48 protein-coding genes (2 of these 48 only partly in view) are annotated in these 57,671 nt (G+C 68.5%); 22 read left to right on the top strand and 26 right to left on the bottom strand.

Translation table 11 applies throughout. The annotated features are described in order from the left end of the window. The 6 genes from mgtA to KK131_RS10055 all read right to left on the bottom strand — a co-directional run. A protein-coding gene (gene mgtA / locus KK131_RS10080) for a magnesium-translocating P-type ATPase (protein WP_214556505.1) crosses the window boundary here: on the bottom strand, positions 1-2,178 show its 5' portion. It extends 468 nt beyond the left edge of the window; 2,178 of the gene's 2,646 nt are visible here — the first part of the coding sequence; it begins with the start codon at positions 2,176-2,178; its stop codon lies off the left edge, out of view. Between the two features lie 145 nt (positions 2,179-2,323). Then, a complete protein-coding gene (locus tag KK131_RS10075; RefSeq protein WP_214556504.1) occupies positions 2,324-2,545 on the bottom strand; it encodes a hypothetical protein in 222 nt (73 codons plus the stop codon). A gap of 306 nt (positions 2,546-2,851) precedes the next feature. Next, positions 2,852-3,754, bottom strand: coding sequence for a heme o synthase (gene cyoE / locus KK131_RS10070; RefSeq protein WP_214556503.1), 903 nt, complete (start codon positions 3,752-3,754; stop codon positions 2,852-2,854). 2 nt (positions 3,755-3,756) lie between these two features. Further along, positions 3,757-4,932 (bottom strand): COX15/CtaA family protein, encoded by a 1,176-nt coding sequence (locus KK131_RS10065; RefSeq protein ID WP_214556502.1) that lies wholly within the window; start codon positions 4,930-4,932, stop codon positions 3,757-3,759. Beyond that, positions 4,932-5,501, bottom strand: a complete 570-nt coding sequence (locus KK131_RS10060) for a hypothetical protein (RefSeq protein WP_214556501.1) — start codon at positions 5,499-5,501, stop codon at positions 4,932-4,934. Before KK131_RS10060 ends, KK131_RS10065 begins: the two co-directional genes overlap by 1 nt. A gap of 24 nt (positions 5,502-5,525) precedes the next feature. Continuing rightward, positions 5,526-6,257: an SURF1 family protein gene (locus KK131_RS10055; protein ID WP_214556500.1), complete on the bottom strand. Its 732-nt coding sequence runs from the start codon at positions 6,255-6,257 to the stop codon at positions 5,526-5,528. A gap of 59 nt (positions 6,258-6,316) precedes the next feature. Here KK131_RS10055 and KK131_RS10050 point away from each other — a divergent pair, with 59 nt between their 5' ends. After that, a complete protein-coding gene (locus KK131_RS10050) occupies positions 6,317-6,532 on the top strand; it encodes a twin transmembrane helix small protein (RefSeq protein WP_007514059.1) in 216 nt (71 codons plus the stop codon). Between the two features lie 167 nt (positions 6,533-6,699). Here the strand turns inward: KK131_RS10050 and KK131_RS10045 are convergent, their stop codons facing one another. The 5 genes from KK131_RS10045 to KK131_RS10025 all read right to left on the bottom strand — a co-directional run bounded on the left by KK131_RS10045 (position 6,700) and on the right by KK131_RS10025 (position 10,960). Continuing rightward, the gene (locus KK131_RS10045) at positions 6,700-7,587 is read right to left on the bottom strand and encodes a cytochrome c oxidase subunit 3 (protein WP_214556499.1); all 888 of its coding nucleotides are present in this window, start codon (positions 7,585-7,587) and stop codon (positions 6,700-6,702) included. A 113-nt stretch (positions 7,588-7,700) separates the two neighbouring features. After that, the gene (locus KK131_RS10040) at positions 7,701-7,844 is read right to left on the bottom strand and encodes a hypothetical protein (protein ID WP_200935715.1); all 144 of its coding nucleotides are present in this window, start codon (positions 7,842-7,844) and stop codon (positions 7,701-7,703) included. A 55-nt stretch (positions 7,845-7,899) separates the two neighbouring features. Then, complete coding sequence (ctaD, locus tag KK131_RS10035) at positions 7,900-9,516, bottom strand: cytochrome c oxidase subunit I (protein ID WP_214556498.1); 1,617 nt, start codon at positions 9,514-9,516, stop codon at positions 7,900-7,902. A 74-nt stretch (positions 9,517-9,590) separates the two neighbouring features. Further along, positions 9,591-10,502: a cytochrome c oxidase subunit II gene (coxB, locus tag KK131_RS10030; RefSeq protein ID WP_214556497.1), complete on the bottom strand. Its 912-nt coding sequence runs from the start codon at positions 10,500-10,502 to the stop codon at positions 9,591-9,593. A gap of 20 nt (positions 10,503-10,522) precedes the next feature. After that, positions 10,523-10,960 (bottom strand): DUF2244 domain-containing protein, encoded by a 438-nt coding sequence (locus tag KK131_RS10025; RefSeq protein WP_214556710.1) that lies wholly within the window; start codon positions 10,958-10,960, stop codon positions 10,523-10,525. Between the two features lie 246 nt (positions 10,961-11,206). Between KK131_RS10025 and putA the strand changes: the two genes are divergently transcribed. Further along, on the top strand, positions 11,207-14,362 hold the full coding sequence (putA, locus tag KK131_RS10020; RefSeq protein ID WP_214556496.1) for a bifunctional proline dehydrogenase/L-glutamate gamma-semialdehyde dehydrogenase PutA: 3,156 nt from the start codon (positions 11,207-11,209) through the stop codon (positions 14,360-14,362). A gap of 81 nt (positions 14,363-14,443) precedes the next feature. Then, positions 14,444-15,322: a restriction endonuclease gene (locus KK131_RS10015; protein WP_250887390.1), complete on the top strand. Its 879-nt coding sequence runs from the start codon at positions 14,444-14,446 to the stop codon at positions 15,320-15,322. 33 nt (positions 15,323-15,355) lie between these two features. Here the strand turns inward: KK131_RS10015 and KK131_RS10010 are convergent, their stop codons facing one another. Next, complete coding sequence (locus KK131_RS10010; protein WP_214556495.1) at positions 15,356-16,186, bottom strand: phosphatase PAP2 family protein; 831 nt, start codon at positions 16,184-16,186, stop codon at positions 15,356-15,358. 129 nt (positions 16,187-16,315) lie between these two features. Between KK131_RS10010 and KK131_RS10005 the strand changes: the two genes are divergently transcribed. The 5 genes from KK131_RS10005 (at position 16,316) to KK131_RS09985 (ending at position 23,863) form a co-directional block, all read left to right on the top strand. Beyond that, positions 16,316-17,401 carry an AraC family transcriptional regulator gene (locus KK131_RS10005; RefSeq protein WP_214556494.1) on the top strand — a complete coding sequence of 362 codons (1,086 nt, stop codon included), beginning with the start codon at positions 16,316-16,318 and terminating at the stop codon, positions 17,399-17,401. 128 nt (positions 17,402-17,529) lie between these two features. After that, a complete protein-coding gene (locus KK131_RS10000) occupies positions 17,530-18,765 on the top strand; it encodes a parallel beta-helix domain-containing protein (RefSeq protein ID WP_214556493.1) in 1,236 nt (411 codons plus the stop codon). 32 nt (positions 18,766-18,797) lie between these two features. Then, positions 18,798-19,913, top strand: a complete 1,116-nt coding sequence (locus KK131_RS09995; RefSeq protein WP_250887391.1) for an SO2930 family diheme c-type cytochrome — start codon at positions 18,798-18,800, stop codon at positions 19,911-19,913. Positions 19,914-19,986: 73 nt separating this feature from the next. Continuing rightward, positions 19,987-22,446 (top strand): TonB-dependent receptor, encoded by a 2,460-nt coding sequence (locus KK131_RS09990; protein ID WP_250887392.1) that lies wholly within the window; start codon positions 19,987-19,989, stop codon positions 22,444-22,446. A gap of 7 nt (positions 22,447-22,453) precedes the next feature. Then, the gene (locus KK131_RS09985; RefSeq protein ID WP_214556491.1) at positions 22,454-23,863 is read left to right on the top strand and encodes a coniferyl aldehyde dehydrogenase; all 1,410 of its coding nucleotides are present in this window, start codon (positions 22,454-22,456) and stop codon (positions 23,861-23,863) included. A gap of 73 nt (positions 23,864-23,936) precedes the next feature. Here KK131_RS09985 and KK131_RS09980 read toward each other — a convergent pair whose 3' ends face one another. Further along, complete coding sequence (locus KK131_RS09980) at positions 23,937-25,433, bottom strand: outer membrane protein transport protein (RefSeq protein WP_214556490.1); 1,497 nt, start codon at positions 25,431-25,433, stop codon at positions 23,937-23,939. A 263-nt stretch (positions 25,434-25,696) separates the two neighbouring features. Here KK131_RS09980 and KK131_RS09975 point away from each other — a divergent pair, with 263 nt between their 5' ends. Both KK131_RS09975 and KK131_RS09970 read left to right on the top strand, forming a co-directional pair. After that, a complete protein-coding gene (locus KK131_RS09975) occupies positions 25,697-25,990 on the top strand; it encodes a YcgL domain-containing protein (protein WP_214556489.1) in 294 nt (97 codons plus the stop codon). A gap of 71 nt (positions 25,991-26,061) precedes the next feature. Beyond that, entirely contained in the window at positions 26,062-29,496 is a 3,435-nt protein-coding gene (locus KK131_RS09970; protein WP_214556488.1) for an ankyrin repeat domain-containing protein, read from the top strand. Positions 29,497-29,516: 20 nt separating this feature from the next. Here the strand turns inward: KK131_RS09970 and KK131_RS09965 are convergent, their stop codons facing one another. The 4 genes from KK131_RS09965 to bioD form a co-directional block, all read right to left on the bottom strand. Beyond that, on the bottom strand, positions 29,517-31,352 hold the full coding sequence (locus KK131_RS09965; protein WP_214556487.1) for a monovalent cation:proton antiporter-2 (CPA2) family protein: 1,836 nt from the start codon (positions 31,350-31,352) through the stop codon (positions 29,517-29,519). A gap of 148 nt (positions 31,353-31,500) precedes the next feature. Continuing rightward, positions 31,501-33,696 carry a peptidyl-dipeptidase Dcp gene (gene dcp / locus KK131_RS09960; protein WP_214556486.1) on the bottom strand — a complete coding sequence of 732 codons (2,196 nt, stop codon included), beginning with the start codon at positions 33,694-33,696 and terminating at the stop codon, positions 31,501-31,503. 100 nt (positions 33,697-33,796) lie between these two features. Continuing rightward, positions 33,797-34,144, bottom strand: coding sequence for a hypothetical protein (locus KK131_RS09955; RefSeq protein WP_214556485.1), 348 nt, complete (start codon positions 34,142-34,144; stop codon positions 33,797-33,799). A 27-nt stretch (positions 34,145-34,171) separates the two neighbouring features. Further along, a complete protein-coding gene (bioD, locus tag KK131_RS09950; RefSeq protein WP_214556484.1) occupies positions 34,172-34,867 on the bottom strand; it encodes a dethiobiotin synthase in 696 nt (231 codons plus the stop codon). A 138-nt stretch (positions 34,868-35,005) separates the two neighbouring features. Between bioD and KK131_RS09945 the strand changes: the two genes are divergently transcribed. Continuing rightward, positions 35,006-35,497 carry a GAF domain-containing protein gene (locus KK131_RS09945; protein ID WP_214556483.1) on the top strand — a complete coding sequence of 164 codons (492 nt, stop codon included), beginning with the start codon at positions 35,006-35,008 and terminating at the stop codon, positions 35,495-35,497. Between the two features lie 46 nt (positions 35,498-35,543). Here KK131_RS09945 and KK131_RS09940 read toward each other — a convergent pair whose 3' ends face one another. Beyond that, positions 35,544-36,251, bottom strand: a complete 708-nt coding sequence (locus tag KK131_RS09940; protein ID WP_214556482.1) for a GTP-binding protein — start codon at positions 36,249-36,251, stop codon at positions 35,544-35,546. A 115-nt stretch (positions 36,252-36,366) separates the two neighbouring features. On the opposite strand from KK131_RS09940, the gene KK131_RS09935 reads away from it, so the two are divergent. From KK131_RS09935 to KK131_RS09915, 5 genes are all read left to right on the top strand, one after another. Further along, entirely contained in the window at positions 36,367-37,137 is a 771-nt protein-coding gene (locus tag KK131_RS09935) for a c-type cytochrome (RefSeq protein ID WP_214556481.1), read from the top strand. A 63-nt stretch (positions 37,138-37,200) separates the two neighbouring features. Continuing rightward, positions 37,201-38,088: a thiol:disulfide interchange protein DsbA/DsbL gene (locus KK131_RS09930; RefSeq protein WP_214556480.1), complete on the top strand. Its 888-nt coding sequence runs from the start codon at positions 37,201-37,203 to the stop codon at positions 38,086-38,088. A gap of 61 nt (positions 38,089-38,149) precedes the next feature. Then, positions 38,150-38,797 carry a thiol:disulfide interchange protein DsbA/DsbL gene (locus KK131_RS09925; RefSeq protein WP_214556479.1) on the top strand — a complete coding sequence of 216 codons (648 nt, stop codon included), beginning with the start codon at positions 38,150-38,152 and terminating at the stop codon, positions 38,795-38,797. Between the two features lie 136 nt (positions 38,798-38,933). Further along, positions 38,934-39,746 carry an endonuclease/exonuclease/phosphatase family protein gene (locus tag KK131_RS09920; protein WP_214556478.1) on the top strand — a complete coding sequence of 271 codons (813 nt, stop codon included), beginning with the start codon at positions 38,934-38,936 and terminating at the stop codon, positions 39,744-39,746. Beyond that, entirely contained in the window at positions 39,743-40,159 is a 417-nt protein-coding gene (locus KK131_RS09915) for a hypothetical protein (RefSeq protein WP_214556477.1), read from the top strand. The genes KK131_RS09920 and KK131_RS09915 overlap by 4 nt, the downstream gene beginning before the upstream one ends. On the opposite strand, the gene KK131_RS09910 is transcribed toward KK131_RS09915, so the two are convergent. Beyond that, on the bottom strand, positions 40,073-41,671 hold the full coding sequence (locus KK131_RS09910; RefSeq protein WP_214556476.1) for a glycoside hydrolase family 17: 1,599 nt from the start codon (positions 41,669-41,671) through the stop codon (positions 40,073-40,075). The genes KK131_RS09915 and KK131_RS09910 overlap by 87 nt on opposite strands. 124 nt (positions 41,672-41,795) lie before the next feature. On the opposite strand from KK131_RS09910, the gene KK131_RS09905 reads away from it, so the two are divergent. Both KK131_RS09905 and KK131_RS09900 read left to right on the top strand, forming a co-directional pair. Continuing rightward, positions 41,796-43,835, top strand: coding sequence for a transglycosylase SLT domain-containing protein (locus KK131_RS09905; RefSeq protein WP_214556475.1), 2,040 nt, complete (start codon positions 41,796-41,798; stop codon positions 43,833-43,835). 18 nt (positions 43,836-43,853) lie between these two features. Then, positions 43,854-44,792 carry a complex I NDUFA9 subunit family protein gene (locus KK131_RS09900; RefSeq protein ID WP_214556474.1) on the top strand — a complete coding sequence of 313 codons (939 nt, stop codon included), beginning with the start codon at positions 43,854-43,856 and terminating at the stop codon, positions 44,790-44,792. A gap of 12 nt (positions 44,793-44,804) precedes the next feature. Here KK131_RS09900 and KK131_RS09895 read toward each other — a convergent pair whose 3' ends face one another. Continuing rightward, positions 44,805-46,394: a sulfotransferase gene (locus KK131_RS09895; protein ID WP_214556473.1), complete on the bottom strand. Its 1,590-nt coding sequence runs from the start codon at positions 46,392-46,394 to the stop codon at positions 44,805-44,807. 114 nt (positions 46,395-46,508) lie between these two features. Here KK131_RS09895 and KK131_RS09890 point away from each other — a divergent pair, with 114 nt between their 5' ends. Both KK131_RS09890 and KK131_RS09885 read left to right on the top strand, forming a co-directional pair. Next, positions 46,509-47,735, top strand: a complete 1,227-nt coding sequence (locus tag KK131_RS09890) for a multifunctional CCA addition/repair protein (RefSeq protein WP_214556472.1) — start codon at positions 46,509-46,511, stop codon at positions 47,733-47,735. Between the two features lie 415 nt (positions 47,736-48,150). Beyond that, positions 48,151-50,361 carry an LTA synthase family protein gene (locus KK131_RS09885; RefSeq protein WP_214556471.1) on the top strand — a complete coding sequence of 737 codons (2,211 nt, stop codon included), beginning with the start codon at positions 48,151-48,153 and terminating at the stop codon, positions 50,359-50,361. On the opposite strand, the gene KK131_RS09880 is transcribed toward KK131_RS09885, so the two are convergent. The 4 genes from KK131_RS09880 to KK131_RS09865 form a co-directional block, all read right to left on the bottom strand. Further along, positions 50,338-50,760, bottom strand: coding sequence for a VanZ family protein (locus KK131_RS09880; RefSeq protein WP_250887394.1), 423 nt, complete (start codon positions 50,758-50,760; stop codon positions 50,338-50,340). The two genes, KK131_RS09885 and KK131_RS09880, sit on opposite strands and share 24 nt — an antisense overlap. Beyond that, a complete protein-coding gene (locus KK131_RS09875; RefSeq protein WP_214556470.1) occupies positions 50,757-51,950 on the bottom strand; it encodes an SAM-dependent methyltransferase in 1,194 nt (397 codons plus the stop codon). The genes KK131_RS09880 and KK131_RS09875 overlap by 4 nt, the downstream gene beginning before the upstream one ends. Before the next feature lie 106 nt (positions 51,951-52,056). Beyond that, positions 52,057-52,560, bottom strand: a complete 504-nt coding sequence (locus tag KK131_RS09870) for a DUF2938 domain-containing protein (protein ID WP_214556469.1) — start codon at positions 52,558-52,560, stop codon at positions 52,057-52,059. Positions 52,561-52,612: 52 nt separating this feature from the next. Next, positions 52,613-54,787 (bottom strand): TonB-dependent receptor, encoded by a 2,175-nt coding sequence (locus KK131_RS09865; protein WP_214556468.1) that lies wholly within the window; start codon positions 54,785-54,787, stop codon positions 52,613-52,615. Positions 54,788-54,978: 191 nt separating this feature from the next. On the opposite strand from KK131_RS09865, the gene KK131_RS09860 reads away from it, so the two are divergent. Further along, positions 54,979-55,731, top strand: coding sequence for a hypothetical protein (locus KK131_RS09860; RefSeq protein WP_214556467.1), 753 nt, complete (start codon positions 54,979-54,981; stop codon positions 55,729-55,731). A 70-nt stretch (positions 55,732-55,801) separates the two neighbouring features. Beyond that, a complete protein-coding gene (locus KK131_RS09855; protein ID WP_214556466.1) occupies positions 55,802-56,548 on the top strand; it encodes a pteridine reductase in 747 nt (248 codons plus the stop codon). Positions 56,549-56,564: 16 nt separating this feature from the next. Here the strand turns inward: KK131_RS09855 and KK131_RS09850 are convergent, their stop codons facing one another. Next, entirely contained in the window at positions 56,565-57,425 is an 861-nt protein-coding gene (locus KK131_RS09850) for a DUF6159 family protein (RefSeq protein ID WP_214556465.1), read from the bottom strand. A 70-nt stretch (positions 57,426-57,495) separates the two neighbouring features. Further along, positions 57,496-57,671, bottom strand: the 3' portion of a protein-coding gene (gene folK / locus KK131_RS09845; RefSeq protein ID WP_214556464.1) for a 2-amino-4-hydroxy-6-hydroxymethyldihydropteridine diphosphokinase. The gene runs 313 nt beyond the window's last position; the window shows 176 of its 489 coding nt (coding positions 314-489); its start codon lies beyond the right edge, outside the window; it ends in the stop codon at positions 57,496-57,498.

Genomic DNA, 57,671 nt, shown 5'->3' with positions numbered 1-57,671 from the left:
GATCGACAGCTGCGAGATGTCGTACAGCAGGTTCTGCACCAGGATCTGCAGCGGCAGCATCGGCAGGAACGGCAGGAACGCGCTGGCCACCAGCACGCTGAACACGTTGCCGAAGTTCGAGCTGGCGGTCATCTTGATGTACTTCATGATGTTGCCGAAGGTGACGCGGCCTTCCAGCACACCCTCCTCCAGCACCATCAGGTTCTTCTCCAACAGGATGATGTCGGCCGACTCCTTGGCGATGTCGGTGGCGGTGTCCACCGAGATGCCGACGTCGGCGTCGTGCAGCGCCGGCGCGTCGTTGATGCCGTCGCCGAGGAAGCCCACCGTGTGGCCCAGCCGCTGCAGCGAGCGCACCACGCGCGCCTTCTGCAGCGGCGACATCTTGGCGAACACGGTGACCCGCGCCACCAGCGCATCCAGCGCCGGGTCATCCAGTTCCTCGATCTCGCGGCCCTGCACCGAATGGCCGACGTCCAGCCCGACCTCGCGGCAGATCTTGCGGGTCACCGCTTCGTTGTCGCCGGTGATCACCTTCACTGCCACGCCGTGCTGGTGCAGCGCGCGGATCGCGGTGGCGGCCGAATCCTTCGGCGGGTCGAGGAAGGCCAGGCAGCCGACCGCGACCAGTTCGCCCTCGTCGGCCACGCCGTAGGCATGCTCGCGCGCGGCCTCGCGCCGCACCGCCACCACCAGCACGCGCAGGCCGTCCTCGTTGAGCCGGCGCGTCATCGCCTTGATCTCGCGGCGACGCGCCTCGGTCATCGGTTCGATCGCATCGCCGGTCTTCGCGTACGCGCAGATCGAGAGCATCTCCTCGACCGCGCCCTTGCAGACCAGTAGATGCTCACCGCCGCCGTCGGCGACCACCACCGACATGCGCCGGCGCTGGAAGTCGAACGGGATCTCGTCGACCACCCGGTAGCGCAGCGCCGCCGCCTCCAGGTCGCGGTGCTCGAGCACCGCCTTGTCCATCAGGTTCTTCAGGCCGGTCTGGAAGCGGCTGTTGAGGTAGCCGTATTCCAGCGCCTCGTCCGATTCCTCGCCGTCGAGGTCGAGGTGGCGTTCCAGCACGATCCTGTCCAGCGTCAGCGTGCCGGTCTTGTCGGTGCACAGCACGTCCATCGCGCCGAAGTTCTGGATCGCGTTGAGCCGCTTCACCACCACCTTGCGCCGCGACATCGCCAGCGCGCCCTTGGCCAGGTTCGCGGTGACGATCAGCGGCAGCATCTCCGGGGTCAGCCCCACCGCGATGGTCAGCGCGAACAGGAACGCCCCGGTCCAGTCGTGCTTGTCCAGCCCGTTGATCAGGAACACCACCGGCACCATCACCGCCATGAAGCGCAACAGCAGCCAGCTGACGCTGCTCACGCCGCGGTCGAAGCTGGTCTGCACGCGCTGGCCGCTCATGCTGTGCGCCAGCGAGCCGAGATAGCTGCGCGCACCGGTCGCCACCACCACCGCGGTGGCACTGCCGCTGACCACGTTGGTGCCCATGTAGCAAATGGTGACCAGGTCCAGCGGGTTGGCGTGGCTGTCGCCGGCAACGCTCGGGCGGGCGGGCGCGAACTTCTCCACCGGCAGCGATTCGCCGGTGAGGATCGCCTGGCTGACGAACAGGTCCTTCGCGCCGAGCAGGCGCAGGTCCGCGGGCACCATGTCGCCCGCCCCCAGGTGCACGATGTCGCCGGCGACCAATTCGGCCACCGGCACCTCGATCCGCTCGCTGTGGCCGTCGGAGGCGCGCCGCGTCACCGTGGCGGTGTTGCGCACCATCGCCTTCAATTTCTCGGCGGCGCGGGTGGAGCGGTATTCCTGGGTGAAGCTCAGCACCACGCTGATCGCCACCATCACCGCGATGATCACCGGCCCGGTCAAGTCACCGCGATCGGTGAACAGCTGCACGCCGGCCAGCACCAGCAGCACCACGATGAACGGGTTCCTGAACGCGCGCAGCAGCTGCAGCGACCAGTGCGGCGGCTTCTCGTGCGACACCTCGTTGGCGCCGTCGCGATGCAGCCGCGCACCGATCTGCGCCGCGTCGAGACCGCGCATCGACGTATCCAGCCCGGCCAGCAGCGCCTCGATGGCGCAAAACGCCTGCCCGGCCACGACCACCGGCCGCGGTGCAGCCTTGCCCACCAGCCTGGCGGCGGGCGCTTGAAGAATCTTGCTCATGCTTCGCTTCCGTGAGGCGGAATGCCGATGCGGCGAAGCGCTGGCGGCGTCAGGTCGCCATCACGCTAGCTCATGCGGCCGCAGGCGCGGCCCGTGCCGGAGGGCGCTGGCGGAGGCCAGCCCTTGCGCGGAATCAGGGCGGCCATCAGCGGCCGGAACCCAGCCGCCGATGGCGCGGCGCCTTCAGGAACGACGCCGGTTCGCGCCGCACGGGAGCGGTAGCGACGCGCTCGACGCCGCCACCGGCCGGCTTGGCCAGCGGCGCGGGTACGGTCACGCTGAATTCGGGCGACACGGCGGCACCGCGAACGGAGGCGGTGCGCAGGCCTGCAAGGCGCAGGCGGAAAAAATCGTGAAGGAGCTTCATCAGCCCATCTCCTCATGACGACGCCGCCGGCGTCCTCAGGAGTGGGCCGGACTTTCCCTAGCGGAAAGCACCAGCCGACCGCAGGCGGTCGCCGCAGGCGTTCAACTTGTTGTGCGGCGCCGGCACCCGATGCAAGCGGGTGTCGACGTTGCGACTAGGGTAAACGTCCATATGCCTTGGTTAGTCAGGACAGGAAGCCGGCCGGCGCAGCGCGCCGGAGGGCGCGCGCATTGTCGTGCTGCGTTGCGCAAGTGTCAACGTTCAAGTTGAATTTTTCCGCACCAACGCGACGTCGGCGCGGGCCGGTCAGACGACCGGCTGCAGCGCCAGCCCCTGCTGCACGACCGGATCGACCAGCCAGTGGTCGACGAGCAGGAACGCGAACAGCGCCATCAGGTAGACGATGGAGTAATTGAACACCTTCATCGCGTACAGCTCGTCCGGCGGATTCAGCAGACGCACGGCGTAGTACAGGAACGCCCCGCCCAGCACCGCGGCGCCGCCCAGGTAGACCAGGCCGCTCATCCCGGTCAGCGCCGGCAGCAGGGTCACCAGCACCAGCAGCACGGTGTAGAACAGGATGTGCCAGCGGGTGAACACCACGCCGTGGGTCACCGGCAGCATCGGCACCTGGGCGCGCGAGTAGTCGTCGCGGCGGAAGATCGCCAGTGCCCAGAAATGCGGCGGCGTCCACACGAAGATGATCAGGCACAGCTGCAGCGCGTACGGGTGCAGCGCGCCGGTGACCGCGGTCCAGCCCAGCACTGGCGGAATCGCCCCGGCGAGGCCGCCGATCACGATGTTCTGCGGCGAGGCGCGCTTGAGGAACGCGGTGTAGATCACCGCATAGCCGATCAGCCCGGCAAACGTCAGCACCGCGGTCAGCGTGTTGACCAGCAGCACCAGCACTGCCATCGAGGCGATGCCCAGCAGCAGCGCGAACACGAAGACCTGGCGCGCATTCAGATGCCCGGTGGCCAGCGGCCGGTGCGCCGTGCGCACCATCACCTTGTCGATGCGCTGGTCGATCAGCTGGTTGAACGCGGCGGCCGACGACGACGCCAGCCAGATGCCCAGCGTGCCGAACACCAGCGCGCGCCACGGCGGTATCCCGGGCACGGCGAGGAACATGCCGATCACCGCGCAGAACACCAGCAGCGCGACGATACGCGGCTTGGTCAGTTGCAGGTATTCGCGAAAAACGCTCATCTTCAGTGTCGCCCCAACGACAGGAACATCGATTCGTCATGCCGCCGCTGCGTGCGTGCCAGCGTGGCCAGCAGGGTGAACAGCAGCAGGGCCGCCACGCCATTGTGCGCGGTCGCCACGGCCAGCGGCAGGCCGAAGTACACGTTGCTGATGCCCAGCAGCACCTGGCCCGCCAGCGCCAGCGCGATCGCCAGGCCGCACACGCGCAGGCCGCGCCGCGCCGTCCTGACCGACAGCCAGCCGAGGTAGCAGAACACCACCAGCGCGCCGAGCCGGTGCGCGATCTGGATCGCGCTGCGCGCGGCCATGTCGAGCACGCCGCCTTCGTAGTTGACGCCAATGCCGCGCCACAGCACGAAGCCTTCGCGGAAGTCCGTCGGCGGCGCCCACTGGCCTAGGCACTGCGGGAACGAGCCGGGGCCGTAGCCGCAGGCCAGCGCCGCATAATTCGCCGAGGTCCAGCCGCCCAGCGCGATCTGGCACAGCAGCAGCACGATGCCGATCGCCACCAGCCGGCGCAGGTCGGCGTGGCGTTCGTCCGCCGCCGCCACGCCGGCAAAACGCAGCGCGGCGTACGCCAGCAGCGCGAACGTGGCCATGCCGCCGAGCAGGTGGCCCATCACCACCACCGGCTTGAGCAGGAGCGTCACCGTCCACATGCCGAGCATCGCCTGGAAGATGATCACCGCCAGCGCCAGCACGCAGATCTTCCACGCGCCGGGACGCTGCAGCCGGGTCGCGGCGAGCAGCGGCAACGCGATCGCGCAGGCCGCCAGCACGGACGACCACATATGCTCGCCGCGCATGTACAAGCCCACCCCGAGCGCCGCGAACACCGCGCCGGCGACCACCGCCAGCAACGTGCCGCGCCGGCGCCAACTGGCGATAAGCGCCAGCAGCAGCACCAGCACGCCGAGCGTGCCGGCGAGGAAGCGGTGCACCTGCTCGCGCCAGGCCTTGTGCGCCTCGTACGGGCGATCCGGGAAGGCCGCGTCGGCGTGCGCCACCGCCTGCGCGTGCTGCGGCCAGGTGACCTGGCCATAGCAGGTCGGCCAGTCCGGGCAGGACAGGCCCGCATTGGACAGCCGCACGAACGCGCCGAACATCACCAGGCCGAACGCGAACACCGCCGCGAACAGCGCCAGCCAGCGCAATGCCCGCAACGAACGCGGCGACATCACTTGATCACCTTCTGCAGGTCCTTGCGCAGCCCGGACGGATCGAACCCGGCCCGGTACAGCGACAGCGCGGTGCCGTTGGATTCCACCAGCAGCGCACTCACGCTGTCCGGCGCGCTCGGGCGGAAGCTGGCCAGCTTGCCGTCGACGTCCTTGCCGAGCTGCCAGTAGTTGCGCATGCCGTCGCGCGCGTCGTCCGCGGGCGGCGTGCCCAGGTAGAGCAGGCGCAGACGCGACTGGTTGCGGTTCAGCGTGACCCGCGCGGCGGCCATGCTGGTCAGCGTGGCCAGGCATTGCGTGGCGCAGCCGGGGCCGGCCAGCGCCACCAGGGTCAGCCGCGGCTCGCTGTCGCGCCAGGCGTAGGGCTGGCCATTCACCAGCTGCACGCGCAACTGTTCGTCCACGAAATTGCGCTGCGGCAGGATCGGCTCGCCGTTGCCCTTGGTGCCGGGCTGCCAGCCGCTCCAGCTGAGCAGGCCGGCGACGATCATCGGCGCGACAAACGCCAGCACGATCAGCAGCAGGAACATTCGGCTCTTGCGCACGGCGGCGGGATCAGCAGCTTTCATCGGACTTCATCAACCTTCGTGGAATCAGGATTTGCGCGGCTTGCGCTTGCGATGCACGACCAGCAGGATCACCACCGCGGCAAGCGCGAACGTGAACCACTGGAACGCATAGGCGCGATGCCGCGCCGGCGGCATCGAGGAAAAATCGAGGTTGCGCTCGCGCTCGTAGACCGCCGCCGGATCAGGATCCAGCGCAAGCACTCGCGGATACAGCGGGCGCCCGAGATCAGCGGCGACCTGCGCCGGGTCCAGGAAGATCGCACTCTTCGGCCACTGGACCTGTCGCGCCAGCGCATTGCCACCCATCTCGAACCCGACCGGCGGCGGCGGCACATACAGTCCCTGCAAGCTCACCTTGCCGGTCGGCAACGGCGGCACCTGGGGCGCCTTGTCGCTGCCGTTGCCGGGCAGAAAGCCGAGGTCGACCAGCAACAACGACGAGCGACCATCCAGCGCCAATGGCGCGAACACCTGGACGCCGCCACGCCGGTCATGCTTCGGGTTGTCCAGCAGGTACAGGCGGTCGGCCAGGTAATGGCCGCCGACTTTTACCCGCGGGAAGCCGTCGGCCGGCGGTGAGTCGGCCACCCTGGCAAAGTCCTGCAGCGGCGCTGCGGCGGCCGCGGCATACCGTCGCAGAAGCGCTTCCTTGAAGTCGGCGCGATGCAGCTGCCAGACGCCCAGACGTATGAACAGCAGCGCTCCGGCCACGGTCAGCAGCAGCGCCCACCACGAAGGACGGCGGAATCCGGTCACGCCGGGCGCCTGTCAGCGGCCGTTATACTGGCCATGTCGAACTGGATCGGATCAATCACGTGGAAACCATCTATAAAATTGCGCTGGTCGTGGTGCTGCTGGTGGTGATCTTCAGCCTCGGCCAGGCGCTGTACTTCATGATGACCGACAAGGACGACGACAAGCGCACGGTGTGGGCGCTGACCCGTCGCATCGGCCTGTCGCTGCTGTTCATTGCCATGGTCGCGTTCGGCATCTGGATGGGTTGGCTGCACCCGCACGACGTCGGCCAGTAATTGTAACCGCCACGAGGCACCGACTGTTCGCCGCTAAACGAAGAAGCCCGCCATCCGGCGGGCTTCTTCGCATTTGAACTTGACCGGAGCGACGCTTTTTTTGAAGAGTCCGGCCACGGATGGCCGGTTCTTGACCTTCGCCTTCCGCGACAGGACGTCGCGTGAAATCAAAGAATGTAGACGAACATAAACAGGCCGAGCCAGACCACGTCGACGAAGTGCCAGTACCACGCCACCGCCTCGAAGCCGAAGTGGTGATCCTTGTTGAAATGCCCCTTCAGTACGCGCAGCCAGATCACCGCCAGCATGATCGTGCCCAGGGTCACGTGCATGCCGTGGAAGCCGGTGAGCATGAAGAAGGTCGAGCCGTAGACGCCGCTGTGCAGGGTCAGGTTCAGTTCCTTGTAGGCCTCGATGTACTCGTGCGCCTGGAAATACAGGAAGGTCGCGCCCAGCAGCACGGTCAGCCCCAGGAACAGCAGGATCTTGCCGCGGTGGCCCGCACGCAGCGCGTGGTGGGCGATCGTCACGGTGACGCTGGAGGTGAGCAGGATCACCGTGTTGAGCAGCGGCAGGCCCCACGCCGGCACGGTGCGGAACGCGCCGCCGGCCTGTTCCGGGCCGTTGCCCCCGTTGGCGCCCCAGGCGGCGGTGTAGTCGCTCCACAGGAATTCGTGGGTCAGCACGCCGTGGCCGTGGCCACCGAGCCATGGCACCGAGAACATGCGGATGTAGAACAGCGCGCCGAAGAATGCGCCGAAGAACATCACCTCGGAAAAGATGAACCACATCATGCCCATGCGGAACGAGGTATCCACCTGGCTGTTGTAGCTGCCGGCAAGCGACTCGTTGATCACCGAGCGGAACCAGCCGAAGAACATGCCCAGCACGCCGATCACGCCGATGATCAGCACGGACTTGCCGAAGCCGGTCTCGCCGGGCTCCGCGTTCAACCAGTGCGCGGCACCGAATACGGTGGTGAACATGACCACTGCGGCCACAAACGGCCAGTAGCTCTTGGTCGGAACGAAGTAAGCGTCGTGTTGCTGACCCATGGTGTAACCCCGTGGATTTCTCTTGATGACTTTTGCCCCGTCACACCGACCGGGGAACTGCACGCCGGTCGTCGAACCCGGCCGGTTGAAGAAAACATGTGACGCTTGGAACGCTATTTCATCAGCAGGATTTGCAGGAACGTCGACAGGTAGACCGCCAGCGCGACCACGGCAAGTATCGTGACCGTGCGCCGCACGCCGCGACGGGACTTCCCGTCTGGCTGGACCGTTGCCGCATGAATCGTCTGCTGCGCCATGTCACTCTGCTCCCGAGGTCATGCCGGCCGCGCGACCGGCATGACGGATGGACGATCAATCGTTCACGTGGCCGTGAGCCAGTTCATCGTCGTTGATCACCGGCGGCACCTCGAAGGTGTGGTGCGGCGCCGGCGACGGAATGGTCCACTCCAGGCCCTTGGCCCCTTCCCACACGCGATCGGTGGCCTTCTTCTTCGAGAAGAACGCGCAATGGATCAGCACGCCCACGAAGATCAGCTGGGTGGCGCCGAACAGGAAGCCGCCGATCGAGCTGATCATGTTGAAGTTGGCGAACGCCACGTTGTAGTCGGGGATGCGGCGCGGCATGCCGGCCAGGCCCAGGAAGTGCTGCGGGAAGAACAGCACGTTGACCCAGATCACGCTGTTCCAGAAATGCACCTTGCCCCAGAACTCGCTGTACATGTTGCCGGTCCACTTCGGCATCCAGTAATACGAGGCGCCGATGATCGCGAACAGCGCGCCGGTGACCAGCACGTAGTGGAAATGCGCCACGATGAAGTAGGTATCGTGATACTGGAAGTCGGCCGGCACCAGCGCCATCATCAGGCCGGAGAAGCCGCCGATGGTGAACAGGATGATGAACGCGATGGCGAACAGCATCGGCGTCTCGAACGTCATCGAGCCGCCCCACATGGTGGCGACCCAGTTGAACACCTTCACGCCGGTCGGCACCGAGATCAGCATGGTGGCGTACATGAAGAAGACTTCGGCGCCCAGCGGCAGGCCCACCGCGAACATGTGGTGCGCCCACACGATGAACGACAGGAACGCGATGCAGGCGATCGCGAACACCATCGCCTTGTAGCCGAAGATCGGCTTGCGCGCGAAGGTCGGCACGATTTCCGAGATGATCCCGAACGCGGGCAGGATCATGATGTAGACCTCGGGGTGGCCGAAGAACCAGAAGATGTGCTGGTACAGCACCGGATCGCCGCCGCCGCCCGGGTTGAAGAAGTTGGTGCCGAAGTACTTGTCGGTGAGCAGCATGGTCACCGCGCCGGCCAGCGCCGGCATCACCGCGATCAGCAGGAACGCGGTGATCAGCCAGCTCCACACGAACACCGGCATCTTCATCAGGTCCATGCCGGGCGCGCGCATGTTGAGAATGGTGGCGATGATGTTGATCGCGCCCATGATCGAGCTGATGCCCATCAGGTGGATCGCGAACACCGCGTAGGCCAGCGAACTGCTCTGCAGCGACAGCGGCGGGTACATCGTCCAGCCGCCGGCCGGAGCGCCGCCGGGCAGGAACAGCGTGGACAGCAGCAGCAGGAACGCGAACGGCAGGATCCAGAACGACAGGTTGTTCATGCGCGGCAACGCCATGTCCGGCGCGCCGACCATCAACGGGATCATCCAGTTGCCGAGGCCCACGAAGGCCGGCATGATCGCGCCGAAAATCATCACCAGCGCGTGCATGGCCGTCATTTCGTTGAAGAAATACGGCTGCATCAGCTGCATGCCCGGCTTGAACAGTTCGGCACGGATCAGCATGGCGAAGCTGCCGCCGATGAACAGCATCGTCAGCGAGAAAATCAGATACAGCGTGCCGATGTCCTTGTGGTTGGTGGACATGCACCAGCGCTGGAAGAAACCTTTCGGCGCGCCGTGGTGATCGTCGTGCTGATCATGGGTGGCTGCGTAGGACATGGCCTTGCACCTCTAACCTGAAATATGGAATGCGACTGCAAAAAAAACATGCACCGGAAAGGCGGCAAGCGGCCTCAGCCCTGCTTGCCGGCGACCGGAGCGGCGACCTGTGCGGTTTGCGGCGCCGGAGCAGGTGCCGCGGCTGGCGCCTCCTGCTCGGCCAGCCACTTGGCGAAATCCGCCTTGGACTTCACCACCACCACGATCGGCATGAAGGCGTGGTCCTGGCCACACAATTCGGCGCACTGGCCGCGATAAGTGCCCGGCGTGGTGAAGTTGGCCCACGCCGCGTTGATGATCCCGGGGATCGCATCGATCTTCCAGCCGGTCGCCGGCACCCACCAGGAGTGGATCACGTCGCCGCTGGTGATCACGAAGCGGATCTTGGTGTCGACCGGCACCACCAGCGGCTTGTCGACGTCAAGCAGGTAGGTGTTTTCGTCGCCGACCTTGACCGCGAACGGATCCATGCCCGAACCAAGCTGGCGGGTCTGGTCGCTGCGCGTATCGAGCTTGGACATGAAGCCGACCTTGTCGATCGACTTGCCCATGTAGTCGACATAGTCGTAGCGCCACTTCCACTGGTAGCCGGTGACCTTGACGGTCATCTGCGAACCGGTGGTGTCGGCCCAGGTGGTGAGGCCACCGGTGGCCAGATAGGCCAGGGTGATCAGGATCAGCACCGGGATGGTGGTCCAGACCACTTCCACCATGGTGTTGTGCGACCACTTCTCGGCCACTGCGCCGCGCGATTTGCGGAAGCGGAACATGGCGATGAACATCGCGCCGAACACCAGCACGCCGATCACCGTGCACACGGCGAGCGAAACGTTGTTCAGGTGGTACGGCACCGGCGACCAGGTGCTCGCGCCGCGCTCCATGTTCAGCTGCCACGGGCCGGGAGCGGCCAGGGCCACGCTGCCGAACGATGCAAGGGCGAGAGCCGCCGCTGCCGTGAATGATCGCCTGATGCCGCCAGATGTCATGTCTTGCACCTTTGTTGAACCTACTTGCGTGGCTGGTTGAAGTCGGCCAGCAACACCATGAGTTTCTTCGACAGCTCGACGCGTTCCTGATCCGCCAGGAAAACGCCGATCTCCAGTTCGCGCCCGTGCGACGACAACAGCAGGCGCTGGCGCCCGTTGCCCGGCTCCAGCAGCACGCGCACCCAGTACGACTGGAAACGCATGCGGCGCCGGCCCGGCAGGGACTGCACCTCCAGCGACGACGCGTCGAGGGTGATGCGCTCACTACGGTCGCCGGCCCGCCAGGCCGCGCTCAAGGCGACGGCCACGGCGGCGGATTCCACCAGGGCGAACAGCGGAGCGAACACATTCCCCTGCCACGCACCCAGTCCAGCCGTCATCAGCACCAGCGCCACCAGAACCACGATCAGTCGACGCAGACCGCGCCGGCTGAGCGCGCGATTGGGCTTGAGCCACATCGTCACGCGGGGCAAGCCGGCGGTAGCTGGTCGAAGCACGATCATGGGGATCCGGCGTGCCTGGAACGCCGGAATGATAGGCCGCGGCGGCGCAGCGGGCAAGAATGTCGCACCGGCTTGACCTGGATCAGGCCATCAGGCTACGCCGCCGAACCGCCTTTCGACGGCGCACGGCTCCCGCGAATCGCACGGCACGCGTACAATTCCGCGTTTACCTCCGCATCCGCGGATCTTTGCGATTGACCCGTGACCCAAGCCATTCTCAGCCCCGAACTCCCCGTCGACAGCACGCCTGCGCGCGCGCGCATCACCGCCGCCTGGCTGCGCGACGAGACCGAAGCGGTCAACGATCTGCTCGCCCAGGCCACCCTGCCGCCGGTCGAACGCGAGCAGGTGATCGACCTCGCCGCCGGCCTGGTTTCGCGCGTGCGTGCACGCGCCAAGGACCAGAGCGCGGTCGAATCCTTCATGCGCCAGTACGACCTGTCTTCCGAGGAAGGCGTGCTGCTGATGTGCGTGGCCGAGGCGCTGTTGCGCATCCCGGACAAGGCCACCGCCGACAAGCTGATCCGCGACAAGCTCGGCGATGCGGACTGGAAGAAGCACCTGGGCCAGAGCGAATCGCTGTTCGTCAACGCCTCGACCTGGGGCCTGATGCTCACCGGCCACCTGGTGAACCTCGCCGAGGACACCCGCCACGACGTCACCGGCGCGCTGAAACGGCTGATCGGCCGCGCCGGCGAGCCGGCGATCCGCCTGGCGGTGCGCCAGGCGATGCGCATCATGGGCCACCAGTTCGTGATGGGCCGCAGCATCGACGAAGCGCTGGACCGCTGCGCGAAGAAGGAATACGCGGTGTACCGCTACTCCTACGACATGCTCGGCGAGTCGGCGCTGACCGGCGAAACCGCCGAGCGTTACCAGGAAGATTACCGCCGTGCGATCGCCGCGATCGGCGCACGCGGCCCGTTCGCGAACCACACCGACGCGCCGTCGATCTCGGTGAAGCTGTCCGCGCTGCACCCGCGCTACGAGGTGGCCAAGCGCGAACTGGCGCGGCGCCAGCTCACCGGGAAGCTGCTGGAACTGTCGCAGCTCGCCATGAAGAACGGCATCGCGCTGTCGGTCGACGCCGAGGAAGCCGATCGCCTGGAGCTGTCGCTGGACATCCTCGGCGACGTCTTCGCGCACCCCTCGCTCGCAGGCTGGAACGGCCTGGGCATCGTGGTGCAGGCGTACGCCAAGCGCACCCCGTTCGTGATCGACTGGCTGATCGAGACCGCACGTGCGGCAAATCGTCGCTGGTACGTGCGCCTGGTGAAGGGCGCCTACTGGGACGCCGAAATCAAGCGCGCGCAGGAAAACGGCCTGGCCGGCTACCCCGTGTACACGCGCAAGCCGAACACCGACGTGTCCTACCTGGCCTGCGCGCGCAAGCTGTTCGATGCCGGCAACGAACTGATCTACCCGCAGTTCGCCACGCACAACGCGCACACCATCGCCGCCGTGCATCACATCGCGCGCGGCCGGCCGTTCGAGTACCAGCGCCTGCACGGCATGGGCACCGACCTGTACAGCGAAGTGATCGGCCCGCAGAACTTGAACGTGCCCTGCCGCGTCTACGCGCCGGTCGGCACCCACGAGGACCTGCTGCCGTACCTGGTGCGCCGCCTGCTCGAGAACGGCGCCAACACCAGCTTCGTCAACCGCGTAGTGGACGAAACGCTGCCGGTGCGCGAACTGGTCGCCGACCCGTGCGAGACGGTGCGTGCTTTCGCCTCGATCCCTCACCCGCGCATCCCGCTGCCGGTCAATCTGTACGGTGAACTCCGGAAGAACTCCATGGGCATTAATTTCTCCAACGACAACGAACTGAAGGCGATGGCCGACGCGGTCAACGCCAACGCCGGCCCGTGGACTGCTGCTCCGCTGGTGCCGGGCGCAACCGCCAGCGGCCCGACCGTGCAGGTGACCAACCCGGCCGATCGCCGCCAGACCGTCGGCAGCTACGTCAGCGCCGACAGCGCCACCGTCGACAAGGCGCTGGCCAACGCGGTCGCCGCCCAGCCCGGCTGGGATCGCCTGCCCGCGGCCAGCCGCGCCGCGATCCTCGAACATGCCGCCGAACAGCTCGAGGCGCGCCGCGGCGAGTTCATCGCGCTGTGCGTGCGCGAGGCCGGCAAGAGCCTGCCCGACGCGATCGCCGAGATCCGCGAGGCCGCCGACTTCCTGCGCTACTACGCCACCATGTCGCGCCGCCTGTTCGGCCAGCCGGAACAGTTGCCCGGTCCCACCGGCGAGAGCAACCAGCTGTTCCTCAACGGCCGCGGCGTGTTCGTCTGCATCAGCCCGTGGAACTTCCCGCTGGCGATCTTCCTGGGCCAGGTCAGTGCCGCGCTCGCCGCCGGCAACAGCGTGATCGCCAAGCCGGCCGAGCAGACCTCGCTGATCGGCCACGCCGCGGTGAAGCTGCTGCACGACGCCGGCATCCCGCTCGACGTACTGCAGTATCTGCCCGGCGACGGCGCCACGGTCGGCGCCGCGCTGACGCGGGACCCGCGCGTGGCCGGCGTCGCCTTCACCGGCTCCACCGACACCGCGTGGGCGATCAACCGCGCGCTGGCCGCACGCAACGCGCCGATCGCCGCGCTGATCGCCGAGACCGGCGGCCAGAACGCGATGATCGCCGACTCCTCCGCCCTGCCCGAGCAGATCGTCAAGGACGTGATCGCCTCCGCGTTCCAGTCCGCCGGCCAGCGCTGCTCGGCCGCGCGCGTGCTGTTCGTGCAGGAAGACATCGCCGACAAGGTCTGCGCCATGCTCACCGGCGCGATGGCCGAGCTGAAGGTCGGCGATCCGGGCCAGCTGTCCACCGACGTCGGTCCGGTGATCGACGCGGACGCGCTGAAGATCCTCACCGAGCACGCCGCGCGAATGGACACCGAAGCGAAGAAGATCGGCGAAGTCGCGCTCGACCCGGCGACCACCGCGCACGGCACCTTCTTCGCCCCGCGCGCCTACGAAATCCCCTCGCTGGCCACGCTGACCCGCGAAGTGTTCGGCCCGGTGCTGCACATCGTCCGCTGGAAAGGCAGCGAGCTGGCCCGCGTGGTCGAGCAGATCAACGCCACCGGCTACGGCCTCACCCTGGGCGTGCACAGCCGCATCGACGACACCGTCGAGTACATCGCCGGCCACGCGCGCGTCGGCAACTGCTACGTCAACCGCAACCAGATCGGCGCGGTGGTCGGCGTGCAGCCGTTCGGCGGCGAGAACCTGTCCGGCACCGGCCCCAAGGCCGGCGGCCCGCACTACCTGCTGCGCTTCGCCGGCGAACGCACGCTCACCATCAACACCACCGCCGCCGGCGGCAACGCCTCGCTGCTGACGATCGGCGAATAAGTTCGCCAAAGAGCGGCCTCGCATCGTTGCTACGACGCGGGGCTGCGAGTACGGTTCATGCGGCCACAGGGGGCCTCCAGCATGTCGAAAGCCAAGAAGGGCCAGACCGAATTCGTCCAGTGGATGGGACCACTGCTTGACTGTCTGCGCGCACTTGGCGGCTCGGCCAGGCCAAAGGAAGTTTCCAACTGGATCGCGCGTGAGCTACACCTGCCGCCAGAGATCACCGAGGTCACGATCAAATCCGGTGCCAACCGCTTCCACAATCAGGTTCAATGGGCACGCCAGTATTTGGTCTGGGAAGGCTTACTGGACGACAGCAAGCGCGGCATCTGGGCACTGAGCCCACTAGGCTGGAAAACCAGGATTGATGACGACGCGGCGCGAAGCATATTCCTGAATCGGGTGAGGACGAGCCAATCTCTGCGCAAGCAGCACACTTCAAGTGATGCTTTGCCAATACCTGAAACCACAGATACCGTTCCACCCGAAGAGTCGCAAGAGCTGGATCTTCTGGATGTCCTCAAAGGCTTACCACCTTATGGCTTTGAGCTGATCTGTGGTCGATTGCTTCGCGAGCACGGGTTTGAGGATGTTGAGGTTACTCAACGCTCGCGCGATGGCGGCATTGATGGTTACGGACTACTCCGATTAAGCCCGTTCGTAAGTTTGCGTGTGGCATTCCAAGCCAAGCGATTCAAGGATGTGGTTTCGCGCAGCTCCGTAGGTGAATTTCGCAACGCTCTGCTTGGCCGTGCCGAGAAAGGCGTATTTATCACCACAGGTCGCTTCACCACAGATGCAGAGAGCGAAGCATCTCGCGATGGCGTGGTTCCCATCGAGCTGATCGACGGCGAACAATTGGTACAACTCTTTCAAGATGCAGGTATCGGTGTGAAGCCGAAGACCATCTACGAAATCGATCACGCGTTTTTCGACCAGTTCCGGCACGAACCATAACCCGTTGTAATTCAGTCCACACGCGGCTGGCGATCAATACGGCGAAGCGCTGATCAGTGTCCGCTCCGCCGCGCATTGCTGTCCGTCGATCGGCGCCGTCGATTGGCGATAGCTGGCCAGCTCGCGCCGCGCCGACTCGACGTCCTGCCGGAACGCCGGCGACGCGTGCAGCGCCGCCACCACGATCGCGGCATTCATCGCGCCGGCCTCGATCGCGCTGTAGTTGTGCGCGCCGCAGATCATCCGGCTGTCGGCGTAGGCGCGGGCGCGCAGGTCGATGTCGGTGGCGCGGTCCGGTGCCAGCTCGGCCAGGATCAGGCCGATCGTCCAGCCCAGCGTGGCCTGGCCGGACGGATAGTCGAAGCTTTTCGCCAGCTGCGGCTTCGGCTGGCAGACCGCGCCGTCGTCGATCTGGAACGGACGCTGGCGCCGGTTCGCCTGCTTCACTGGCGTGTTGACGTGGTCCGCGTCCGCGCCGGCGCGGTCGAGCAGGTTCACCAGTCGCGGCAGTTGCACCGCATCCAGCGGCACGCCGACGGCACAACTGAAACCGCGCAGCATCGCCGGCGTGGCGCCGTCCGCATCGCCGGTCGCCAGCGTCCAGCGCGGTGTGCCTTGCAGTTGGCGGGTGGCCTTGAAGATCTGCCGGTCCGCCTCGTAGCGGGCGGAGCCGGCTTGCGGTGCGGGCGGCAGCACGCCGGTGGCCCGCGGCCGCTGCGCCGGCGCCAGATAGCCGACCGCTTCCTTCGCGCTGCCGGCAGCCGATGCCGACCGATCATCGTTCGCGCAACCACCGAGAACCGTGGCGGCGGCCAGGATCAGGCCGAAGCGGCACGGCCACCGGCGTCGAATGTGCTGCTGCATGCGTGTGTCCTCCGGTGCGCGGGCGACGCGGATGTTGTGCGGCGCGCAAACGGCACGCCGTGCCCGCATGCTATAGAAACCCCTTGCCGCTGGCCCGTGCCAGCAGGGCTACGTCGGAGCATCCGCAACATGGCACGTCCCGCCGGCATGATCGGCCCATCACCTGCCGCCGGCGCGTCGCTGGCGAGCGACGACCCGCGCTACACCGCGGCGGAGTTCCCGCCGAACAAGCTGCTGTACCTGGTGCAGTTGGCGGATGCGCGCGGCATCGACAGCCGTCCCTGGTTCGCCGGACTGGCGCTGAACCGCGCGCAGATCGCCGACCCCGCGCTGCGCGTGTCGTATCGCCAGGCCGCCAGCTTCGTACGCCGTGCGCTGCAGGCGCTGGACGTGCCCGACGCGGGCCTGCGCATCGGCCGCGAGGGCACCATCGGCGGCTTCGGCCTGCTCGGCCTGGCGATGATGACCTCGCGCACGCTGGGCGACGCGATGTTCGCCGGCATCGCCCATCACAAGATCTGCGGCTGCCTGCTCGACGTGGGCGTCGAGCCGGTCAGCGAGCGCGAAGTGGCGCTGGTGGCGTGGCCGCGCTTCGGCGACACCGAACTGATGCCGTTCTTCTGCGAGGAACTGTTCGCCAGCTGCCTGATGATCGCGCGCGAACTGGTGGGGCCGGAACTGCGTCCGCTGCGCGTCGAACTCGCCTACCCGCAACCCGCCTACGCCGCCGAGTACGCCGCGCTGTTCGAATGCGCGGTGCGCTTCGGCGCAACGCGCAACCGGCTGATCCTCGACGTGCAGTGGCTGGCCCGTCCGCTGCCCGGCTACAACCCGCTCACCGCGAAGCAGGCGCTGGCGCTGTGCGCGCAGCAACGCACCCCGGACGGCGGCGAGCCGCACCAGGAAATCGTCGCCGCCGTGGAACGGCTGCTGCGCAGCCAGCTGCCGCAGCAGCCGAAGCTCAACGACGTGGCGCGCACGCTCAACCTCAGCGAGCGGTCGTTGCGGCGCAAGCTGGCCGAGAGCGGGCGCATCTTCCGCGAGATCCACGACCGCGTGCGCGCCGAACGCGCGCTGCAACTGCTGCAGGCCGGCACGCTCAGCGTGGCCCAGGTCGGCAACGAGGTCGGCTTCAGCGACCCGCGCGAGTTCCGCCGCGCGTTCAAGCGCTGGACCGGCATGCCGCCGCAGGACGCCCGCCGCGCCACCGCCTGACCGGCCGATTCCGCCCTTCTGGCCGTTCTGCCCCCCACTCCCTGGCCGTTTTGCCCTCCCCCTTGGCGGCGGATTGAGGGACAGTGGAGCCATTCGCGGCATCCGATCCGAATGGGGAGTTCAAGATCATGCGCAAGCTGTTCATCAGCGTGGCCGTCGCCGCCGCGCTCGCCGGTTGCGGCAAATCCGAACCGGCACCGCAGAACACGACCGACGCCAGTTTCGAGGCGAAGCTGCAGGAGCAGCTGCTGGACGCCAAGCCCGGCAGCGTGATCGACATTCCGGCCGGGCACTACGCGCTCAAGCGCGGCCTCAGCCTGCGCACCGACGGCGTCACCATCCGCGGCGCCGGCATGGACAAGACCGTGCTGTCGTTCAAGGGCCAGGTGGTGGGGCCGGAAGGCCTGCTGGTGAACGCCAGCGACTTCACCATCGAGAACCTGGCGCTGGAAGACACCAAGGGCGACGCGCTGAAGATCAACCAGGGCAGGAACATCACCATCCGCGGCGTGCGCATCGAATGGACCGGCGGCCCGAAGACCACCAACGGCGCCTACGGCCTGTACCCGGTGAAGACGCACAACGTGCTGATCGAGAATTCGGTGGTGATCGGCGCCTCCGACGCCGGCATCTACGTGGGCCAGTCGGACAACATCATCGTGCGCAACAACCGCGCCGAGTACAACGTGGCCGGGGTGGAGATCGAGAACTCGGTGCATGCCGACGTCTACGGCAACACCGCCACCAACAACACCGGCGGCATCCTGGTGTTCAACATGCCGAACCTGTCGCAGGAAGGCCACAGCACCCGCGTGTTCAAGAACAAGGTGTATGCGAACAACACCGGCAACTTCGCCGCCAAGGGCGCCGCGGTGGCCAGCGTGCCGGCGGGCTCCGGCGTGGTGGTGAACTCGAACGACAAGGTGGAGATCTTCGACAACGACATCGCCGACCACAAGACGGCGAACGTGATCATCTCCAGCTACTTCTCCACCAACTACTACAACACCCGCGGCGTCGCCGCCGACTACAACCCGTACCCGAAGGGCATCTACGTCTACGGCAACCGCCTCAAGGGCGGCGGGGATTCGCCCGACGGCGTCGATTTCAAGATGCTGAAGACCGCCGTCTACGGTCTCACCGGCCACTTTCCCGACGTGCTGTGGGACGGCTACTTCGACAAGAAGGATCTGGTCGACGGGCTGCCGCCGCCGGCCGATCGCATCTGCATCCAGGACGTCAGCGGCGTGCTCAATGCCGACGGCCCGAACGGCTACAAGAACCCCGGCACCGACATGAAACCGTACCAGTGCACGCTGCCGAAACTGCCGTCGGTGGTGCTGGACCCGGAACCGAAGGCATGAGGGCAATGCCGTTCGCAAGACCCGCATGGCCCTTGCTCGCCCTGTTGCTGCTGACCGGCTGCCAGCGCGGCATGCCGCCGGTGGCGTTCCATGCCGACGGCCGCCCGCCGAAACTCGGCGACTGGCACGTGGTCGAGGTGCGCGACGGCAAGCTGCAACTCAACGACGGCGTGGTGCCGTACGACCTCAACACGCCGCTGTTCACCGACTACGCGCACAAGCTGCGCACGGTGTGGATGCCGAAGGGCACGACGGCGCAGTACCACCCCACCGACACGCTGGACTTCCCGGTCGGCACGGTGATCAGCAAGACGTTCTATTACCCGCGCGCGGCCGACGGCAAGCCCGGCGACGTGGCGCGCAACGACGACTATTCCCGCGACTTCGCCGGCCAGGGACTCGACATGGCGAACGTGCGCCTGATCGAGACGCGCATCCTGGTGCATCGCAAGGACGGCTGGGCGGCGATCCCGTACGTGTGGAACGACGCGCAGACCGAAGCCACCCTGGCGCGCACCGGCGCGGTGCTGCCGCTGACCCTGGTCGGCGCGGACAACGCGCGCGAGGACTTCAACTACGTGGTACCCGACGAGAGCCAGTGCCAGAGCTGCCACGCACAGGACTGGATCGACCGCAAGGTGCACCCGATCGGCCCGAAGGCGCGCCACATCAACAAGGACTACCACTACGCCGACGGCCCTGCGAACCAGCTCGAACACCTGGCCAAGCTCGGCTACCTCAGCGGCCTGCCGGCCCTGGCCGAGGTGCCGCGCGATGCGAACTGGGAAGACACCCACGCCACGCTGGACGCACGCGCACGCGCCTACCTCGACATCAACTGCGGCCATTGCCACAACGCGAACGGCGCGGCGAACACCACCGGCCTCACGCTCGACGCCGGCACGCCGGAAGACCGCCATCTCGGCATCTGCAAGCCGCCGACCGCGGCCGGCCAGGGCACCGGCGACCACTTCTTCGACATCGTGCCGGGCCAGCCGGACGAGTCGATCCTGCCGTACCGGCTGGCGTCGAAGGAGCCGGGCGTGATGATGCCGGAGCTCGGCCGCAGCACCGTGCACCGCGAAGGCGTGGCATTGATCAAGGCGTGGATCGCGGCGCAGCCGGGGAGCTGCGTGGCGATCCGCTGATTCCGCACGCGACACCTGTACGCGGCTGCCCGCAGCCGCGCGATCCGATGCAAGGGGAGAGCACCGAATGAGCATGCGTCAACGTCCACTTTCGATCAGCCTGCGCCGGCTGTTGTTCGGCGGCACCGCCCTGCTGTTGCTGGGCAGCCCGCTGCTCGCGTTCGGCGCCGACGCACCGCCGCAGGATGCCGGCGAACAACAGCCGGCGAGCGACCCGGCCAAGGGCGTCACCCAGCTCGGCAAGATCACGGTGACCGCACAGAGCCGCTCGCAGGAGATGCAGGAGGTGCCGATCCCGCTGCAGATCGTCACCGCCAAGCAGGTCGACATGCTGGCCGCCACCGACCTGAGCAAGATGAGCCTGTTCGTGCCCGGCCTGGTCGTCGGCGGCGATCAGCCGACCCAGCCCAGTTATCAATTGCGCGGCATCAGCACCGACGACTTCGGCATCGGCACCGAGTCGGCCGTGGGCGTGTACATCGACGGCGTCTATTCGGCGCGCTCCGGCGCCGCCCTGCTCGCGTTCAACGACATCCAGCGGATCGAGGTGCTGAAGGGCCCGCAAGGCACCCTGTTCGGCCGCAACGCGGCGGCCGGCGCGATCTCGATCGTCACCAACGAGCCGGGCGACCATTTCGAGGGCCGCGTGCGCGCCCGCGTGGGCAACTATGGCCGGCAGTACCTGGACGGCCTGGTCAACGTGCCGCTCAACGACGACATGGCGCTGCGCTTCAGCAGCTACAGCAACCGCAGCGACGGCTGGATCACCGACGCCGCCAGCGGCAAGACCTACGGCGGCGACCACGATTTCGGCACCCGCACGGTGTGGCGCTGGAATCTCTCCGACAACACCCGCGTGCTGCTGTCGTGGGATCACGAGAACCTCAAGCAGCTGCCGAAGCCGGCCATCGGCCTGATCCCGTTGTCGAACGATCCGCAGCAGCACCCGCCGTACCCGCCCGATCCGGCGAACTACCTGAACCCGCTGCACGCGCCGCTCTACAACGACGCGGTCGGCGCGGTGGAGAAGCGCAAGTTCGACGGCGCCACGCTGAGCGTGGACCACTCGTTCGCCTGGGGCAGCCTGGTCTCGACCACCGCCTGGCGCCGCTTCGACACCGAGAACCGCGGCGACTACGACGGCACCAACCACATCGTCAGCTACCTCGACACCGCCAACCTCGAGCACAACGCGAGCTGGTACCAGGAATTCAAGTTCAGCGGCAGCAACGACCTGACCGACTGGGTGGGCGGAGCCAGCTATTACGACGAGCGGGCGCGCCAGACCAGCCAGACCAACGTGTTCACCGACAGCATCGACACCCTCGCCGGCAACGTGATGGGCGTGGGCCATCCGCTGACCGACATCAGCAACGGCCTGGCCGCGATGGGCCTGCCGTACACCCTGCTCGGCGATCCGTGGCACGAGGCGATCAGCAACACCGGCCGCTTCAAGGCCTACGCCGCGTTCGGCGACGTGATCTGGCACCTCAACGACCGGCTCAACCTCACCACCGGCATCCGCTACACGCGCGACCAGAAGACCTTCTCCTGGTACAACATGCCGCGCCGCGCCGACGAGTTCGACGCCACCATCGCGGGGCTGGCGCAGGCCGGCGTCATCGACATGCTGCCGCCCGAGGCGCAGTACGCGCTGGCCGCGTTCGGCAGCAACATCATCTTCACCGACGCGGTCGGCATCCCGGTGCAATTCGACGACAGCTGGAGCGACTTCAGCCCGCGCGCCGTGCTCGACTACAAGTTCACCCCGGACGTGATGGGCTACGTCTCGGTCACCAAGGGCTACAAGGCCGGCGGCTACAACAGCGTGCAGGTGGGCTCGCGCTTCGAGCCGGAGAAGGTGTGGAACTACGAGGCCGGCCTGAAGACGGTGTTCCCCGAACATCACCTGCTGCTCAACGGTTCGGTCTACCACTACAAGTACAGCAACCGCCAGGCGCTGACCCTGGATCCGAACACCGCCGGCTCCGGCGTGCCGCGCTACCTGGTCAGCAGCACCGACCAGGAAGCGCGCGGGGCGGAACTGGAACTGCAGTGGCAGCCGCTGACCGACCTGCAGCTGGGCCTTACCGGCGCCTACATCGACGCCACCTACAGCAAGGCCGTGGCGGCCTCCGGCGTCGACCTGTCGGGCCAGCCCACCGGCGAGCCGAAGTTTTCCTTCGCCGCCAGCCTCGGCTACACCTGGCACGCGGTGGCCGGCGGCAACCTCGCGTTCAACCTCAACCATGCGTTCCGCGGCGAATCGCGCTGCAACCGCGACTCGCAGCTGCAGGGCACCTGCCAGATCAGCCCGAACTTCAGCACCGGCAGCAGCCAGCAACGCACCGATGCGCGGCTGGACTGGAGTTCGGCGAACGATCATTGGGGCGTCGCGGTCTATGCCAACAACGTGTTCGACAAGCGCTACGTCACGGGTGTAAGCAACATCTCCGCCAGCGTGTTTGGCACCCCGTACGCCAGCATCACGCCGCCGCGCATGGTGGGCGTGGAGTTGCGTGCGAAATTCTGAGAGCCCCATGACCGACAACAATCCGCTGACCGCCGACCTGCAACGCCTGCGCGACGCGCAGGCGCGCGACCCGATGCCGGCCTGGGCGCAGCGCGCGAAGCGCCTGCGCGCGCTGGAAACGATGCTGCGCGAGCAGCGCGAAGCCTTCGCCGCGGCGATCCACGCCGACTTCGGCCAGCGCCCGGCCGAGGAGACCGACCTGCTGGAGATTTTCCCCAGCCTGTCGGCGATCCGTCACGCGCTCGGCCACGGCCGGCGCTGGATGAAGCCGCGGCGGCGCCTCGCCGACCTGCTGTTCCTGCCCGCGCGCACCGAACTGCGGCCGCAGCCGCGCGGCGTGGTCGGCATCATCGTGCCGTGGAACTACCCGCTGTACCTGGCCGTCGGTCCGCTGGTCGACGCGCTGGCCGCCGGCAATCGCGTGATGCTGAAGATGAGCGAGTTCACGCCGCGCTTCTCGGCGCTGTTCGCCGAACGGGTGGCGCGCTACTTCCAGCCCGACGAAGTGCTGGTGGTGACCGGCGATGCCGTGGTGGCGCAGGCGTTCGCCGCGCTGCCGTTCGACCATCTGCTGTTCACCGGCTCCACCGCGGTCGGCCACCACGTGATGCGCGCGGCCGCGGCCAACCTCACCCCGGTGACGCTGGAGCTGGGCGGCAAGTCGCCGGCGATCATCGGCCCCGGCGCGCGCTTCGAACACGCGGTGGAGCGCATCGTGTTCGGCAAGCTGGTCAACGCCGGGCAGACCTGCATCGCGCCGGACTACGTGCTGCTGCCGCGCGCGCGGGTGGCGGAATTCATCGAGCTCGCCGGCAAGGCGATGGCGCGGATGTATCCGCGGCTGGGCCAGAACACGCAGTACGCCAGCATCGTCTCCGACCGCCAGTACCAGCGCCTGGCCGCCTTGCGCGACGGCGCGCTGGCCGACGGCGCGCGCGCGCATCCGCTCGGCGAGGCGACGGAAGATCCGGCGCGCCGGCTGCTGCCGCCGCAGTTGCTGACCGACGTCGACGACAACATGGCGGTGATGCGCGAGGAGATCTTCGGCCCGCTGCTGCCGCTGCTGCCGTACGACTCGCTGGACGACGCCATCGCCTATGTCGCCGCCCGCCCGCACCCGCTGGCGCTGTACCTGTTCGAACACGATCAGGCCCGCATCGATCGGGTGCTGGCGCGCACCCACGCCGGCGGCGTCAGCGTCAACGACACGCTCTACCACATCGCCCAGCACGACCTGCCGTTCGGCGGCGTCGGCGCGTCCGGTATGGGCGGCTATCACGGCGAGGCCGGCTTCCGCACGTTCTCGCACCTGAAGCCGGTGTTCCGCCAGGCCCGCTTCAACGGCGCCGGCCTGCTCAATCCGCCTTACGGCGCACGCTTCCGGCGCATGCTCGCCCTGCTGCTGCGCCGCGGTTGAGGTTCCACGCGCACAAAAAAAACTCCCCGCCGAAGCGGGGAGTTTTCATGGCGCGGTTACCGCAGGTCGGACGTCAGAACTTGTACTGCGCCGACAGGCTCAGCAGGTTGCCGTAGTCGTCGAAGTTGCCCGTCAGCGTGTCGCCCGTGCTGTTGGTGTTCTGGACATGCGCGTTGTTGACGAAGATGTGCGCATACGAGGCATTGATCTCGAAGTGCTCGCTGGCCTTGTAGCCGATGCCTACGCTGGCCATCTTGCGGGTCGAATCGGGCACGCGCGGGCTGCGGGTGGCCAGATAGGTCGGGCTGCTGTCGACCGCGATGCCGCCGCGCAGGGTCAGCTTGTCGTTGAGGTAGTAGTCGCCGCCGATCGAGGCGTAGACGGTGTTGCGCCAGTTGTACGGTTCCGAGGTCTGCGGCTGCGAGTTGCCGTAGTTCACCGTCAGGTTCTTGAACACGTCCCACTTGGTGTACGCGACATCGACGCCGAGGCCGAACTTCTCCGCCTGGTGCCAGTAGCTCACGCTGGCCACGGCGGGCGTGGTGAAGTCCGCGGTGCCCGTGGTGTGGGAGAACGGCGGAATCGAGCTGGCCAGCGCAGGGTTGGCGAGCAGCAGGTCGTAGCCCGGCGTGGTGGTGAAGTTGCCGGTGCCCTGCAGGCGATGGCTGATCTTGGAACGGTAGTTCAGCGCCAGCTTGTCGTTCGGCGTCAGCTTCCAGTAACCGCCCAGCTGCCAGCCGTAGCCCCAGTCGTCGCCCTTGATCCGGGCATAGCCGTCCACGCCCGGAGGGGTCACCGCCGCCACGCCGGCCGCGGCGGCCTGGCCCTGCTGCACGGCCGCCTGGATCATCGCGGCGCCCTGCGCCGGCGGGATCTGGCCGGCCGCGATGGCTGCCTGGATCTGCGCGACTCCGGCGGCGGTCTGCGCCCCGATGCCCTGCTGGATGCCCAGGCCCACGGCATTGAAGTTGACCGCGCTGGTCAGCTCGGCGCTGGTCTTCTGTGCGATGAAGCTGGCGCCGAGGCTGAAGGTGTCAGTGACGTCGAACGACGCCGACAGCGTGGCGTCCAGCGACTGGAACTTGGACTTGATGCCGTGATAGCGGCCGACCCAGTCCTTGTCGTATTCGGTCTGGAAGCCGAACGGCACCGAGAAGCCGGCGCCCACATGCACCCGGTCGCTGACCTGGGTGGCGAAGAACAACGCCGGCACCGGCAGCGTGGTGCCTGCGTCGCCGCCGTTGCCGCCGCTGATCGGGCGACCCAGCACGTCCGTGGCGCTGCCATCGAACTTGGCGCTGAAATTGATGGCGGTGACGTCAGCCTGCAGGTAGGTGCCCTTCAACTCGGACATCGCGGCCGGATTGTTGACCACCACCGAAGCGTCGCCGCCGGCGGTGGCGGAGCCCGCAAAGGCGCGACCCAGCCCCTTGGCGCTGTTCTCCTTGAGCTGGAACGCACTGGCGTCGGCGCTCGCGGGTGCGACCAGGGCGCCCACGACCGCAATGCTCAGCGCGGCGAGCGCCAGTGGACGGGCGGCGCCCGTGAGGGAACGGAAAGACGTGTGCATCGCTAGCTCCTGCATATTGTTGGTGCAGCTCGGGGTAGTCATCGGGATACCGGCGGAAGGACAAATTCATACGCGCGTTTGAACTTCCTGCGCTGAACTTTGCCCTCTTGTACAAGGTGTTGCAAGTGCGGTCGCAACAAATAACTAACGCCAGCATTTCAATCGGATAGGCAAACTCGGAGGGCCGATCCATCGGCAGGCGCTGTTACTCTCGCCTTCCCAGCGTCCACCTTGCTGCCTCACCCCTCCAACACGGTGCCGCCATGCAATGTTTTGTCTATGCCAGCCTGCGCAAGGCCGACAGCTACCTGTGGATGGCGCAGCGCGATGCGTTCGACACGCTGCCCGAGCCGCTGGTGCTGTTGCTCGGTGAACTGCGTTTCGTGATGGAAGTGCAGCTGGACGAGCAGCGCAAGCTGCCGCTGGAGGACACCGAACAGGTGCTCGAGCATCTGCGCCTCCAGGGCTGGCACCTGCAGCTGCCGCCGCAGGAAACCCTGGCCACCGCCAACCACCCCGCTTATACGCATTCGCCAAGGGATGATCGGGACGAGTGAATCGCGCATCATGTCGCCGGCGTTAACACTTGGTTACCGCCTGCACATCCAACGATTTCTATACTGTCCCCATGACCCAGCCCAAATCGCGACGCCGCCCTCCTTTCCTGCACGCCCTGGCCTGGTTCATTCCGGGACTGCTCGCGGTCGCCGTCGCCGGCCTGGTTACCCACCCGCTGACCCTGGTTCCGCTGCTGCTGGCGAATGCGTTGACCATGGCCGCGATCTGCCATGCGATCGGCTTCGATCCGGAACCGCGCTTCGGCCGCACCGTACTGCGCCGGGGCGCCGCGCACCTGGTGATGTTCACCGGTTACACCGCGCTGGTGTTCGTACTGGTCGCCTGGCCGATGCTGCAGTTGACCCAGGCGCCCAGCCTCAGCGCGGCGCTGATCCTGGCCGCGGCGATGGTGCTGGCGCTGGTGGCGCTGTGGCGGCTGTGGCCGGCGTTCGGCCTGGTATTCGTGTGGGACGACGCCTACCCGAGCCAGCGCGACGGCTCGTGGATCTTCACCGCTACCTTGCGCAGCATGGCGTTCGGCCGCCACCTGTCGCGCGAGGAACGCTTCTTCAGCCACTTCCTGCCAGCCGCGTTCTCGCTGCTGGTGCTGGCGTTCGGCGCGATCGCGCTGACCGGCCTGTACGGCGTGCTGCCGCCGGAGCCGCGCATCGCCGCGCTGGCGATCTATGGCGTGCTGCTGCTGCCGCTGGGCTGCCTGGTGATCGCCAACCGCACGCTGCGCGCGCTGCTGTGCGAACGCCACCAGCCGCGCCGACGTGCCGATCGCGCGACGGCCGCCGCGCCGCGCCCGGTACTGAGCGAGCAGGAACGCACCGCCGGCACGCCGGAACAGGCCGCCGCCCTGCTGGCCGCCACCCGCGACGGCGACATCGAGCGCGCGCTGGCCCTGGTCGAGGCCGGTGCCGACCCCGATACCGCGCCGGGCACCGACGACCGCGACCAGCGCCCGGTGTTGATGCTGGCCGCGCTGCTGCCGGACACCCGCCTGCTGCGCGCGCTGATCGCCAAGGGCGCCGACGTCAACCGCGCCAGCGGCGGCATCACCCCGCTGCTGGCCGCCACCCGCGACAGCTGGCACGGCCGCGCCGAGGCGGTGCTGACCCTGCTCGCCAACGGTGCCAGCCCACTGGTCACCGATGCCGAAGGCAACACGCCGCTGCACGGCGCCGTGCTCAGTGCCGACGCCGGCGTGGCGGCGATGCTGCTGGACGCGGCCGCGCCGATCAATGCGTTGAACAAGGCCGGCATCAGCCCGCTCGCCACCGCCTGCCGCGCCGCCAACTGGCCGCTGGTGAAATTCCTGCTGGAGCACGGCGCCAAGCCGGCTCCCGCCGATGGCGAGCCGGCGCTGGTCGCCGCCGCCGGCATCACCGACGACGATGTCGAAGGGGTGAAGCTGCTGCTCAAGCATCGCGCCGCGGTCAACGCGGTCGATGCGCGGCAACGGCATGCGCTGCTCAGCGCCGCCGCCGAAGGCCACGAGCAGATCGCCCGCGCTTTGTGCGCCGCCGGCGCCGACGTCAACCTGGTCGACCGCCACGGCAGCAGCGCGCTGATGGAAGCGGCGCGCGCCGGTGCCGGCGGCATCGTGCAGCTGCTGGCCGAAGCGCAAGCCGACGCCGGCCTGCGCGACAGCCACGGCCGCGACGCGCTGACCCTGGCCTGCCAGTCGCCGCGTGCGCACGGCGAAACCGTGCGCGCGCTGCTGGCGCTGGGCGCCGAGCCGAAGACCGCCGGCAGCGACGGCCGCAGCGCGCTCGACCACGCCGCCGCCGCCGGGCGCTGGGACCTGGTCGCCCTGCTCGATCCGGACACGCCGCTGCCGGCCAGCCTCAGCCAGGACGTGCTGGGCGAAGGCAGCGACACCCCGGCGCATTTGCTCGATGCGTTGCGCTTCGGCCACTGGGCCATCGTCTCCGGCTTCACCGAGCGCGTGCGCGAATGGCCGCAGCCGGAGTTGGCCCGGTTGTACCTGGACCTGGCCACGCCAGGCCTCGCCGCGGCCCGCCGCTGGCTGCTCGATCACGGCCTGGACGCCGAAGCCCGACTGGAAGCACCGCGCATCGACGACGCCGACACCGCCGACGCACCGCACCTGCCGCCACTGGGCCAGCGCCTGTTCGACGCCTTACTGCAGCAACTGCCGGACGCCACCGAAGCACTGGACGACCTGCTGCAGGCCGGTGCCAGCCCGGCCGGCACCGGCCTGCTGGCGCAGGCGCTGGTGCGCTTGAACGGGGCCGCCCAGGGCGCCGCGCTGCCGCTGAACCTGCTCGAACGCGGCGCCGATCCGTTCGGCGCGGACGCCCGCGAACGCACCCCGCTGCAGCTGGCCGTGGTCAACGCGCAACTGCCGCTGTTGCAGGCCCTGCTGGCCCGCGGCTGCGATCCGAACACGCGCGACCGCGACGGCCGCACGCCGCTGTTCGCCGCGCTGGAACATGGCGCGCAGGCGCTGCCGCTGGTGCGCGCGCTGATCGCCCACGGCGCGAATCCCGAAGCGGCCGACGCGAACGGCGAAACCCCGCTGGGCCTGGCACTGGAGCATCCGGCGGTGGAGCGCTGGCTGGACTGGCGCGACTGGCCGCGGCCGAATCGTGCGCTGCGCGCCGAAGACCTGCCTGCCGCCGCCAAGGCCGGCGCGCTGGCCAGCGTGCAACGCCTGCTGGAACTGGGCTTCGCCGTGGACACCCGCGACAGCCAAGATGCCACCGCGTTGCTGCATGCGTGCGGCGCCGGCCATCGCGACATCGCCGCCTGCCTGCTCGACGCCGGCGCCGATCCTTCGCTGGCCGCGCGCAGCGGCGTGACCCCGCTGGCCGCCGCCGTGGCCGCGCGCCGCGAGGCCCTGGTCGCGCTGCTGCTGCAACATGAAGTCGCGGTCGACCAGCGCCTGCCGAACGAGGCCACCGCCCTGATGGTGGCCGCGGCCATGGGTTATCCGGACATCGCCGAACAACTGCTGGACGCCGGCGCCGAGGTCAACGCGGTCGACGACGCCGGCCGCAGCGCGCTGCACGCGGCCGCCCAGTTCGGCTTCGAACACAACGACAGCCTGCGCGCGCGGCGCCTGTTCGACGGCCTGCTCAAGCGCGGCGCCGACATCAACCATGCGGACAGCGAAGGCAAGACGCCGCTGCTGCTGTTGCTCGGCGCACAGCTGCGCCCGGGCAGCGAATGCGACGCCACCCACATCGGTGCGCTGGTGCCGCTGCTGCTGGATGCCGGCGCCAGGGCGGAACACGCCGACCAGCGCGGCGTCACCGCGCTGCACGCCTGCGCCATGCACGCGCTGCTGCCGCCGGCGCGCGTGCTGCTGTCGCGCGGCGCCGACCGCAACGCGGCCGACGCGTTCGGACGCACCGCGGCCGACGTGGCGCGGCAGCTGGGCTACGTCGACATCGCCCATGAGCTGGCCGCACGCAGCAGCGCGATCCCCAGCGTGCGGCAGACCCTGCGCCAGCCGGCACAGCCGTCGGATTAGAGACGCCCGGAAGCGCCGGTCTATTCCTCTTCTTCGCTCGTCAGCGGCGTGGCCGCATCGCGTTGGCGTTCGCGTTCCGCGCTGCGCTCCGCATCCGCCTCGAACAGCCGCTGCAGATCGACCAGCGCGTCGCGCGTGCTCTGGATCAGCTTGGTCTCGTCGTCGTACACCAGCGCCTGCTTCTTCAGCAATTCCTCGTCGTAGCGGCGGAAGCGCTCGACCCGGTCGGCCGCCAGTTCGTGCGGCAGGCCCAGCGCTTCCAGCGTCTTGCGGGTCATCTTGAGGCTGGAGTGGAACGTCTCGCGGATCGGCTCCTCGACGCCCATGTCCATCAGCCGGAACACGTGCTGGCGGTTGCGCGCGCGGGCGATGATCTTCAGGTGCGGATACTGCCGCCGCACCAGGCGCGCGGTGCGCAGGTTCGCCTCCGGGTCGTCCGTGGCCAGCACGAACACCTCGGCCTTGTCGGCCCGCGCCGCGCGCAGCAGTTCCGGTCGCGCCGGGTCGCCGAAGAACAGGTTGACGCTGCCGAAGCGGCGCGACTGATCCACCTGGTCGGCCGAATGCTCCAGCGCCACGAACGGGATGTTCTGCGCGCGCAGCACGCGGGCGATGATCTGGCCGACCCGGCCGAAGCCGGCAATGATCACCCGCGGCGTGTCGGCCTCGATCGTGTCGAACTCGCGCGTCGGCTTGTTCGGCCTCACGTTCAGCGCCTTCGCCGCCAGCACCACCAGCAGCGGGGTCAGCGCCATCGACAAGGTGATCGCCAGCACCAACGCGTCGCGCTGGGCCACGCCGATCAGACGCTGCTCGGCCGCCTGGCGCAGCACCACGAACGCAAACTCGCCGCCGCAGGCCAGCAGCACCACCAGGCGCAGCGTATCGGAGCGGTTGAGCCCGCCCAGCAGCCGCCCCAGCGGCCACAGCAGCACGCTTTTCAGCAGCAGCAACGCGCCGACCAGGCCGAACATCAACCCAGGCCGGTGCAACAGCAGCGACAAGTCCATCGACATGCCGACGCTGATGAAGAACAGCCCCAGCAGCAAGCCCTTGAACGGCTCGATGTTCGATTCCAGCTCGTGCCGGTACTCCGAATCGGCCAGCAGCATGCCGGCCAGGAACGCGCCCAGGGTGGCCGAGACGCCGGCCAGTTCCATCAGCAGGGCCACGCCCATCACCACCAGCAGCGCGGTGGCGGTGAACACCTCCACCGAGTCGGCCTTCGCCACGAAACGGAACACCGGGCGCAACAGGTAGCGGCCGCCCACGATCACCGCCACGATCACCCCGACCGTGCGCAGCACCGCGAACAGGTTGAAATCCTGCGCGGTGGAGGAAGCCAGCAGCGGCACCGCGGCGATCAGCGGGATCGCCGCCAGGTCCTGGAACAGCAGGATCGAAAACACCTGGCGGCCGTAGGCGGAACCGGCCTCCTTGCGCTCGGCCAGGATCTGCAGGCCGAACGCGGTGGACGACAGCGCCAGGCTGCCGCCCACGATCGCCGCGCCCTTGCCGGTGAGGCCGAACAGGAAATAGCCGGCCGCCGCGATCGCCACGCTGGTCGCCAGCACCTGCAGCAGGCCGGTGCCGAACACCGAGCGGCGCATCACCCACAGGCGTTGCGGCGACAGCTCCAGGCCGATCACGAACAGCATCAGCTCGACGCCGAACTCGGAAATCGTCGCGACCCCTTCGGTATCGCTGACCAGGCCCAGCAGCTGCGGCCCGATCGCCACGCCGGCGATCAGGTAGCCGAGCACCGCGCCCAGCCGGAAGCGCTTGGTCAGCGGCACCGCGATCACCGCGGCAAGCAGGAACACCACCGCGGTCTGCAGGAAATGATGGCTGTCCACGCGCTGGGCGACTCCGATCGGCGATGGCCGATTATTCCACGCGAAGCATGACCGCACGGCATACCCACACCATTTCCATGACGGGTTGCCGAAAAAGACCAGGCCCGCACGAGGCGGGCCTGGTCTGCATGCAAAGACGGCGTGCCGCTTACTGTTTCGGCGCGTCCTTCAGCCCGCGGTTCTCCAGCATCGGCTCGATCTCGGGGTCGTGGCCGCGCCAGTCCTTGTACATCTTCGCCAACTCCTCGGTGTTGCCGCGCGACAGCACCATCGCGCGGAAGCGGTCGCCGTTCTCGCGGGTCAGGCCGCCGTGCTCCTTGAAGCCCACGAACGCGTCGTCGGCCAGCATCTGCGTCCACAGGTAGGCGTAGTAGCCGGCCGCGTAGCCGTTGCCCCAGATGTGCTGGAAGTAGCTGGAGCGGTAGCGCGGCGGCACGTAGCCGAGGTCGATCTTGTCCTTCTTCAGCGCGGCGGCCTCGAACTGGTCGGCATCCTGCAGCGGCGCATCGGCGCCGAGCATGTGCCAGTTCATGTCGAGCAGGGCCGCGGCGACCAGCTCGGTCATCTCGTAGCCCTTGTTGAACTTGCCGGCCTTCTTCATCTTGTCGACCAGCGCCTGCGGCATCGGCGCGCCGGTCTGGTAGTGCTTCGCGTAGTGGGCGAATACCTTCGGATCGGTCGCCCAGTGCTCGTTGAACTGCGACGGGAACTCGACGAAGTCGCGCGCGGTGTTGGTGCCGGACAGGGTCGGGTACTGCTCGTCGGCGAAGATGCCGTGCAGCGCATGGCCGAACTCGTGGAACATGGTGACCACGTCGTCGAACGAGAGCAGCGCCGGCTGGCCCGCCGCCGGCTTGCTGAAGTTGGCGACGTTGAAGATCACCGGCTTGGTGCCGAGCAGCTTCGACTGGGTGACCAGGTTGTCCATCCAGGCGCCGCCGTTCTTGTTGTCGCGCTTGAAGTAGTCGGTATAGAACAGCGCCATCGAGCGGCCGTCCTTGTCGAACACCTCGAACACGCGCACGTCCGGCTGATACACCGGGATGTCGTGGCGTTCCTTGAAGGTCAGTCCGTACAGCTGGTTGGCGGCGTAGAACACGCCGTTCTGCAGCACGTCATCCAACTCGAAGTACGGCTTGATCTGGTTCTCGTCGAGGTCGAACTTCGCCTTGCGCACCTGCTCGGCGTAGAAGTTCCAGTCCCACGGCTCAAGCTTGAAATCGCCGTGCTGCTTGTCGATCAGCGCCTGGATGTCGCCCGCCTCGACCTTCGCGCGGGCGGTGACCGCGGGCACCAGGTCCTGCATGAACTTCAGCGCCGTCTGCGGCGTCTTCGCCATCTGGTCGTCCAGCTTCCATGCCGCGTAGTTCGGGAAGCCGAGCAGCTTGGCCTGTTCGGCGCGGATCTGCGCCAGCCGTTCGATGGTCTTGCGCGTGTCGTTCGCGTCGCCCTTTTCGGCGCGGTTCCACGAGGCCTCGAACAGCGCCTGGCGAGTGGCGCGATTGGTCAGGTCCTGCAGCTCGGGCTGCTGGGTGGTGTTCTGCAGCGACAGCACGTACTTGCCATCCAGCTTGCGGTCCTTGCCGGCCTGGGCCGCCGCAGCCAGCTCGGCGTCGGACAGGCCGGCCAGCTTCGCCTTGTCGGCGATCACCGGCGCGGCGTCCTTGGTGGCGGCCAGCAGCTTGTTGGTGAACGCGGTGCTCAGCGTCGACTCTTCCTTGTTGAGGTCCTTCAGCTTCGCCTTGTCGGCGTCGGAGAGTTTCGCGCCGGCATGCACGAAGTCCTTGTAGACCACCTCGACCAGGCGCGCCGATTCCGCATCGAGCTTGAGCGTGTCGCGCTGGTTGTAGACCGTCTCGACGCGCTGGAACAGCTTGCCGTTGAGGTGGATCGCATCCTGATGCGCGGCCAGCTTCGGCGCTTCCTCTTCCTGCACCTTCTGCAGCACGTCGTTGGTGTTCGCGCCGGTGACGGCGTTGAACGCCGCCATCACGCGATGCAGCATGGCGCCGGATTTCTCCATCGCCACATAGGTGTTCTCGAACGTGGGCGGTGCCGGGTTGTCCGCGATCTTTTCGATCTCGGCCAGGTGCTGTTTCATGCCCTCCTCGATCGCGGGCTGGTAGTCGCCGTCATGGATCTTGTCGAACGGCGGCGCCTGGAACGGCAACGTGCTGGCGGCGTAGAACGGGTTGTTGGTCATGGCGGTGGTGGCCGATGCGGTACTGCCCGCGGACGCGGTCGAGGCTGCCGGCGCAGGTGGGTTGGCGGCCTCGTTCGGCGACTGCGAGCAGGCGGCCAGGGCCATCGTGGTGGCGATCACAATCATGCGCAGACGAAACATCGGGTTCCCCAGGTGGTGTGCCCGTTGCCGGGTACGGAAGTCGTAGCCGCCGACTGTACCGACAGCGCGGGCACTTTCCAAACGGCGCAGGATCCTGCGCTCAGGCCGCGCGCAGGTCGCGCAGCTGCCACGCCGCGCCGATCAGCAGGTACAGCCGGTGACGCACCACGCTCATCGGCAGGTCGGTGACCAGGTCCACGTCGGTACGCAAGTCGGCGACCCGGGCGTTCACCTGCGCCGCCGGGTCGGTGGCGCCGAGGCTGCCGTCCACCGCATCCGGATCGGGTTGCGCCGCGCGCCAGCGCTGGAACAGGCCGTCGTCGCGCAAGGCCTGCTGAAGCGCCGCGGCGAAATCGTTCGGGCCGGCGCCGTCGTACGCAAAGCGCGGATCGGCGCCGCGCGCGTGAGCCAGGTCGGCGATCGAAAGGTAGTAGTGGTTGCGGGCCATGTTGCCTCCGGCGGTGGGGACCGACGCCTATCCAAGCACGCCCGATGTGAAGGCCGACACCGCCGCCGCCAACTCACCGGCCGCCGCGGCCGGCGCCACCCCGTGCGGCAGCACGCCCAGGCACGGCGCCGGCAGCAGTTCGCGCAGCGTGGCCAGGTTTTCCTCCGGCGCGTCCATCGCCGGATCGACCCGGTTGCCGATCCAGCCCAGCAGGCGGCAGCCATCGGCCGTGATCGCGCGTGCGCTGAGCAGGGCATGGTTGAGGCAGCCCAGCCGCAGCCCAACCACCAGGATCACCGGCAATCGCCACTGCTTCGCGATATCCGCCGCCAACAGCTCCGGCGCCAGCGGCACCAGCCAGCCGCCCACGCCTTCGACCACCACGCGCTGATGGCCGGCGCTCAACTGATCGAACGCCGTGCGCAACGGCGCGAGAGAAATCGCCACGCCGTCGTGCGCCGCCGCCAGATGCGGCGACAGCGGATCGCGCAGCGCCACCGGGTTGATCAGCGCATACGGCAGGTTCGCGTCGCTGCCCGCCGCCAGCAGCGCCAGTGCGTCGTCGTTGCGCAGGCCGTCGGCGGTTTCCATGCAGCCGCTGGCGACCGGCTTCATGCCGCAGGCGCGGTAGCCCGCCGCGCGCAGCGCATGCAGCAGCGTGCACGCCGCATGGGTCTTGCCGATGCCGGTGTCGGTGCCGGCAATGAACAGCGCAGCCGTCATGCCTGCGTGCTGCGCCGGTCGAAACGGTTCGCCGCCACGGCGATTCGATGGTCTTCGCGCTGTCCAGCCAGGCTCACATTGCATTACTCGTCATGATCGCTCGGCGCATAATACGGGCTTTGCTGCAGGACACGCCGCATGTTCGAACTGAAAGCCCATACGTACGCCAGCAAGCGCGAGCACTACGCAGACCTGGTGCAGCAGGCGCGCGGCATCCTCGCCGGCGAGCGCGACCTGATCGCGAATGCGGCGAACTTCGGCGCGCTGGTCTACCACAGCCTGCCCCAGCTCAACTGGGCCGGCTTCTACCTGTACGACGGCACCGAGCTGGTGGTCGGCCCGTTCCAGGGCAAGCCGGCGTGCATCCGCATCGCGCTCGGCCGCGGCGTCTGCGGCACCGCCGCGCAGACGCGCGAAACCCAGCTGGTGCGCGACGTCAACGCGTTCGCCGGGCACATCGCCTGCGACGCCGCCTCGCAATCGGAAATCGTGGTGCCGCTGATCAAGCCCGACGGCAGCCTGCTCGGCGTGTGGGACGTGGACAGCCCGGTCACCGACCGCTTCGACGAAGACGACCGCGCCGGGATGGAAGCGCTATGCATGGTGTTCATGGAATCCGTGCACGGTTGATCGCCCTGCCTCCGACGAGGCAGTCCGTGTCGCGCCCGCACAAACTTCAGCGCTCGCGCGTCTGGTGCGCGCCTTCGCGCGGTTGCTGCAGCAAGGCGATCACCGCCTGACGCGCCTCGTCCACACCGGTGCCGGCGGAAGACGAGAATATCTGCGCGGTGGCATGCAGGCCTTCGGCGGCGAACTGCTTGCGCAGCGCGGCCAGCGCCTGGGTGGCCTGGCCGCGGGAGAGCTTGTCGGCCTTGGTCAGCAGCAGGTGGCAGGGCAGCTGGGTGGCGAAGCAGAACTCCAGCATCATCCGGTCGAATTCCTTCAGCGGATGGCGGATGTCCACGATCAGCACCAGCCCGCGCAGGCTGCGGCGCTGGTGCAGGTAGGCATCGATCTCCAGCTTCCAGTGCTCGCGCATCTCCAGCGGCACCTTCGCGTAGCCGTAGCCGGGCAGGTCGATCAGGCGCAGCTCCAGCGCCGACTCGCCGGCGGTTGCGGCAGGCGATCGCTCCTGCGCATCCTGCGCCCGCGGCACTGGTGCATCCCTGTACGGCGGCAGGCTGAACGCGACCATCTGCTGGGTGCGGCCGGGGGTCTTGGAAGTACGCGCCAACCCCTTGTGCCCGGTCAGAGCATTCAGCGCGCTGGACTTGCCGGCATTCGAGCGTCCGGCAAACGCCACCTCGGCGCCCCGGTCGGCGGGAAGCTGGCTGATGCGGTGGGCGGCGAGCACGAATTGCGCGCCCTGCAGGGGATTGAGCATGGGGATGGTTTGACCAAGGTAGGGTGGCACGGGATAATTCTGAGGTTTCTGCCTGTTGCAGGCCGCATGGCCACAATCCCTGGCAGTGTTCGCAAGTCTCTCGGGAGTCAAGTGTATGAGTTTTCGGTCCGCTGGTTTTCGACCCACGGTTCTCGGGTCTGCCCTGGCCCTTGTGCTGGCGCTGTCCGCCGGCGCCGTGACGGCACAAGACGCCAAGCCGGAGACTGCCACGCCAGCCGCCGCCAGCACCGCGGCAACGCCCGCCAGCGCGGCCACTGCCACGGCTGTTGCCGCAGCCGCGGTGAAGCCCGGTGATGCCACCGCGGGCCAGGCCAAGGCCGCGGTCTGCGGCGCCTGCCACGGCATGGACGGCAATTCCGCCGATGCGCAGTACCCGAAGCTGGCCGGCCAGAGCGAGCAGTACATCGTGCGCCAGCTGACCGACTTCAAATCCGGCAAACGGCAGAACCCGATCATGATGGGCATGGCCGCGCCGCTGTCCACCCAGGACATGCACGACGTCGGCGCCTACTTCGCCAGCAAGACCGCACTGCCCGGCGTAGCCGACCAGGCGCTGGTGGAGCACGGCCAGACGCTGTTCCGCCAGGGCGACGCCACGCGCGGCATCCCCGCCTGCATGGCGTGCCACAGCATCGACGGCCGCGGCAATCCGGGCGCGATGTATCCGCAGCTGACCAGCCAGCACGCGCAGTACATCGAAGCCACGCTGAAGGCCTGGCACGACGGCACCACCTGGGGCGACGATGCCCACGCGCAGATCATGCCGGCGATCGCCAAGCAGCTGAGCGCCGACGACATCGCTGCCCTGGCCAGCTACATCGAGGGCCTGCACAGCGCCGACAGCCAGCCGGCCGCCACGCCCTGATCGAATCCGCGCCGACCGAAGTGTCGGCGCTGTCGTTTTGTGTTCCGCCTCTCGAGGTCTGCCATGTTGAAGCGTCTGCCGTTCCTGTGTGCCGCCCTGCTCGCGCTTGCCGCCTGCAGCCATGACAGCGACACCGGCAGTGCTGCCCGGCAGGCCGCGCCCGCCGTCACCAGCAGCGCCGAAGCCGCGCCGGCCAGCACCACGGCCAGCAGCACCGCACCGGCAACGGCCGGCAGCGCGGCACCCGCCGCCACCGGCACGGTCGCCGCCGCACCGGCTGCGACCACCTCCGCCGCGCCCGCCCCGGCCGCGGCCGCGGTGCCGTTCGTCGACAACGGCAAGTGGGTCGAAGGCAAGAACTACTTCCTGATCGATCCGGCGCAGCCGACCAGCCATCCCGGCAAGATCGAGGTGACCGAGGTGTTCTCCTACGGTTGCCCGGCCTGCAACGGCTTCCATTCCACCGCCGACCAGATCGCCAGGAGCCTGCCGCCGAACGCGGTGATGAATTACCTGGCCGCCGCGTTCCGTCCGGACGAGAACTGGCCGATGTACCAGCGCGCGTTCTACGCGGCGCAGGCGCTGAACCTGGTCGGCAAGACCCATGACGCGATGTTCGACGCGGTGTGGAAGAGCGGCGAGCTGTCCACCTACAACCTGAAAGCCAGCGGACTGAAGCCGCATTCGGCATGGCCGACCATCGAGGACGCGGCGAAGTTCTACGCCAAGTACGGCGTCGACCCGAAGGAATTCGTCGGCGTCGCCAACTCGTTCACCGTCAACACCAAGATGAAGCGTGCCGACGACCTGATGAAGGCCTACGGGGTAGACAGCACGCCGACCATGATCGTCAACGGCAAGTACCGTTTCACGGCAAGCTCCGCCGGCGGCTACGCGCAGTCGATCGAGTTGACCCAGTGGCTGGTCGCCAAGGAAAGCGCCGGCAAGTAAGCCGCTTCGGTTAATCTGACCCGCACGGCGACCCCACCGCCACCACGCGAAGAGAGACCCCATGTCCAAGCGATTCGCCCATCTGCGCGTACTCACCCTGCTCGTCGGCCTGCTGCTGGCCAGCGCCTGCACCGCGCAATCCAGCACGGCGCCGTACACCGAAGGCAACGAGTACGTCACCCTGCCCGCCCCGCAGCAGCGGCTCGGCAGCGAGGGCAAGGTGGAGGTGGTCGAGGTGTTTTCCTACGGCTGCATCCACTGCGCGCAGTTCGCGCCGGCCGCCGAGAAGCTGCGCAAGCAGCTGCCGGCCGGCGTGGCGTTCAAGCTGCTGCCGGCGCCGTTCAGCGCCGAGTGGCTGCCGTACGCGCGGGCGTACTACGCGGCGAAGCAGCTCGGCGTGGTCGAGCGTACCCACATGGCGCTGTTCGACGCCAAGTTCGCCCAGCACTACCCGATCAACTCGATGGACGAACTCGCCGACTTCTACGCCCGCGAGGGCGTCGACCGCGCCGAGTTCCTGCGCATCGCCACGTCGCCCGAGGCCACCGCGAAACTGAAGGAAGATCTCGCGCTGATCCAGAAGTGGCAGGTGGACGGCACGCCGACCATCGTGGTCAACGGCAAGTACCGCGTGGCCGCGGTGCACTCGTTCGACGAGATGGTTGCGGTGACGCAATGGCTGGTCAAGCGCGAACTGGCCGGCAAATAAGCGTCGCACGCGGCGTTCGGCAACACGGCTGGTGCACTATTCACGTCCGGTGGATCATGCTGGCCGCCGCATCCGGCCCATGAGCATGATCCATGCACATGGGCGCCGGCACCCCCTTCCCGTGTAGTGTGTTGCAATGACCCGCGCCGCCACCTCCCAAGCCGCCCCTGCCGAGCGCCGCCTGCGCCTGCTGAGCTGCAACATCCTGGCCGGCGCCAGCGTGCAGCGCTACCGCGAATACGTCACCCGCAGCATCAACGCGGTGCTGCCGGGGCGCAACAAGATGGACAACCTCGACCGGCTCGCCGAGGTGCTGTCGCAATTCGACGTGATCGGCCTGCAGGAAGCCGACGCCGGCAGCCTGCGCTCGGGCTTCCTCAACCAGACCCGCTACCTCGCCGAGACCGCCGGCCTGCCGTTCTGGAGCCACCAGCCGAACCGCGCGATGGCCAGGCTGGCGCACTCGGCGAACGGCCTGATCAGCCGGCTGGAGCCGCACTCGGTACTGGACTACCCACTGCCCAGCCGCATCCCTGGCCGCGGCGCGCTGCTGGCCCAGTTCGGCGAAGGCGACAACGCGCTGGCGGTGATGATCGCGCACCTGTCGCTGAGCGCACCCGCGCGCGCGCGCCAGCTCGGCTTCATCGCGGAACTGCTGCAGGATTTCCCGCACGCCGTGCTGATGGGCGACCTCAACACCGAACCAGGCAGTGCCGAGATGCAGCAGCTGTTCGCCAAGTCCACCCTGCAGCCGCCGGCACAGCCGACGCCGACGTTCCCCAGCTGGAAGCCGCGGCGCGCGCTGGACCACATCCTGACCTCGCCGGCGATCCACCTGGAGAAGACCTGGGCGCTGCCGCAGGCGTTCTCCGACCATCTGCCGCTGGCGGCGGAAATCCGTCTGCCGGCGCACGTCGGCGGCAAGGCCGCGCCGGGGCACAGGCGATGACCACGACGATATGGCAACGGGCATGGCCGTGGCTGCTGTTGCTGCTGGTGGCGCTGCTCGCGGCGTGCCTGCGCTACGGCGTGATCGAGCCCTCCGCGATGGCGCAGCGGTGCGGTGGCGGCCATGCACCGTGGTGGTGCCAGTGGCGGCAGTGGCTGGTACTGGGTTTCCTGCACGACGTCTACGGCATCGCGGCGCTCGCCGCGACCGTGCTGGCGCTGCTGTGGAAACGCGCCTGGCTGGCCTGGCTGGCCGCCGCGCTCGGCATCATCGCGCTGCAGCTGTACTGTTTCGAGAGCGGCGCGCTGGCCGTACTGGTCGGCTGCCTACGCCTGCTGCGGCTGCAGGCGACGCGCACGCTGCCAGTCGACCAACACCGGCACGGCCAGCAGCAGGTTCATTCCCAGCCATAGCCATGCCACCGCGGTGAGCCCGGCCTCCTGCACCAGCACGGCCGCCGCCAGCAGCGGCAGCCAGCTCGCGAGAAAGCGCTCCTCCAGCCACGGCATCGCCGGTACGCGCCGGTCGCCCAGCCAGCCGAACAGCGCATAGCCGACGCACGGCAGCAGGAACAGGCCCAGCGGGAAATCCCGGTAGCGGCCATCGACCACCAGCAACAGCCCGTAGAACGCCAGCCCGAACAGCCAGCCCAGCCGCAGCCAGCGCGGCGGCGCGGCAGGCGCGACCATGCCGGCCAGTCGCGCGGCGATCCAACGGGCCAGCTGCAGTGCGGTGAGCAAGGCCAGCGCACAGGCGGCGAGCGACACCGCCCACTCCCAGCCGTCGCGGCAGGCGTACAGCATCTGCCGGTACTGCCACGCCAACGCGCAGCCGCTGGCCGCGCCGGCCAGCGCCAGCGCGCTCCAGCCGCGTCCGCCGTGCCAGCGGCGCCGCCATGCGCCGATCAACGCAAACAGCGCGGCACCGGCCGCGCCGGCAAGCCAGCCGGCCCACCAGTGCGGTTCCTCGGTCACCGGGCCCTGCATCGCGAACTTCGGCCGCGCCTGCACGTCGAAGATCCCCCAGTAGCCGCCCACGGTGCCCTCCTGCGCGCGCTTCCACGGCTGGTCGAACGCCTCGATCACGTTGTACGGCATGTGCACGGTGGTCGCGTAGCGCAGGAATTCGCGCAGGTAGCGCGCCTCGTTGACCACGCTGGCGCTGGCCGCCTGGCGCGGTCGCCCGGCGCTGGGCCAGCCGGTCTCGCCGATCATCACGCGGCGGCCGGGAAACGCCTGCTGCACCTGCGCGTACACCGCCGCCACGTGCTGCACGGCGCGTTCGGGCGGCACCGGCTGGTCTTCCCAGTACGGCAGGATGTGGATGGTGAGGTAATCCACCGAGCCGGCCAGCTCGGGGTGGCGCAGCCAGAACTCCCACACGTCGGCATACGTCACCGGCACGTGGACCGCCGCGCGCACCTGGCGCAGATAACCGGCCAGTTGCGCCGACGACAGATCGCCGCGCAGCAGCACCTCGTTGCCCACGACCACCCCGCGCAAGACCTGCGGATACTTGTTCGCGGTGGCGATGCCCAGCGCGACCTGCTGCGTATTCGCCTTCGCGTCGCCGCCCAGCCAGATCCCCAGCAGCACCTTCATGCCGTAGCGCTCGGCGATCCCGGGCACCGCGCTGAGGCCTTGTCCCTGCGAGTACGTGCGCACGCAGTCGAAGCGCTGCGACAACGCGCGCAGGTCCGCGTCGATGCGCTCGGGGCTGATGTAGGCATTCACGTCCAGCGGCGTCTCGCCGGCCAGGCGGAACGGCGCGTACGAGACGCAGGCGATCCGCGTCGACGGCGCATCCGGCAGCGCCACCGGCCGGCCGATCGCCCACCACCAGGTCGCCCCGGCCAGCGCCGCCAGCATCAGCGCCAGCCACGCCGGCCAGACGCGACGAAAAACAGGCGAAGCTGCTGGCGACATGCCGATCCCGGAGATGCTGAAGATGAAGCGTGCCAGCTTAGCAGGCGCGTCCGCACTCACCGAATCGCGACAAGCCGGCCGGAAGCATCGACTACACTGCCAGTGATCCATTGCAGGAGTTCCCATGTCTGTTTCCGCTTCATCGCGGCGTGTTCCGCTGGCCTGGCTGCTGTTGGCCGCCGGCTGGCTGCTGGCCAGTGCGATGGCGCACGCCGCCGAACCCGACGCTGCCCAGCGCGCCGCTTTCAAACAGGCCTATGCCGCCGCCCAGCAAGGCGGCGACGGCTGGCGCAGCCTGGCCAGCGGCCTGCGCGACTACCCGCTGTATCCGTACCTGCAGGCCGCGGCGCTGCAACACGACATCCAGCAGATCGACCGCGCCAGCGTGGAGTCGTATCTCGCGCAATATCCGGACTGGATTCCCGCCGCCGACCTGCGCCGCGCATTCCTGCGGGAACTGGCGCGCCGGCAGGACTGGGGCACGTTCCTCGCGCTGTACCAGCCCGGCCTCGGCGACACGCTGGCCTGCGACGCCTTGCAGGCGCGCCTGGCCGGCGGCGGCACGCTGGATTTCGAGCACGACCTGGCCGCCTTGTGGGCCAAGCCGAACCTGCCCGACGCCTGCGACCCGGTGCTTGCCGCCGCGCACAACCAGGGCCTGCTGACCGATGCGCGCCTGTGGACGCGGATCGACCGCGCCGCCGATGCCGGCCAGGCCGGCACCATCGCCAACCTCGTCGCCTGGGTGCCGCCAGCCGAACGTGCCACCGCGCAGCAACTGCTACTGGCGCTGCGCGATCCGGCCGCCGCGCTGGCGGCCGCCTCCGACTGGCCCGACGGCACGCGCCAGCGGCAAGCCGCCACGCTGGCGCTGACCCGGCTGGCCCGGCGCCAGGCCAGCAGCGCCGATGCCGCCTGGCAGAAACTGCAATCACGCTTCCGTTTCAGCGAAGCACAACGCAACCGGGTCCTGCAGACCCTGGCGCTGTACCACGCCACCGATTTCGACGACGGCGCACTGGCCCGGCTGATCGCCCTGCCCGCCGCCGCGCAGACCGACGGCACCCGCGAATGGCGGGTGCGCGCGGCACTGGCGCAGCAGGACTGGAGCGCGGTGCTGGCCGGCATCGACGCGATGCCCGCCAGCCAGCGGCAGGACGGCGAATGGCAGTACTTCCGCGCCCGCGCGCTGGCCGCGCTGGGCCATGACGACGAGGCCCGCCAGCTGTTCGAGGCCCAGGCCGACAAGCCCACCTTCTTCGGCTTCCTGTCCGCCGACCGGCTCGACCAGCCGTACGCGATCTGCCCGCTGACCCTGGCCGACGACCCGCAGCGCGAACAGGCCCTGCTGGCCAACCCCGGCCTGCTGCGCGCGTTCGAGCTGTACGCGGTGGACCTGCCGAAGCTGGCGCGGCGCGAATGGACGCGCGCACTGCAGGATGCCGACCCGGCCACTCAACGAATTGCCGCCGACATGGCCAACCGCCGCGGCTGGTACGACCGTGCCGTGTTCACCATGAGCAGCGGCGACGCACTGCGGCTGTACGACCTGCGCTTCCCGCTGGCCAGCCAGGACGGACTGGTGCCGCAGGCCGAACAGGCCGGGGTCGAGCCGGCCTGGGCCTACGGCATCCTGCGCGCGGAAAGCGCCTGGATGAGCGATGCGCAGTCCGGCGCCGACGCGCGCGGCCTGATGCAGCTGCTGCCGGCCACCGCCGCGCTGGTGGCGAAGCGCAACGGGCTCGACTGGGGCGGCGGCGACACGCTGTACGACCCGATCACCAACATCGCGCTGGGCACGCGCTACCTGGCGCAGATGGCCGCGCGCTTCAACGGTTCGCCGTGGCTGGCCAGCGCCGCCTACAACGCCGGCCCGAACAAGGTCGACCAATGGCTGGCCATGCGCGGCACACTGGCGCCGGACCTGTTCGTCGCCACCATCCCGTACCGGGAAACCCGCGAGTACGTGGCGCGGGTAATGGCGTTCAGCGTGATCTACGATTGGCGCCTGAGCGGCGACACGGTGGTGCCGCTGGCCACCCGCATGGGCCCGATCGGCCAGTCGTATGCACTGCCGACCGCCGCGACGGCGCGGCGTGCGGTCGCTTGTTCGCCGGCCGTCGCGCCGGCGGCAGCGGTCAGTGCGGCGTCCGCCACGCCCTGAGTGCAAGAGGGCCTTCGCATGAGCGCACAGCAACTCGTCATCCTCGGCGGCACCGGTTTCGTCGGCAGCCACCTGGTGCCGCGCCTGGCCGCCGACGGCCACCGCATCGTGCTGCTCAGCCGCAACCGCGAGCAGCACCGCGAGTTCGGCGTGCTGCCCACGGTCAGCGTGCGCAATGCCGACATCTACGACGACGACGTGCTGCGCCGGCAGCTGGCCGGCGCCGACGCGGTGATCAACCTGGTCGGCATCCTCAACCCGCGCGGCCGGCACACGTTCCAGCGCGCGCACGTGGAACTGGCGCGCCGGCTGATCGCCGCGTGCCACGCCAGCGACGTCGGTCGCCTGCATCAGATGAGCTCGCTGAAGGCCGGCCAGGGCCTGTCGCAGTACCTGAAGACCCGCGGCGAAGCCGAGGCGCTGGTCAGGGCGTCCGCGCTGGACTGGACGATCTACCAGCCCAGCGTGATCTTCGGCCCCGGCGACGGCCTGGTCAGCCGCTTCGCCAAGCTGCTGCGGCAGATGCCTGCGCTGCCGCTGGCGCGCGCGCAGGCGCGGATGGCGCCCACCTGGGTCGGCGACGTGGCCGAAGCGATCGCCCGCTGCGTCGATCACGCGACGCTGGGCCAGCGGCGCAGCTTCGAACTGTACGGCCCCGAGGTGCTCACGCTGGGCGAGATCGTGCGCAAGATCCGCGCCGCCGCCGGCCTGCGCACGCCGATCGTCGCGCTGCCCGACAGCCTCGGCCGGCTGCAGGCGCAGTTCGCCGAGCTGCTGCCCGGCAAGCCTTTTTCGCTGGACAACTTCCGTTCGCTGCGCACCGATTCGGTCGGCAAGCTCGACGGCTACGCCGCGCTCGGCATCGTGCCGCAACCGTTCACGCCGTGGCTGCCGGTGCTGCTCGGCGAACCGCCGCGGCACCGCCGGCTGGCCGCGGCACGTTCGCCGCGACGCTGAGCACCGCGCGGATCAGCGCACGCCCAACAGCAGCCGCAAGCGATCCAGCTCGGCGCCGTAGCGCGCGGCCAGGGCCGGCTCGCGCAACCAGGGCTGGCGCGTGCGCAGTGCCGTGCGCGCCTCCGTCGGCTCGTGCTGGAAGCCCAGGCAGGCCGGGTCATATTCAAGCCCGCAGAACGCCAGCAGCCGGCGCACCTGGGTCTCGGGATCGGCCAGCAAGGCCTCATGGTCGTATTCGAGGAAACGCTGCGGGAACAGCCGCTGCCAGTGCCGGCCGAGCCGCTCATGGTCGCGCCAGTAGCTGACGATGTCGTCCAGGTCGTAGCTGAAGTCGTGGCCGCTGACGAACAGCTGGCGGTAGCAGGCGAAACAGGTTTCGAGGGCGTCGCGCCGGCAGTGCACCACCCGTGCGCCCGGCAGCATCGCCAGCGCCACGCCCACCACGCGCCCGTTCAGCCGGTTCGCATCGATGAAGCGCGGCAGGCCGCGGCGCCAATGCGCGGTCCGCGCCAGGTAGTCCTGGCCCAGGCGCGCCCAGTCCGCCGGCGTGGCCGAGCCGATCCACTGCAACAGCGGCTGTCCGCGCCGGGCCGATTCGTCGCTGATCACCCGCTGCAGGTCGGGCGACTCGTCGACGCCGCCCACGTACGGGTGCGCGGCAAGGATCTGCCGGGTCAACCCGGCACCGGCGTGCGGCAGCGCCATGAGGAAGATCACCTGCTCGCCCAGCGCGGCATCCGCGGCACCGGCCAGCGGCCCGGCGAACGCCGCGAGCATGGCGTCGGCGCGCGCCCGCATGGCCGCCGCGTTCCAGTTCAGCTGCCGGCGCCGCCATGCGTTGGCCTTGCGCAAGGCACGGAAGGCCGCGCGATAGTCGGCCTGGTCTTCCAGCGCACGCGCCAGTGCGAAGCCGAGCCGGATGCGCGCCAGCGGTGCCGGTTGCGGCATCTGCAAGGCGCGCTGCAGCTGGGCCACGTCGTCCCTGCCGAAGCGCTCGGTGTCCAGTCCGGCCAGGCCGCTCCAGGCTTCCGGATGGCCGGGCTGGCGCTGCAGCACCTCGCGGTAGTTCGCGGCCGCCTGGGCCTCGGCGCCGAGGCCGGTCTGCGCCGAGGCCAGCACCAGCCGCGCCGCGATATGGTCCGGATCGATATCCAGCGCACGATGCAGCGCGGTGATCGCTCCGGCCGGCCGGCCCTGCAACTGGAACATCCGCCCCAGGTTGAACCACGCCGGCGCAAAGTCGGGCGCAAGTTCGCAGGCCCGCTGCAGCGCCGACAAGGCCGCCTCGTTCTCGCCCTGGGCCTGCAGCGAAACACCCAGGTTGATGTGCACCAGGGCATCGCGCGGATCCTTCGCCAGCGCCTGGCGCAGGATCGCCACCGCCTGCGCGTAGTTGCCGCGCAACTGCTGCAGCTGGCCCGACAGGCGCAGTGCCTCCACGCCATCGGGCGCCAGCGCCAGCACCGCCGCCAGGGCTGCCTCGGCACGATCCAGCTCGCCGTCGGCCATCGCGCCGCTGGCTTCCTCGAGCAGTTGCACCGCCTCCGGCGACAAACCCGCGGCACGGTCCCGCAGCAGCGGATGAGCCTGCTTTGCCACCATGGTCGAGGATCCCCTGCCTGCCGTCGGTTTCAATCGCCAGCTTACGTGAGCGGGGCGGCGGCATAAAGCGCCGCCATGCCATCCCAGCCCGGCCACGCATGGCAGAATCCCCCCATGCACATCTATCTGGTCGGCGGCGCGGTCCGCGACAAACTGTTGGACCGCCCGGTGGTCGACCACGATCACGTGGTGGTCGGCGCATTGCCGGAGGAGTTGCTGGCGCTGGGCTACAAGCCGGTGGGCAAGGATTTCCCGGTGTTCCTGCACCCGCAGACGAGCGAGGAGTACGCGCTGGCGCGCACCGAGCGCAAGAGCGGGCGCGGTTATCACGGCTTCGTGTTCCAGGCCGACCCGACGGTCACGCTGGAGCAGGACCTGGCCCGGCGCGACCTCACCATCAACGCGATCGCCGAGGACGAGCACGGCGCGCTGACCGATCCGTTCGGTGGCGTGCGCGACATCGAGGCGCGCATGCTGCGCCACGTGTCGCCGGCGTTCGTCGAGGATCCGGTGCGGGTGCTGCGGGTGGCGCGTTTCGCCGCGCGCTTTGCGCCGCTGGGTTTCAGCGTGGCCGCGGAAACCATGGCGCTGATGCGGCAGATGGTGGCCGACGGCGAGGTCGACCACCTGGTGCCGGAGCGCGTGTGGACGGAAACGCGCAAGGCGCTGGCCGAGCCGCAGCCGTCCATGTTTCTGCGCGTGCTGCGCGAATGCGGCGCGCTGGCCGTGCTGTTTCCCGAAGTCGACGCGCTGTACGGCGTGCCGCAACGCGCGGAGTTCCACCCGGAGATCGACACCGGCGTGCACGTGGAGATGGTGCTGGACGCGGCGGCGCGGCTCGCGCCGGGCAACGACGTGGTGGGTTTCTGCGCGCTGACCCACGACCTCGGCAAGGCGTTGACGCCAGCCGATGAGTTGCCGCGCCACATCGGCCACGAGCATCGCGGCGTGGCGCCGCTTCGCGCGCTGGCGGCGCGGCTGAAGGTGCCGACCGAACACGCCGCGCTGGCCGAGCTGGTCTGCCGCGAACACCTGAACGTGCACCGCGCGTTCGAGCTGAAGCCGGCTACGGTGCTGAAGCTGCTGGGCGCATTGGACGCCCTGCGCCGGCCGGCGCGGCTGGAGCTTTTCCTCGCGGCCTGCGAGGCGGACAAGCGCGGCCGGCGCGGCCACGAGCACGACGCTTACCCGCAGGCGGATTACCTGCGCGAGGCGCGCGCCGCCGCCGCCGCGGTCGAGTCCGCCGACTTCGTCGCCCGTGGCCTGGCCGGCCCGGCGATAGGCCAGGCGATGGAAACGGCGCGGATGCACGCCATCGCCGCGCTGAAAACTCATCCTTAGAGCCTGTTCATGATCTCCAAGTACCCCGCGCCGGGAGCTGTTTGCGCGCAGGCCAAGGAAGAACGAGGGCACGCGGGGAGAGTCCATGGATGGACTCGGCTTTGAGGAGCGAGGAGTGGACGTCCGTCCACGACCGAGTGATGACGCCGGCATGCGGGCAAACAGACCCGGCCCTTCGGGTTGCCATCGAGTGGCCGCCATGCGGCAGCGCGCGGCTTGGCCCCTGCCTTCGCAGGGGCAGGCTCTGACGGCCAGTCAGGCGCTGCGCCACGCACTACCACCTGGCGGCCACTCGATGACAACGCGGGGCACTTGGAGATCATGAACAGGCTCTCAGCCAAGCGGATCCGCGGTATAAAGCCCGGATGACCTCAGCCCGTCGCGGGCATCCGATCACCTTTTGCTGGAGTTGCCCGTGTCGAGTGCATTCACCCCGACCTCTCCCCTGCGTCAACGTTTCCGTCCGCTGCTGTGGCTGGCGATCACCTACCTGGCGATCTCGTTCGCCACCCGCGTGGTGCTGCTGGTGATGTCCGGCAGCGAGGTGCCGCACACGCCGCTGAACCTGCTGTACGCGTTCGGCGTGGGGCTGGGCTACGACCTGGTCACCTGCATCTACGTGGCGTGGCCGCTGGTGCTGTTCCTGTGGATCGTGCCGACGCGGCACGCGACGGTGTCAGGGCTGGCGCGCTGGCTGGCCTGGCTGCTGGCGCTGGCGCTGGTGTATGCGCTGTGCCTAGCCGCGCTGTACCTGCACTACCGCGCCCACCTGGGCATGACCTGGCCGCTGGTGCTACCGTTCCTGCTGCTGCTGCCGCTGCCGGCCTTCGCCTACGTTTCGCGCGCCGGCCAGTGGGCGCTGTACGGGCTGGCGCTGGTACTGCTGTACGGACTGCTGTTCGTGGCGGCGTCCGAGCTGGTGTTCTGGAACGAGTTCAGCGTGCGCTTCAACTTCATCGCGGTGGACTACCTCGTCTACACCAACGAGGTGATCGGCAACATCCGCGAGTCCTATCCGATCGGCCGCTGGCTGGCCCTGCTGGCGGTGGTCGCTCTGGTCCTGTTCGCGCTCGGCCGGCGCGCCCTGCGCGTGCGCGACGACGGCAGCCGCTTCTGGCAGCGCGGCAAGGTGGCGCTGCTGTGGCTGGTGCTGACGGTCATTTCGGTCGCCGCGGTGAATGGCGGCATGAAGGACCGCACCGGCAACAACTACGTCAACGAGCTGGCCGGCAACGGCATCTACCAGTTCTTCAACGCGTTCCGCAGCAGCCACCTCGACTACGCGAAGTTCTACCGCACGCTGCCGGACGACGAGGCGTTCCGCCGCGTGCGCGAGATGCTGAAGACGCCGGAAGCGACCTACGTCAGCGACGACCCGCACGACCTCACCCGCGCGATCCGCCGGGTCGGCCCGGAGAAGCGCCTCAACGTGGTGCTGATCAGCGTGGAGAGCCTGTCCGGCGACTACCTGGGCACGTTCGGCAACCAGGACCACATCACGCCGTATCTCGATTCGCTGGTCGGCCAGAGCCTGTTCTTCGACAACCTGTACGCGAACGGCACGCGCACCGTGCGCGGGCTGGAAGCGCTGTCGCTGTCGGTGCCGCCCACGCCCGGCGACTCGCTGTTGAAGGAGCACAACAACGAGAACCTGTTCTCGCTGGCCGGCATCTTCAACGACCGCGGCTACCAGTCGGACTTCGTCTACGGCGGCTACGGCGAGTTCGACAACATGAACTATTTCTTCAGCCACAACGGCTACCGCGCGGTCGACCGGCGCGACATCCCGAAGACCGCCACGATCCACAGCGAGAACGTGTGGGGCGTTGCCGACGAGGACCTCTACACGCTGGCGCTGGGCCAGATGGATCAGATCCACGCCGAAGGCAAGCCGTTCTTCCTGCACATCATGACCACCTCCAACCACCGGCCGTTCACCTTCCCGGAAGGCCGCGTGAAGCAGGCCAACGGTACCCGCCAGGGCGCGGTGGCGTACACCGACTGGTCGATCGGCGATTTCATCAAGCGCGCGCGGGAGAAGTCGTACTTCGACGACACCGTGTTCGTGATCACCGCCGACCACTGCGCCTCCAGCGCGGGCAAGACCAGCGTGCCGGTGAACCGCTACCACGTGCCGCTGTGGATCTACGCGCCGAAGCACATCCCGCCGCAGCGCGTGGATCGCCTGATGGGACAGGTCGACATCGCACCGACCCTGCTCGGCCTGCTCAACTTCAGCTACCGCTCGCGCTTCTTCGGCTACGACCTGTTCCAGCTGGAACCCGGCCGCGAGCGCGCGTTCCCGGCCACCTACGAGAAGCTCGGCTACCTGCATGACGACGTGCTCACCGTGCTGGAGCCGCAACGCAAGCTGGAGCAGATGAAGCCGGACTACGCCAGCGGCGACGCTACCCCGATCGCGCCGCAGAACCAGGAGCAGATCGCCCAGGCGGTCGCCTACTACCAGGTCGCCAGCGAGCTGTTCAAGCGCGGCCAGCTGGCACGCCGCCCGGCCGATGCGACGCCGGTGGAACCGTTGCCGGCGGAACCCGCCGCGGCACTGGCACCGGCCAGCTCGACGGCGGCGCCGGCAGCGGCCGGCTCAGCCCCCGCGCCGGCGCACTGAGCGCGCTTCCACGCTCGCCAGCACGCTGGCGAGCGATGTGCGCAGCAGCAACAGCGCGATGACGATGCCGACGCCATCGGCGAGCACGTCCAGCGCGTCGGCGTCGCGCGGCGGGTCCAGCCACTGCGCGAACTCGATGAAGACGCCGAAAGCCAGACAGCCCAGCGCGGCCCAGCCGCGCGCACGGCGCTCGCGATAGACGTTGCCCCACCAGCCCATCAGGCAGGTGAAGGTGGTGGCGTGCAGCAGCTTGTCGCCGTACGGGACATCCAGCGTGACGCCGGGGTCCGGGCGCAGCGCCATCCACAGCACCCACAGCATGATCGTGCTACCCAGCGCGACCCAGGCGCGATGCCAGCGCAGCCGTCCGGACGTCCGAACCGTCTCGCGCTCAGTCAAAGCCGCTCTCCCTGGTCGGCGGCGAGCAGCTCGGCCGGCAGCGGCAGCGCCTCGAGGCCGCACACCAGCAGCATCGCCTGGAAGCGTTCGCCCATCTGCTCGGGCAGCATCAGCCGCTTCGCCTGCTGCGCCAGCCGGTAGCGGCCATGCTCGTCGGCGATCGCCGCGTGCTCGCGCTCGAACACGTCCTGCAGTCCCGCGCCGATCAGGAACTGCGCCTGCGGCAGGTAGCCCGCCACGCCGAAGCCGGCGCTGTTGCCGGCCTCGGCCAGCGCGGTGAAGTCGACCGAGGCGGTGAGGTCGTTCATGCCCGGCAGGTACAGCGGGTCGCTGTGCGCGTGGTGGCGGTAATGCGCCATCAAGGTGCCGTCGTCGCGCTCGGGCAGGTAGAACTCGCGGCGCACGTAGCCGTAGTCGACGAACAGCATCAGCCCGGCGACCAGCGTACCGGCGACCGCCTGGATCCAGTACGGCAGCTGCGGCAGGATCTCCGAGCGGTAGCCATCGACGAAGTCGACGCCGAGGTCGCGCTCGACATGGCGCACGGCGGCGGACACCAGCGCATCGGCCGGGCGGTCGACGCGCATCAGGCGGCCTTCGCCGTCGAGCGCCACGTGTTCCTCGTACACCTCGCCCTGGCGCATCGCAAAGCGCGTGGCCGGCAGTGCGTCGATCACTTCGTTGGCGAACAGCACGCCGCGCCAGTCGTGCTCGGGCGGACGATCCAGCCACTGCACGCGGGCGTTGAGTTCCGCCGGCAGGTTTGCATGCAGGCGTTCGCGCTGGCGCTCGCGCAGGTCGGCGCTGGGTTCCAGGATCAGATACCGCCGCGGCAGCGTGCCGCTGGCCGCCAGCGCGTTCAGCGCCGCCTCGGCGAAGGCGCCGCTGCCGCCGCCCAATTCAAGGAAGTCCGCCTCGTCGCCGAGCATCGCCAGCACCGGCTGCACCGCATTCACCACGCAGCCGGCGAACAGGCCACCCAGCTCCGGCGCGGTGACGAAGTCGCCGGCCGCGCCGAACTTGGTGCGGCCGGCGCTGTAGTAGCCCAGCCCCGGCGCGTACAGACAGCGCTCCATGTACTGCGAGAACGGCATCGGCCCATGCGAAGCGATCTGTTCGCGCAGCAGCTGCAGCAGGCGGTCGGAATGGGCGCGCTCGTCGGCGCTGGGTTCGGGGAGGCGGGAGGGCATGGCGGTTGCCGATCATCGAAACGCGGCAAGCATAGCGGATGCCCTCGCCAGCAGGCCCGGACGGGAGCGGCGCGAAATGCCTGCCATCGCAGCCGACGCCGACAGCTCAGCCGGGCATCCACCGCGCCACGAGCAGCCCGGCGACGTAGAGTCCCGCGCCGAAAACGGCATGGTTCAGCACGCTGCGCAAGCGCGCTTGGTTCGGCGACGGCGTGTTCGAAGCGGCAAACCCGGCGCCCATGCAGGGCTGCATCAGCAGGAACGGAAAGGCCACCGTGGACAATCCGAGCAGCAGCGCCGGCACCGGTGTCGGTTGTCGTGCCCACGCGACTCCCGCGATGGCGATCAGCATGGCCGCGAAAACGATGCCGATCACGTAATGGGCGACCCAGCCCACAGCCCGTTCGCCACGTACCGGCGCGGCCCGGGCCATGCCCCTATACACGAAGTGGCCAGCCGGCATGTGACCGAGCCAGCGGCCCACCATGCGCCAGTCCGGCAGCGGGACGCCGAACGCGTACTTCAGCAGGCGCGCCCACAGGTCGGTCGCGAGCGTGGCGCCGCTACCGATCAACACGACGCGTGCGGCCAGTTCCCATCCCTCGGACATGCATCGCTACTCCATCTTCATGGGGAAGCCCGGCCCTCGCCGGTCATCAGGCTCAGAAATCCTTCTGCACGCTCAGGTACACGCCGCGGCGCGGGCCGAACTGCGGCGCGCCGACGCCGATGCCGCTGCCGTCGCGCAGCTCGTAGGTGCGGTCCAGCACGTTGAGCACGGCCAGCTGGGTGTGCAGCTTGCCGAGGCGTTCGAACGCGAAGTCGTGCGACAGGTTGAGGTTCAACTGGAAGTACGCCGGCAGCGAGGCGCCGTTCGGCACGTCGCCGTCCTTGCGCAGGCCGCTGCCGAACAGGTAGTCGGCGCCGACCCGGGTGCTGTCGTTCAAGGCGTAGTTGATGCCGCCGGACGAGGTCAGTTTCTGGTCGTGGTCGAGGAAGATCCAGTGGTTGTCGACGTAGGCCAGGTCGTCCGGCGCGAAATTGTACTGGCTGGTGATGATGCGCTTGCCGATCGCCTTGCCGAGCGACGCGTTGAAGTAGGCGGACAGCGGCCCCTGCTCGTAGTTGACGGTGAACTCCAGGCCCTTCACCCGGCCCGCGGCGTAGTTGAAGGTGGAGTAGACCAGGGCGGAGCCGAACTGGCCCTCGTCCTGCAGGCGCTGCACCTTGCGGTAGTACGCGTCCACGCCGACGGTCCAGGCCGAGCCGAGGTTCTGCGAGACGCCGACGTCGAAATAGTCCGAACGCTCGGCCAGCGGCGTGTTGTTGCCCATGTCCGACACGGCGTTGGTGGTGCCGTCGAACTTGGCGATGTTGCTGCTGGCGATCATCTCGGTCGCCGGCGGGGTGAAGTAGCGCGAGTAGCCGGCGTGCACGGTGGTGCTGCCGGTGGCCTGCCAGACCAGGCCCAGGCGCGGGCTCAGCTGGCTTTCTGCGCGCACCAGCTGGTAGCGGTCGCCGCGCAGGCCGTAGTTCAGCGTCCACGTGTCGCCGATGCTCCATTCGTCCTGCACGTAGGCGGACCAGGTCTTTGCGGTGAGGCGGCTGTTGTCGAGGATGTTGATCGGCGTGGTGCTGGCCTGGTTGCCGTCGGCGTCGGCCGGGAATACCCACGCGTCGTTGCCGCTGACCGCGCGCTCGAAGCTGCCGTAGACACCGTAGCGCAGCGTGTGGCGGTCGCCCAGCGGCATGGCGAAGTCGGCCTGCAAGGTGCTGGCGCGATTGCTGCGGGTGACGTCGGAGGCGACGCCGTTGAACATCAGCTCGCCGATCCGGTCCGGCGCATAGGCGAGGCGGCTGTAGCGCTGGCCCACCGACACCTGGTAGTCGGTCGCGCCCAGCTTGCCCTGCAGCGCCAGCACGCCGAAGCGGGTGTTCTCGCGCTGGCGTTCGTCGAGGTTGGCGGAGTTGAAGTCGACCGTATCGAGATAGCCGAATTGCGGCGTCTGGTTCGGGTTGTTCGGGATCTGGAAGCGGTTGTTGGCGACGCCGAACAGGAAGCTCAGGCGGGTGTCGTTGTCGATCAGGTAGCTGATGTCGCCGAAGCCCTTCACCTGGTTGGTGTGGTCGTGGATCGGCTTCCTGCTCGGCGTGGGATTTTCGATGCCGGCATCGTTTTCCATGTAGTTGCCGGTGAAGAACCAGCTCCAGCGATCGTTGCTGCCCCAGGCCGACGCGTTCGGATTGAGCGTACCGTTGCTGCCGCCGGTGATGCCGACGCTGCCGCCGTTGCCGAGGTCATGGCCGCTCTTCGTGGTGATGTCGACCACCGCCGCCGTGCGCAGGCCGTACTGCGCCGGCAACGCGCCGTCGAGCAGCTTCACGTTGTCGATCGTGCGCGCATCGAGGCTCTGGCCGAAGCCGCCGATCGACTCGGGAATGATCACGCCGTTGATGCGGTACTGCAGGTTCGCGTGGTCGCCGCGCACGTGCAGGCCGCCGTAGGAATCCTGTACCACGCCGGGCGCCTGCAGCAGCACCTGGTTCATCGGCGTGGAGGCGCCCAGCGGCAGCTGCGCGATCGCCTTGTGGTCGATCACGTACTGGCTGCTGCCGGTATCCGGCGACAGCGCATTGCGCGCCTGGTCCAGTGCGGCCGAGACCGAGACCGCACCCAGGTCCTGCACCCTGGCCGGCTGCTTGTTGCGGCTGCCGCCGTCGGTCGGATCGTCCCCGTTCGTGGCGGCGGCATTCGGCGCCAGCGGCGTGTCGGTGGCGTGGACGGCGGTCGTACCCAGGGCAACGGCAAGGCTCAAGGCGAGCAGGGAAGGTTTCATCGGCAGTTCCAGCAGGAGTGGAAGGAGGTTCTCATTCTGTAATGTTATAACATTACCGAAAAGTTTTCCGTCACGCCTGCGCCAGAAGTCATGCCCGACGGCGAAACCGTTGATCCCCGCTTCATGCGGCAGCTCTAGACTGCAAGGACACAGGCCGCGTCCGGCACCCGATACATTCCACCGAGCCACGCATGACCCAGTCCAGCCAGCAGGTACCCGCCGTCATCGCACCGGTCGAGCATGGCCGGATCACCGAGGCGATCCTGGATTTCGTCAGCCAGGTGCCCGACAGCAAGGTCGGCAACAGCCAGGACCCCGCCGGCGAGGCACGCCGGCTGGCCAACCGCGCTGCCCAGCGCGCCGCGCTCACCGCCGGCTCGCTCGCGCTGCCGCCGGGACCGCTGGGCTGGCTGACCCTGCTGCCGGAGCTGATCGCTATCTGGAAGATCCAGGCGCAAATGGTCAGCGACATCGCCGCCGCCTACGGCCGCCACGCCACGCTGGGGCGCGAGCAGATGATGTGGTGCCTGTTCCGCCATACCGCGGCGCAGGCATTCCGCGACCTGGTGGTGCGCATGGGCGACCGGCTGGTGTTCCGGCGCATGTCCTACGGCGTGGCCCAGCGCGTGGCGAAACAGGTCGGCGTCAAGCTGACCCGGCGCACGCTCAGCAAGGGCGTCTCGCGCTGGTTGCCGGTGATCGGCGCACTCGGCGTGGGCGCCTACGCGTACTACGACACCGGGCAGGTCGCCGGCACCGCGATCGACATGTTCGAGGGCGAGGTCGCGCTCGAGGGCAACGATGCCGATACGCCGAAAGCAAAGCCCCGCCGCCGTGTAGTGGACAGCCTGGTCGACAAGGCCGTGGCCGGCGCCGCCCGCAAGGTGGCCCGTACCGCACGCAAGGCCGCCAACAAGAAGCCACGCAAACCCGGCGCCGACTGAGCGTTGCGCCGGATGACGCGACGCGGGCTTTGCGGCAAGCTGGAACCTGAATATCCGCCGGAGTCGCCCCATGCCGCCACGCCATGATCGCCCCGTCGCGCTGATCACCGGCGCCGGCCGTCGCGTCGGCGCGGTAACCGCGCGCGCGCTGCACGCGGCCGGCTACGACCTGGCGCTGCACTACCGCCATTCCGCCGACGACGCCCGTGCGCTGGCCGACGAACTGGAACGGCAACGCCGCGGCAGCACCTTGCTGCTGCAGGCCGAACTGGCCGACCTGCCCGCCTTGCCGGCGATGATCGAACAGCTACTGGCGCACTACGGCCGGCTCGACGCGCTGGTCAACAACGCCTCGGCGTTCTTCCCCACGCCGCTGGGCACGGCGACGCCGCAGCAGTGGGACGCGTTGTTCGCCTCCAACGCGCAGGCGCCGTTCTTCCTCAGCCAGGCGGCGATCCCGGCGCTGCGCGAAGCGCGCGGCGGCATCGTCAACATGGTCGACATCTACGCCGAGCGGCCGCTGGCGGAGCACCCGCTGTACTGCATGGCGAAAGCCGCGCTGGCCGCGATGACCCGCTCGCTGGCGCTGGAGCTGGGCCCGGAGATCCGCGTCAACGGCGTGGCGCCCGGCGCCGTGCTGTGGCCCAGCGACGGCAAGCCGTACGCCGACCAGCAGACGATGCTGGCGCGCACGCCGCTGCAGCATGCCGGTACGCCCGAGGATGTCGCCGGCGCGGTGCTGTGGCTGCTGCGCGATGCGCCGTATGTCACCGGGCAAATCATTCGCGTGGACGGCGGACGCACGTTGTCGGTGTGAGTTTCGCGGCTCGCGGCTATTTCTTCTTCGGCGCGAAGGCCTGCTGCAGCAGCGCCTGGTCGAAGCCGACGCTGGCCTCGCCCGCTTCCGCGTAGCGGTACAGCGCGGCCGAGTAAATGCCCTGCAGCGACGCCTGGACCAGGCCGAGCAGGGTCAGCCCGAGCACCACCACGGCCACCGCCAGCACGATCGCCACGGCCGACTGCAACGCGACCGCGCCGCCGATCAGGACCGCGCCGAGCAGCACCGCCAGCACCATCAGCAGGCCGAACACCACGCCGATGCCGCCGTTGCCGATCAGGTTCTCGCCCCAGCTGCGCCTGAGCAGCTCCACGCTGCGCTTGACCGCGTCGACCGGGCCCACGTCCTGGCTGGCCAGGATCGGCACCACCAGGAAGGTGGCCACGGTCCAGGCCAGGCCGATGAAGCCGACCACCAGCCGGCCGATCAGGCCGAGGCGCTCCTGGATCATCCGCAGCAGCAGGCCGACAGTGGCGGCAATCAGCGCGTAGCCGAGGATCTGCGGCAGCTTCGCGCGGGCCAGCGCGAAGCCGGTGCCTACGCTGGTCGGCTCGCCGCGCAGGTGCATCAGCGCCACGCCGGTCAGCGCGGTCTGGAAAAAGATGATCACGAAGTACTGCACCAAGTAGAAGCCGAACATCAGCAGGTAGACACCCGCGGACATGCCCTGCTCGAACTGCTCGCCGGCGTGCTGGTTGCCGATCACCATCACGCCGACCGGGATCAGGAAACTCGCCGCCACCAGCAGCGTGCACAGCCCCGAGAGCAACGGAAACACCAGCAACGACTTGTCCGAACGCAGCACCGCCGCGCTCGCCTTCAACAACGCCCAACTGCGTGCAAATTTACCGGCCATGCGTGTCTCCCTTCATCCGTGGATCGCGAGTGCGCTCTTTCTAGCACCCGCCGCGCGCGTGCGACAGTGCTCAGTCCGGCAGCGATTCGACCTGCAGCGGCTCGCTTCCGGCCGGAAACGCCGCCCACAACTCGGCCATGCTCAACCCGCCGACGGGATGCCGGAACTCTGGTGCGATGTCGGCGATCGGCCGCAGCACGAACGCGTGCTGCAGCTCCTTGCGCGGAATCTGCAGGTGGCCCGGAC

It is taken from the genome of Rhodanobacter sp. LX-99 (genome assembly GCF_018599185.1).
Classification (GTDB): domain Bacteria; phylum Pseudomonadota; class Gammaproteobacteria; order Xanthomonadales; family Rhodanobacteraceae; genus Rhodanobacter.
The sequence above is the reverse complement of the archived record's forward strand: the minus strand, read 5'-3'. Positions and strand labels throughout refer to the sequence as shown.

What these genes read in the sequence shown, in the direction of transcription:
- KK131_RS10075 (WP_214556504.1), bottom strand. Translation starts at nt 2,545, where the DNA reads ATGAAGCTCCTTCACGATTTTTTCCGCCTGCGCCTTGCAGGCCTGCGC.
- cyoE (WP_214556503.1), bottom strand. Translation starts at nt 3,754, where the DNA reads ATGAGCGTTTTTCGCGAATACCTGCAACTGACCAAGCCGCGTATCGTC.
- KK131_RS10065 (WP_214556502.1), bottom strand. Translation starts at nt 4,932, where the DNA reads ATGTCGCCGCGTTCGTTGCGGGCATTGCGCTGGCTGGCGCTGTTCGCG.
- KK131_RS10060 (WP_214556501.1), bottom strand. Translation starts at nt 5,501, where the DNA reads ATGAAAGCTGCTGATCCCGCCGCCGTGCGCAAGAGCCGAATGTTCCTG.
- KK131_RS10045 (WP_214556499.1), bottom strand. Translation starts at nt 7,587, where the DNA reads ATGGGTCAGCAACACGACGCTTACTTCGTTCCGACCAAGAGCTACTGG.
- KK131_RS10040 (WP_200935715.1), bottom strand. Translation starts at nt 7,844, where the DNA reads ATGGCGCAGCAGACGATTCATGCGGCAACGGTCCAGCCAGACGGGAAG.
- ctaD (WP_214556498.1), bottom strand. Translation starts at nt 9,516, where the DNA reads ATGTCCTACGCAGCCACCCATGATCAGCACGACGATCACCACGGCGCG.
- coxB (WP_214556497.1), bottom strand. Translation starts at nt 10,502, where the DNA reads ATGACATCTGGCGGCATCAGGCGATCATTCACGGCAGCGGCGGCTCTC.
- KK131_RS10025 (WP_214556710.1), bottom strand. Translation starts at nt 10,960, where the DNA reads ATGTGGCTCAAGCCCAATCGCGCGCTCAGCCGGCGCGGTCTGCGTCGA.
- KK131_RS10015 (WP_250887390.1), top strand. Translation starts at nt 14,444, where the DNA reads ATGTCGAAAGCCAAGAAGGGCCAGACCGAATTCGTCCAGTGGATGGGA.
- KK131_RS10010 (WP_214556495.1), bottom strand. Translation starts at nt 16,186, where the DNA reads ATGCAGCAGCACATTCGACGCCGGTGGCCGTGCCGCTTCGGCCTGATC.
- KK131_RS10005 (WP_214556494.1), top strand. Translation starts at nt 16,316, where the DNA reads ATGGCACGTCCCGCCGGCATGATCGGCCCATCACCTGCCGCCGGCGCG.
- KK131_RS10000 (WP_214556493.1), top strand. Translation starts at nt 17,530, where the DNA reads ATGCGCAAGCTGTTCATCAGCGTGGCCGTCGCCGCCGCGCTCGCCGGT.
- KK131_RS09990 (WP_250887392.1), top strand. Translation starts at nt 19,987, where the DNA reads ATGCGTCAACGTCCACTTTCGATCAGCCTGCGCCGGCTGTTGTTCGGC.
- KK131_RS09985 (WP_214556491.1), top strand. Translation starts at nt 22,454, where the DNA reads ATGACCGACAACAATCCGCTGACCGCCGACCTGCAACGCCTGCGCGAC.
- KK131_RS09980 (WP_214556490.1), bottom strand. Translation starts at nt 25,433, where the DNA reads ATGCACACGTCTTTCCGTTCCCTCACGGGCGCCGCCCGTCCACTGGCG.
- KK131_RS09975 (WP_214556489.1), top strand. Translation starts at nt 25,697, where the DNA reads ATGCAATGTTTTGTCTATGCCAGCCTGCGCAAGGCCGACAGCTACCTG.
- KK131_RS09970 (WP_214556488.1), top strand. Translation starts at nt 26,062, where the DNA reads ATGACCCAGCCCAAATCGCGACGCCGCCCTCCTTTCCTGCACGCCCTG.
- dcp (WP_214556486.1), bottom strand. Translation starts at nt 33,696, where the DNA reads ATGTTTCGTCTGCGCATGATTGTGATCGCCACCACGATGGCCCTGGCC.
- KK131_RS09955 (WP_214556485.1), bottom strand. Translation starts at nt 34,144, where the DNA reads ATGGCCCGCAACCACTACTACCTTTCGATCGCCGACCTGGCTCACGCG.
- bioD (WP_214556484.1), bottom strand. Translation starts at nt 34,867, where the DNA reads ATGACGGCTGCGCTGTTCATTGCCGGCACCGACACCGGCATCGGCAAG.
- KK131_RS09945 (WP_214556483.1), top strand. Translation starts at nt 35,006, where the DNA reads ATGTTCGAACTGAAAGCCCATACGTACGCCAGCAAGCGCGAGCACTAC.
- KK131_RS09940 (WP_214556482.1), bottom strand. Translation starts at nt 36,251, where the DNA reads ATGCTCAATCCCCTGCAGGGCGCGCAATTCGTGCTCGCCGCCCACCGC.
- KK131_RS09935 (WP_214556481.1), top strand. Translation starts at nt 36,367, where the DNA reads ATGAGTTTTCGGTCCGCTGGTTTTCGACCCACGGTTCTCGGGTCTGCC.
- KK131_RS09930 (WP_214556480.1), top strand. Translation starts at nt 37,201, where the DNA reads ATGTTGAAGCGTCTGCCGTTCCTGTGTGCCGCCCTGCTCGCGCTTGCC.
- KK131_RS09925 (WP_214556479.1), top strand. Translation starts at nt 38,150, where the DNA reads ATGTCCAAGCGATTCGCCCATCTGCGCGTACTCACCCTGCTCGTCGGC.
- KK131_RS09920 (WP_214556478.1), top strand. Translation starts at nt 38,934, where the DNA reads ATGACCCGCGCCGCCACCTCCCAAGCCGCCCCTGCCGAGCGCCGCCTG.
- KK131_RS09915 (WP_214556477.1), top strand. Translation starts at nt 39,743, where the DNA reads ATGACCACGACGATATGGCAACGGGCATGGCCGTGGCTGCTGTTGCTG.
- KK131_RS09910 (WP_214556476.1), bottom strand. Translation starts at nt 41,671, where the DNA reads ATGTCGCCAGCAGCTTCGCCTGTTTTTCGTCGCGTCTGGCCGGCGTGG.
- KK131_RS09905 (WP_214556475.1), top strand. Translation starts at nt 41,796, where the DNA reads ATGTCTGTTTCCGCTTCATCGCGGCGTGTTCCGCTGGCCTGGCTGCTG.
- KK131_RS09900 (WP_214556474.1), top strand. Translation starts at nt 43,854, where the DNA reads ATGAGCGCACAGCAACTCGTCATCCTCGGCGGCACCGGTTTCGTCGGC.
- KK131_RS09895 (WP_214556473.1), bottom strand. Translation starts at nt 46,394, where the DNA reads ATGGTGGCAAAGCAGGCTCATCCGCTGCTGCGGGACCGTGCCGCGGGT.
- KK131_RS09890 (WP_214556472.1), top strand. Translation starts at nt 46,509, where the DNA reads ATGCACATCTATCTGGTCGGCGGCGCGGTCCGCGACAAACTGTTGGAC.
- KK131_RS09875 (WP_214556470.1), bottom strand. Translation starts at nt 51,950, where the DNA reads ATGCCCTCCCGCCTCCCCGAACCCAGCGCCGACGAGCGCGCCCATTCC.
- KK131_RS09870 (WP_214556469.1), bottom strand. Translation starts at nt 52,560, where the DNA reads ATGTCCGAGGGATGGGAACTGGCCGCACGCGTCGTGTTGATCGGTAGC.
- KK131_RS09865 (WP_214556468.1), bottom strand. Translation starts at nt 54,787, where the DNA reads ATGAAACCTTCCCTGCTCGCCTTGAGCCTTGCCGTTGCCCTGGGTACG.
- KK131_RS09860 (WP_214556467.1), top strand. Translation starts at nt 54,979, where the DNA reads ATGACCCAGTCCAGCCAGCAGGTACCCGCCGTCATCGCACCGGTCGAG.
- KK131_RS09855 (WP_214556466.1), top strand. Translation starts at nt 55,802, where the DNA reads ATGCCGCCACGCCATGATCGCCCCGTCGCGCTGATCACCGGCGCCGGC.
- KK131_RS09850 (WP_214556465.1), bottom strand. Translation starts at nt 57,425, where the DNA reads ATGGCCGGTAAATTTGCACGCAGTTGGGCGTTGTTGAAGGCGAGCGCG.